At 66.1% G+C, this 56,765-nt stretch carries 50 protein-coding genes (2 of these 50 only partly in view); 29 read left to right on the top strand and 21 right to left on the bottom strand.

The features are described from left to right. Window positions 1–228, bottom strand: partial view of a hypothetical protein gene (locus tag FPZ54_RS18690; protein ID WP_145849311.1) — the beginning only. Its footprint begins 738 nt before the window's first position; 228 of the gene's 966 nt are visible here — the first part of the coding sequence; its start codon is at window positions 226–228; the stop codon falls past the left edge of the window. A gap of 250 nt (window positions 229–478) precedes the next feature. On the opposite strand from FPZ54_RS18690, the gene groES reads away from it, so the two are divergent. Both groES and groL read left to right on the top strand, forming a co-directional pair. Further along, window positions 479–766, top strand: coding sequence for a co-chaperone GroES (gene groES, locus FPZ54_RS18685; protein ID WP_066660780.1), 288 nt, complete (start codon window positions 479–481; stop codon window positions 764–766). 93 nt (window positions 767–859) lie between these two features. Then, on the top strand, window positions 860–2,503 hold the full coding sequence (gene groL, locus FPZ54_RS18680; RefSeq protein WP_145849310.1) for a chaperonin GroEL: 1,644 nt from the start codon (window positions 860–862) through the stop codon (window positions 2,501–2,503). Between the two features lie 209 nt (window positions 2,504–2,712). Here groL and FPZ54_RS18675 read toward each other — a convergent pair whose 3' ends face one another. Together FPZ54_RS18675 and FPZ54_RS18670 are read right to left on the bottom strand one after the other, a co-directional pair. Beyond that, window positions 2,713–3,078 (bottom strand): hypothetical protein, encoded by a 366-nt coding sequence (locus FPZ54_RS18675; protein WP_145849309.1) that lies wholly within the window; start codon window positions 3,076–3,078, stop codon window positions 2,713–2,715. A 14-nt stretch (window positions 3,079–3,092) separates the two neighbouring features. Then, on the bottom strand, window positions 3,093–3,719 hold the full coding sequence (locus FPZ54_RS18670; RefSeq protein WP_145849308.1) for a division/cell wall cluster transcriptional repressor MraZ: 627 nt from the start codon (window positions 3,717–3,719) through the stop codon (window positions 3,093–3,095). A 560-nt stretch (window positions 3,720–4,279) separates the two neighbouring features. Here FPZ54_RS18670 and FPZ54_RS18665 point away from each other — a divergent pair. From FPZ54_RS18665 to FPZ54_RS18650, 4 genes are read left to right on the top strand one after another with little or no spacing between them, the layout of a single operon-like run. Beyond that, window positions 4,280–5,485, top strand: coding sequence for a GNAT family N-acetyltransferase (locus FPZ54_RS18665; protein ID WP_145849307.1), 1,206 nt, complete (start codon window positions 4,280–4,282; stop codon window positions 5,483–5,485). Continuing rightward, window positions 5,482–6,339 (top strand): cupin-like domain-containing protein, encoded by an 858-nt coding sequence (locus FPZ54_RS18660; RefSeq protein ID WP_145849306.1) that lies wholly within the window; start codon window positions 5,482–5,484, stop codon window positions 6,337–6,339. The genes FPZ54_RS18665 and FPZ54_RS18660 overlap by 4 nt, the downstream gene beginning before the upstream one ends. Next, window positions 6,336–7,397 (top strand): GNAT family N-acetyltransferase, encoded by a 1,062-nt coding sequence (locus FPZ54_RS18655; RefSeq protein ID WP_145849305.1) that lies wholly within the window; start codon window positions 6,336–6,338, stop codon window positions 7,395–7,397. Before FPZ54_RS18660 ends, FPZ54_RS18655 begins: the two co-directional genes overlap by 4 nt. Window positions 7,398–7,426: 29 nt before the next feature. Further along, window positions 7,427–9,085 carry a DUF6311 domain-containing protein gene (locus tag FPZ54_RS18650; RefSeq protein WP_145849304.1) on the top strand — a complete coding sequence of 553 codons (1,659 nt, stop codon included), beginning with the start codon at window positions 7,427–7,429 and terminating at the stop codon, window positions 9,083–9,085. On the opposite strand, the gene FPZ54_RS18645 is transcribed toward FPZ54_RS18650, so the two are convergent. Next, on the bottom strand, window positions 9,060–10,121 hold the full coding sequence (locus FPZ54_RS18645) for a mannose-1-phosphate guanylyltransferase/mannose-6-phosphate isomerase (RefSeq protein WP_145849303.1): 1,062 nt from the start codon (window positions 10,119–10,121) through the stop codon (window positions 9,060–9,062). The two genes, FPZ54_RS18650 and FPZ54_RS18645, sit on opposite strands and share 26 nt — an antisense overlap. A gap of 159 nt (window positions 10,122–10,280) precedes the next feature. Here FPZ54_RS18645 and FPZ54_RS18640 point away from each other — a divergent pair, with 159 nt between their 5' ends. The 6 genes from FPZ54_RS18640 to FPZ54_RS18615 all read left to right on the top strand — a co-directional run bounded on the left by FPZ54_RS18640 (window position 10,281) and on the right by FPZ54_RS18615 (window position 19,118). Next, window positions 10,281–11,669, top strand: a complete 1,389-nt coding sequence (locus FPZ54_RS18640; protein ID WP_145849302.1) for a TIGR03013 family XrtA/PEP-CTERM system glycosyltransferase — start codon at window positions 10,281–10,283, stop codon at window positions 11,667–11,669. A gap of 4 nt (window positions 11,670–11,673) precedes the next feature. Then, window positions 11,674–13,710, top strand: coding sequence for an XrtA/PEP-CTERM system histidine kinase PrsK (gene prsK, locus FPZ54_RS18635; protein WP_145849301.1), 2,037 nt, complete (start codon window positions 11,674–11,676; stop codon window positions 13,708–13,710). Beyond that, window positions 13,707–15,071 carry a PEP-CTERM-box response regulator transcription factor gene (prsR, locus tag FPZ54_RS18630; RefSeq protein WP_145849300.1) on the top strand — a complete coding sequence of 455 codons (1,365 nt, stop codon included), beginning with the start codon at window positions 13,707–13,709 and terminating at the stop codon, window positions 15,069–15,071. The genes prsK and prsR overlap by 4 nt, the downstream gene beginning before the upstream one ends. Continuing rightward, entirely contained in the window at window positions 15,055–17,172 is a 2,118-nt protein-coding gene (locus FPZ54_RS18625) for a tetratricopeptide repeat protein (protein WP_239019640.1), read from the top strand. The genes prsR and FPZ54_RS18625 overlap by 17 nt, the downstream gene beginning before the upstream one ends. 212 nt (window positions 17,173–17,384) lie before the next feature. Next, entirely contained in the window at window positions 17,385–18,194 is an 810-nt protein-coding gene (locus tag FPZ54_RS18620) for an ATP-binding protein (RefSeq protein WP_145849299.1), read from the top strand. Between the two features lie 36 nt (window positions 18,195–18,230). Further along, window positions 18,231–19,118, top strand: a complete 888-nt coding sequence (locus FPZ54_RS18615; protein ID WP_145850044.1) for a diacylglycerol/lipid kinase family protein — start codon at window positions 18,231–18,233, stop codon at window positions 19,116–19,118. Between the two features lie 117 nt (window positions 19,119–19,235). Here FPZ54_RS18615 and FPZ54_RS18610 read toward each other — a convergent pair whose 3' ends face one another. After that, window positions 19,236–21,014: an ABC-F family ATP-binding cassette domain-containing protein gene (locus tag FPZ54_RS18610; RefSeq protein ID WP_145849298.1), complete on the bottom strand. Its 1,779-nt coding sequence runs from the start codon at window positions 21,012–21,014 to the stop codon at window positions 19,236–19,238. 122 nt (window positions 21,015–21,136) lie between these two features. Here FPZ54_RS18610 and FPZ54_RS18605 point away from each other — a divergent pair, with 122 nt between their 5' ends. From FPZ54_RS18605 to FPZ54_RS18595, 3 genes are all read left to right on the top strand, one after another. Beyond that, window positions 21,137–21,451 (top strand): hypothetical protein, encoded by a 315-nt coding sequence (locus tag FPZ54_RS18605; protein WP_145849297.1) that lies wholly within the window; start codon window positions 21,137–21,139, stop codon window positions 21,449–21,451. A gap of 24 nt (window positions 21,452–21,475) precedes the next feature. Further along, window positions 21,476–22,150 carry a response regulator transcription factor gene (locus FPZ54_RS18600; protein ID WP_145849296.1) on the top strand — a complete coding sequence of 225 codons (675 nt, stop codon included), beginning with the start codon at window positions 21,476–21,478 and terminating at the stop codon, window positions 22,148–22,150. Window positions 22,151–22,292: 142 nt separating this feature from the next. Then, window positions 22,293–23,600: a sensor histidine kinase gene (locus FPZ54_RS18595; protein ID WP_145850042.1), complete on the top strand. Its 1,308-nt coding sequence runs from the start codon at window positions 22,293–22,295 to the stop codon at window positions 23,598–23,600. Window positions 23,601–23,603: 3 nt separating this feature from the next. On the opposite strand, the gene FPZ54_RS18590 is transcribed toward FPZ54_RS18595, so the two are convergent. Further along, a complete protein-coding gene (locus FPZ54_RS18590; RefSeq protein WP_145849295.1) occupies window positions 23,604–23,783 on the bottom strand; it encodes a hypothetical protein in 180 nt (59 codons plus the stop codon). A 270-nt stretch (window positions 23,784–24,053) separates the two neighbouring features. Further along, the gene (locus FPZ54_RS18585) at window positions 24,054–25,094 is read right to left on the bottom strand and encodes an LLM class flavin-dependent oxidoreductase (protein ID WP_145849294.1); all 1,041 of its coding nucleotides are present in this window, start codon (window positions 25,092–25,094) and stop codon (window positions 24,054–24,056) included. 157 nt (window positions 25,095–25,251) lie between these two features. Between FPZ54_RS18585 and FPZ54_RS18580 the strand changes: the two genes are divergently transcribed. Then, window positions 25,252–26,481 carry a cytochrome P450 gene (locus FPZ54_RS18580; protein WP_145849293.1) on the top strand — a complete coding sequence of 410 codons (1,230 nt, stop codon included), beginning with the start codon at window positions 25,252–25,254 and terminating at the stop codon, window positions 26,479–26,481. Here FPZ54_RS18580 and FPZ54_RS18575 read toward each other — a convergent pair. Further along, window positions 26,468–26,728: a hypothetical protein gene (locus FPZ54_RS18575; RefSeq protein ID WP_145849292.1), complete on the bottom strand. Its 261-nt coding sequence runs from the start codon at window positions 26,726–26,728 to the stop codon at window positions 26,468–26,470. The two genes, FPZ54_RS18580 and FPZ54_RS18575, sit on opposite strands and share 14 nt — an antisense overlap. Window positions 26,729–26,853: 125 nt before the next feature. Between FPZ54_RS18575 and msrB the strand changes: the two genes are divergently transcribed. Beyond that, the gene (gene msrB, locus FPZ54_RS18570) at window positions 26,854–27,348 is read left to right on the top strand and encodes a peptide-methionine (R)-S-oxide reductase MsrB (RefSeq protein WP_422396546.1); all 495 of its coding nucleotides are present in this window, start codon (window positions 26,854–26,856) and stop codon (window positions 27,346–27,348) included. Window positions 27,349–27,359: 11 nt separating this feature from the next. Here msrB and FPZ54_RS18565 read toward each other — a convergent pair whose 3' ends face one another. Then, window positions 27,360–27,902, bottom strand: coding sequence for a CHAP domain-containing protein (locus tag FPZ54_RS18565; RefSeq protein ID WP_145849290.1), 543 nt, complete (start codon window positions 27,900–27,902; stop codon window positions 27,360–27,362). A 452-nt stretch (window positions 27,903–28,354) separates the two neighbouring features. On the opposite strand from FPZ54_RS18565, the gene FPZ54_RS18555 reads away from it, so the two are divergent. After that, window positions 28,355–28,906 (top strand): hypothetical protein, encoded by a 552-nt coding sequence (locus FPZ54_RS18555; RefSeq protein WP_145849288.1) that lies wholly within the window; start codon window positions 28,355–28,357, stop codon window positions 28,904–28,906. A 153-nt stretch (window positions 28,907–29,059) separates the two neighbouring features. Here the strand turns inward: FPZ54_RS18555 and FPZ54_RS18550 are convergent, their stop codons facing one another. Both FPZ54_RS18550 and FPZ54_RS18545 read right to left on the bottom strand, forming a co-directional pair. Beyond that, on the bottom strand, window positions 29,060–29,791 hold the full coding sequence (locus tag FPZ54_RS18550) for an extensin-like domain-containing protein (RefSeq protein ID WP_145849287.1): 732 nt from the start codon (window positions 29,789–29,791) through the stop codon (window positions 29,060–29,062). Next, window positions 29,788–30,531: an NUDIX hydrolase gene (locus FPZ54_RS18545; RefSeq protein WP_145849286.1), complete on the bottom strand. Its 744-nt coding sequence runs from the start codon at window positions 30,529–30,531 to the stop codon at window positions 29,788–29,790. The genes FPZ54_RS18550 and FPZ54_RS18545 overlap by 4 nt, the downstream gene beginning before the upstream one ends. Window positions 30,532–30,650: 119 nt before the next feature. On the opposite strand from FPZ54_RS18545, the gene FPZ54_RS18540 reads away from it, so the two are divergent. Continuing rightward, a complete protein-coding gene (locus FPZ54_RS18540) occupies window positions 30,651–31,034 on the top strand; it encodes a hypothetical protein (RefSeq protein WP_145849285.1) in 384 nt (127 codons plus the stop codon). A 211-nt stretch (window positions 31,035–31,245) separates the two neighbouring features. Here FPZ54_RS18540 and FPZ54_RS18535 read toward each other — a convergent pair whose 3' ends face one another. The 7 genes from FPZ54_RS18535 to FPZ54_RS18505 all read right to left on the bottom strand — a co-directional run bounded on the left by FPZ54_RS18535 (window position 31,246) and on the right by FPZ54_RS18505 (window position 41,973). Further along, window positions 31,246–32,844, bottom strand: a complete 1,599-nt coding sequence (locus tag FPZ54_RS18535) for a DNA methyltransferase (RefSeq protein WP_145849284.1) — start codon at window positions 32,842–32,844, stop codon at window positions 31,246–31,248. A 182-nt stretch (window positions 32,845–33,026) separates the two neighbouring features. Further along, window positions 33,027–34,073, bottom strand: coding sequence for a LacI family DNA-binding transcriptional regulator (locus tag FPZ54_RS18530; RefSeq protein ID WP_145849283.1), 1,047 nt, complete (start codon window positions 34,071–34,073; stop codon window positions 33,027–33,029). Window positions 34,074–34,080: 7 nt separating this feature from the next. After that, window positions 34,081–35,568 (bottom strand): tryptophan halogenase family protein, encoded by a 1,488-nt coding sequence (locus FPZ54_RS18525; protein WP_145849282.1) that lies wholly within the window; start codon window positions 35,566–35,568, stop codon window positions 34,081–34,083. An 11-nt stretch (window positions 35,569–35,579) separates the two neighbouring features. Further along, entirely contained in the window at window positions 35,580–36,611 is a 1,032-nt protein-coding gene (locus FPZ54_RS18520) for a cupin-like domain-containing protein (RefSeq protein ID WP_145849281.1), read from the bottom strand. Beyond that, the gene (locus tag FPZ54_RS18515; protein WP_145849280.1) at window positions 36,604–37,326 is read right to left on the bottom strand and encodes a SapC family protein; all 723 of its coding nucleotides are present in this window, start codon (window positions 37,324–37,326) and stop codon (window positions 36,604–36,606) included. Before FPZ54_RS18515 ends, FPZ54_RS18520 begins: the two co-directional genes overlap by 8 nt. Continuing rightward, window positions 37,323–38,876 carry a tryptophan halogenase family protein gene (locus tag FPZ54_RS18510; protein WP_145849279.1) on the bottom strand — a complete coding sequence of 518 codons (1,554 nt, stop codon included), beginning with the start codon at window positions 38,874–38,876 and terminating at the stop codon, window positions 37,323–37,325. Before FPZ54_RS18510 ends, FPZ54_RS18515 begins: the two co-directional genes overlap by 4 nt. Window positions 38,877–38,988: 112 nt before the next feature. Next, a complete protein-coding gene (locus tag FPZ54_RS18505; RefSeq protein ID WP_145849278.1) occupies window positions 38,989–41,973 on the bottom strand; it encodes a TonB-dependent receptor in 2,985 nt (994 codons plus the stop codon). Window positions 41,974–42,191: 218 nt separating this feature from the next. Between FPZ54_RS18505 and FPZ54_RS18500 the strand changes: the two genes are divergently transcribed. Genes FPZ54_RS18500 through FPZ54_RS18490 form a run of 3 tightly spaced genes read left to right on the top strand, consistent with a single transcriptional unit; the run spans window position 42,192 to window position 46,769 of the window. Next, entirely contained in the window at window positions 42,192–44,471 is a 2,280-nt protein-coding gene (locus tag FPZ54_RS18500; RefSeq protein ID WP_145849277.1) for a beta-glucosidase family protein, read from the top strand. Window positions 44,472–44,520: 49 nt separating this feature from the next. Then, window positions 44,521–45,726 carry an MFS transporter gene (locus tag FPZ54_RS18495; protein ID WP_145849276.1) on the top strand — a complete coding sequence of 402 codons (1,206 nt, stop codon included), beginning with the start codon at window positions 44,521–44,523 and terminating at the stop codon, window positions 45,724–45,726. Between the two features lie 38 nt (window positions 45,727–45,764). Continuing rightward, window positions 45,765–46,769: a hypothetical protein gene (locus FPZ54_RS18490; RefSeq protein ID WP_145849275.1), complete on the top strand. Its 1,005-nt coding sequence runs from the start codon at window positions 45,765–45,767 to the stop codon at window positions 46,767–46,769. Between the two features lie 122 nt (window positions 46,770–46,891). Here the strand turns inward: FPZ54_RS18490 and FPZ54_RS18485 are convergent, their stop codons facing one another. Beyond that, on the bottom strand, window positions 46,892–48,922 hold the full coding sequence (locus FPZ54_RS18485) for a TonB-dependent receptor family protein (protein WP_145849274.1): 2,031 nt from the start codon (window positions 48,920–48,922) through the stop codon (window positions 46,892–46,894). 156 nt (window positions 48,923–49,078) lie between these two features. Next, window positions 49,079–49,471 (bottom strand): hypothetical protein, encoded by a 393-nt coding sequence (locus tag FPZ54_RS18480; protein ID WP_145849273.1) that lies wholly within the window; start codon window positions 49,469–49,471, stop codon window positions 49,079–49,081. A gap of 74 nt (window positions 49,472–49,545) precedes the next feature. Here FPZ54_RS18480 and FPZ54_RS18475 point away from each other — a divergent pair, with 74 nt between their 5' ends. The 5 genes from FPZ54_RS18475 to dapD all read left to right on the top strand — a co-directional run bounded on the left by FPZ54_RS18475 (window position 49,546) and on the right by dapD (window position 54,461). Next, the gene (locus tag FPZ54_RS18475; protein ID WP_145849272.1) at window positions 49,546–51,066 is read left to right on the top strand and encodes a fumarate hydratase; all 1,521 of its coding nucleotides are present in this window, start codon (window positions 49,546–49,548) and stop codon (window positions 51,064–51,066) included. A 138-nt stretch (window positions 51,067–51,204) separates the two neighbouring features. Then, complete coding sequence (locus FPZ54_RS18470; RefSeq protein ID WP_145849271.1) at window positions 51,205–51,705, top strand: hypothetical protein; 501 nt, start codon at window positions 51,205–51,207, stop codon at window positions 51,703–51,705. 40 nt (window positions 51,706–51,745) lie between these two features. Further along, a complete protein-coding gene (locus tag FPZ54_RS18465) occupies window positions 51,746–52,921 on the top strand; it encodes an MBL fold metallo-hydrolase (RefSeq protein WP_186456838.1) in 1,176 nt (391 codons plus the stop codon). Window positions 52,922–52,995: 74 nt separating this feature from the next. Next, entirely contained in the window at window positions 52,996–53,655 is a 660-nt protein-coding gene (locus FPZ54_RS18460; protein WP_145849270.1) for a pyrimidine 5'-nucleotidase, read from the top strand. A gap of 2 nt (window positions 53,656–53,657) precedes the next feature. Beyond that, window positions 53,658–54,461, top strand: coding sequence for a 2,3,4,5-tetrahydropyridine-2,6-dicarboxylate N-succinyltransferase (gene dapD, locus FPZ54_RS18455; RefSeq protein WP_145849269.1), 804 nt, complete (start codon window positions 53,658–53,660; stop codon window positions 54,459–54,461). Between the two features lie 3 nt (window positions 54,462–54,464). On the opposite strand, the gene FPZ54_RS18450 is transcribed toward dapD, so the two are convergent. Next, window positions 54,465–55,277, bottom strand: a complete 813-nt coding sequence (locus FPZ54_RS18450) for a hypothetical protein (RefSeq protein ID WP_145849268.1) — start codon at window positions 55,275–55,277, stop codon at window positions 54,465–54,467. A 209-nt stretch (window positions 55,278–55,486) separates the two neighbouring features. Here FPZ54_RS18450 and FPZ54_RS18445 point away from each other — a divergent pair, with 209 nt between their 5' ends. Both FPZ54_RS18445 and FPZ54_RS18440 read left to right on the top strand, forming a co-directional pair. Continuing rightward, complete coding sequence (locus FPZ54_RS18445) at window positions 55,487–56,251, top strand: tryptophan 2,3-dioxygenase (protein ID WP_145849267.1); 765 nt, start codon at window positions 55,487–55,489, stop codon at window positions 56,249–56,251. A 124-nt stretch (window positions 56,252–56,375) separates the two neighbouring features. Continuing rightward, window positions 56,376–56,765, top strand: partial view of an aminotransferase class V-fold PLP-dependent enzyme gene (locus tag FPZ54_RS18440; protein WP_145849266.1) — the beginning only. It continues 768 nt past the right edge of the window; 390 of the gene's 1,158 nt are visible here — the first part of the coding sequence; it begins with the start codon at window positions 56,376–56,378; the stop codon falls past the right edge of the window.

Below are 56,765 nucleotides of genomic sequence, written 5' to 3'. Positions count from 1 at the left end.
GGTCAGGGCGCGACACGTCGTCGCCGCGCAATAAAGGTGCCGAACGAACCCCCGCCCCGTCTCTTCCTCCAAATAGGCATTGTAACCGACGAGCAGAATCGAAAATCCGATGCCGGAAACAAGGGCGAGTCGTCCGCGACCGCGGACGAGCTGAATGCCGATAAAGGCAATGCCGACAATGCCGACCATTGCCACGAGCCCCACAAGCTTGACGAGAGCACCGCCCATGACTCCCCACCCCCAGTCGATGGCACCAGCCGACCAAAGTCCGACCTAAGGCTATCGCGCGAAATGCTCCGGGTCTCGCATTTTCGCGCGGCAGCGTAACGATTTTCTCGGACAATCCTCCTCGAAAAAGCGATGCTCTGAAACTGCTGGCCAGCTTGACTAGACCCTTACGCCTGCCCATATGCCCGCTGCTGGCACTCGCATCAGGTGAGTGCCAACATCCTAATCAACCCGTGTTCAGGAGTACTCCATGAACTTTCGTCCGTTGCACGATCGCGTGCTGGTCCGCCGCGTAGAGGCCGAGGCCAAGACCGCCGGCGGCATCATCATCCCCGACACCGCCCAGGAAAAGCCGCAGGAAGGCGAAGTCGTCGCCGCCGGTTCGGGCGCCAAGAACGAAAAGGGCGAGGTTACCCCGCTCGACGTCAAGGCCGGCGACCGCATCCTGTTCGGCAAATGGTCGGGCACCGAGGTCAAGGTGAATGGCGAAGACCTGCTGATCATGAAGGAAAGCGACATCCTCGGAATTGTTGGCTGATTTCAACGATTTACGTGGACCTCGGCGGATCGGCAGCCGATCGGCCGACAGTGTCAATCCAATGTAAACTTCCAGATTTGAAAGGGCAGTCACATGGCAGCCAAGGACGTAAAATTCTCGCGCGACGCGCGCGAGCGCATTCTGAAGGGCGTGGACATCCTCGCCGACGCGGTGAAGGTCACGCTGGGGCCGAAGGGCCGCAACGTCGTGATCGACAAGAGCTTCGGCGCGCCGCGCATCACCAAGGACGGCGTCACCGTCGCCAAGGAAATCGAGCTCAAGGACAAGTTCGAGAATATGGGCGCGCAGATGGTGCGTGAGGTCGCGTCCAAGACCAACGACATCGCCGGCGACGGCACCACCACCGCGACCGTTCTCGCCCAGGCGATCGTTCGCGAGGGCATGAAGTCGGTTGCGGCCGGCATGAACCCGATGGACCTCAAGCGCGGCATCGATCTCGCCGTCACCAAGGTCGTCGAGGACGTCAAGGCGCGTTCGAAGCCGGTTTCGGGTTCGAGCGAGATCGCCCAGGTCGGCATCATCTCGGCCAATGGCGACCGTGAAGTCGGCGAAAAGATCGCCGAAGCGATGGAAAAGGTCGGCAAGGAAGGCGTCATCACCGTCGAAGAGGCCAAGGGGCTCGAATTCGAGCTCGACGTCGTCGAAGGTATGCAGTTCGACCGCGGCTACCTCTCGCCCTATTTCATCACCAACCCGGAGAAGATGGCGGTCGAACTCAACGATCCGTACATCCTGATCCATGAGAAGAAGCTGTCGAACCTTCAGGCGATGCTCCCGATCCTGGAAGCCGTCGTCCAGTCGGGCCGCCCGCTGCTGATCATCGCCGAGGACATCGAGGGCGAGGCGCTCGCCACGCTCGTCGTCAACAAGCTGCGCGGCGGCCTCAAGGTCGCAGCGGTCAAGGCACCGGGCTTTGGCGATCGTCGCAAGGCGATGCTGGAAGACATCGCCGTCCTGACCAAGGGCGAAGTCATCTCGGAAGACCTAGGCATCAAGCTGGAAAGCGTCACGCTCGGAATGCTCGGCACCGCCAAGCGCGTCTCGATCGACAAGGACAACACCACCATCGTCGACGGTGCGGGTGAAGCCGATGCGATCAAGGGCCGCACCGATGCGATCCGTCAGCAGATCGAAGTCACCACGTCGGACTATGACCGCGAGAAGCTCCAGGAGCGTCTGGCGAAGCTCGCCGGTGGCGTTGCCGTCATCAAGGTCGGCGGCGCTTCGGAAGTCGAAGTCAAGGAGCGCAAGGACCGCGTCGACGATGCGCTGCACGCAACCCGCGCAGCCGTTGAAGAAGGCATCGTCCCCGGTGGTGGTACCGCCCTGCTGTACGCGACCAAGGCGCTCGAAGGCCTGACCGGCGTCAACGAGGATCAGACCCGCGGCATCGACATCGTCCGCAAGTCGCTGACTGCCCTTGTCCGCCAGATCGCGGCCAATGCCGGCCATGACGGCGCGGTCGTTTCGGGCAAGCTGCTCGACCAGTCGGACACGTCCTACGGCTTCAACGCCTCGACCGACGTGTACGAGAACCTCGTCGCAGCCGGCGTGATCGACCCGACCAAGGTCGTCCGCACCGCGCTTCAGAACGCAGCCTCGGTCGCGGGCCTGCTCATCACCACCGAAGCGGCGGTGAGCGAGCTGCCCGAAGACAAGCCGGCAATGCCCATGGGCGGCGGCGGCATGGGCGGCATGGGCGGCATGGATTTCTGATCGCGAACGGCCGGGATTAGCGGCGCTAATCCCGGACTCGTTCCGATCCGGACGGCGGGTCGGCTCCGCCGAACCCGTCCGACGCGTTCCCGGCTTTGCCGGGAACCGGATCCGAACCTCCCAGCCCCCAAGGCTGGACCAAATCGAAAGGGCCGGGGAGTCGCCTCCCCGGCCCTTTCTTCATGCTCCGGCTACACGATACGCTACGCCTACAACCTCCGGAGCAGACGGAAGGCGGCAATCGCCTGTTCCATCCCTTCGCCATCCCCGCCGCGTTCGTCGGGCGGCGGAGACGGAACCAGCACGCACCCGACACTGTGCCTGGGCAGTTTCGCCCGCTGGTCGCGCAGCATGGTCGCCGCAACCGGCAGCCGCCGCCCGAAATCGCTGGGCAGCGCGTGCCGATGATAGCCGCTGCGCCACGCGACGCGGTATTTGCGCGGCACCGACCGCCACGGCCCGTCGGCGCGCATCATGTCCCGCCCGCAGCGGATACAGCTGGTGAAAAAATAACCCTCGTTCCAAACCGGATCGTCGCCCGGTTGATGACCGATCAGATGGCAGAACTGCGCCACGTCCCCGCTCCCGCTTACTGAAGCTTGGTTGCGGAATGGGCCAGCGCGACCAGATTGGGATCGTTCGATTTGAGCGCATCCTCCAGCGACCAGATCTCGAACGTCTCGCCCATCCCGACGAACAGCGCGGCGTTGGCAATCCCTGCGACGGCCCGCGCCCAGCTCGGCAGCTTCACGAATTCGTTGGGGCGCCAGAATTCCTCGCAAAATCCAAACAGGCGGCGCGAAGCCGGCGGCGGCGGCGGGATTTCGCGCGGCGCCTGCGCACCGTCGAAGCGATGCTCGTCGCACGTCACAGTCAGCTGCTGCCACCATTGCACGCTCGACCCGACGAGACAGCGCTGCGAGGCATGGAGCCCCAGAAAGATGCTTGGCCCCTCATTGTTTACATTGCGGCGCACGAAGGAGGGGAGTCGCACCAGACCATTTGCCTTCACCGGCACGATGCAATGCCCGACATAGGGGACCATCCCACCCAGCGGTTTCGACCGCGCGGGTCGCGCCGGGGGCGCCGGGGCGAAACGCCCGTCGGAGGGCGCAAACAAGCTGCGGTCGCTCGTGCCCGCCGGGCTGGGCCACGGCGTCATTCGGCCAAGCTGGCTGGCAACTGCATTGGAACGCTCTGACGCAACATTACGCATCGACACTCTCCGTACCCGACTCACCGTATCAACAAGCACCTTTTGTCCCGATTCATGGTTAATCGGCGATATCGGGATTCTACGATCCGAGAATCTACAGTTTGAAAACCGAAAAACGCGATAGAATATCCAAACAAATCACGGTCGGTTACATATTAAGCTTTGTCTTATATTGAGAGTCTGTCGCGACATTTTACTATGACAAACTTTAGCATATCGTTCACAGAGCAAAGTCTTCGGCGATAGCGTATCAAATTCAATTGTTGATAACGCTACCATCATGCGGAGGCGGTCACGGGGGTAACCGCTTTCCCTGCCGCGCCAACCAAAGCTGAGTCCGCGAGTCGCGGCGAGTCAGATGGCGAACGCGTCGGCTCGGACGCGATCCTGCCCGCAAGCCAAGTTCCAGATTTGGAAAGTATTTCTGCCACCACTCGACCTGGCGACCGAAATTGCGTTCGCAAATGCGAAAAATCCATGTCGGGTGGCGCCGGGCAGCTACCGGAAATTTAACGCTTCGCCCTTATTCCGGCGCCCGTGACACGGCCTCTGGAGTGGCGATGACCGCAGCGACCGCCATCGATCTGTCGAACGCGTGCGCGCTGCCCGCGCGCCACGCGCCTGCGCTGCCGGGCGCCGAGGCCGAGTGGCTGCCGCTGTCGCCGCTGGCGGACCGGCTTTGCGAGGAATGGGACGCGCTGGCAGCCGAAGCTGCGGAGCCAGACGTCTTTGCGCAGCGCTGGTTCGCCGATGCGAGCGCCGCACTCGCGCCACCCGACGCCCGGCTGCTCGCGATCCGCAGCGCCGGGCGGCTGATCGGCCTGATGCCGGTAGGGCGCGACTCGCGCTACGGGCGGTTACCGCTGCGCCACAGTGTGAACTGGGTCCATTATCACCGCTTCCTCGGCGCTCCGCTGCTGCGCCGGGGTCAGGAGGTCGCGGCTTGGTCCGCGATCATCGCCGCGCTCGACGCGGATCGCGACGCGGGCAGCCTGCTCCACCTGACCGGCCTGGTCGAGAACGGCCCGGTGCATCGCGGGCTGATCGAGGCAGCGCGGCTCGCCGGGCGCCCCTGCGACACCGTCCACCGGATCGAACGCGCGATGCTCGCCAGCGATATGGCCCCCGACGCCTATTACGCGGCAACCGTGCGCAAGAAGAAGCGCAAGGAGATCGCCCGCCTGCGCGCCCGCCTCGCAGAACAGGGCAGCCTCGAAACCCGGCGGCTGGCAGCGGACGCCTCGCCTCACGCCTGGACCGACGCCTTTCTCGCGCTCGAACACGCCGGGTGGAAGGGGGCGGCGGGGTCCGCGCTCGCCTGCACGCCCGAAACCAGCGCATTTTTCCGAGAGGTCGTGGCGCAGGCGCACCGTGCCGGGCGACTCGACTTCCTCCGCCTCGACCTCGACGGCGCGCCGATCGCGATGCTCGTCAACCTGATCGCCGCCCCCGGCGCGTTCGCGTTCAAGACGGCCTATGACGAGGGGTTCGCGCGCTTCTCCCCCGGCGTGCTGCTCCAGATCGAAAACCTTCAGATCCTTGCGCGCGACGACATCGACTGGGTCGACAGCTGCGCGGTCGAGAATCACCCGATGATCGACAGCCTGTGGGGTCAGCGCCGCGCGATCGTCCGCGTCACCCTCCCACTCGCCGGACGTCGTCGCCGGATCGCCTTCACGGCGGCCCGCACGCTCGAACGCTCCGCAGCCGCATTCAAATCCCTGCGCAACCGCCGCCCGCAAGCGCCCCAGGAGGACTCCGAATGAAGCCCGTGTTCGACGATGACGCGCGCGCCGCCTTTGCAGCGCTCTATCCCGAGCGGCCCGGCACGATCGCCCATGGCCTGTGCGGCCATCCGCTGTTCGAGCTCGACGAACTGGTCGCGCTGTCGCAGCGCATCCGCCCGGTCGATGTCGAGCAGAATCTCGCCAACCTGCCGATCGGCATCGATCCCGCGGACATCCGGCACAATGGCCTCTCGGTCGAGGACTCGATCCGCTCGATCGAGCAGAACGGGTCGTGGATGGTGCTGAAGTTCGTCGATCAGGATCCGGTGTATCGCGCGCTGCTGGACGAGGTTCTCGACGAGATCGAGCCGCTGGTAGCCACCCGCACCGGCGCCATGCTCAAGCGCGAGGCGTTCATCTTCGTCTCCTCGCCCGGCGCGGTCACCCCGTTCCACATAGACCCCGAGCACAATATCCTAATCCAGCTGCGCGGCAAAAAGGTGATGACCGTGTTCCCCGCCGCCGATCCCGAACTGGTCCCCAGCCACCTTCAGGAAACCTTCCATGAGGGCGGCCATCGCAACCTGCCGTTCCAGGACAGCTTCGCGGCAAAGGGGACGCCGATCCGGTTGACCCCGGGCGACGCGATCTATGTCCCGGTCAAGGCGCCGCACTGGGTGCAGAATGGCGACGCGATGTCGATCTCGCTGTCGGTCACGTGGCGATCGGAGTGGAGCTATCGCGAGGCCGATGCGCACGCCTTCAACCGGTTGCTGCGGAAGGCGGGGATGACCCCCGCTGCCCCCGCCCGCTACCCCCGCCAGAATCTGATCAAGTCGCTGGCCTGGCGCAGCATCGCGAAAGCGAAACGGATGACCGGCCACACCGAATGACCGCCCATTTCCCCTTGATCGAGGCAGAGGTCGCGCCGGTCGAAACGGCCCTGATCGGATCGCTGGACATGCTCGCCCATGATGGCGCGGGCGTGCTGGGACGCGGTGCACAACCCGGACCCTATGATCGGATCGACTGGTTGCGCGCGACGCGCGACCATATCTGGCCTGACACGCCTTTTGTCGCGGCAACCGCGCGGCAGGGTGCCGATGCGCTGTGGCTGCCGCTGCGCGATTGCGGCCATCGGCGCGCGCGCGGCTTTGCCAGCTGGTACACGCTCGCATTCGCGCCTCTCGCCACGCCCGGCTGCCCGGCATCGGTCCGCGCGGTCTTGCTGGCGGCGATCGCCAGGCGGTTGCGGCGCCGGTTCGGCGCGATCACGCTCTGGCCGCTCGAACCCGAAATATCGACGGAGCTGCAAGCGGCATTCCGCGGCGCAGGCTGGCTGGCGATCGAGCGGGTCGAGGCCGCGCATTGGGTCGCGCATACACAGGGTCAGGACTTCGACGCCTATTGGGCGCGTCGCGCGTCGAAGCTGCGCAATACCGTGCGGCGTCGCGCGAAGAACAGTGCCGTCGATGTCCAGATTCTCGACGCCTTCGACCCTGCGGCCTGGGCGGACTATGAGGCGGTCTATGCCGCCAGCTGGAAACCCGCCGAGGGTTCGCCGGGCTTCCTGCGCGCCTATGCGGAGCAGGAGGGCGCGGCGGGAACGCTGCGCCTCGGCATCGCCCGGCGCGGTGGTCGGCCGGTTGCGGCGCAATTCTGGACGGTCGAGAACGGGGTCGCGACGATCCACAAGCTCGCCCATCTGGAGAGCGAGCGCGAGCATTCGCCCGGCACCCTGCTCTCCTATGCGATGTTCCGTCACGTCCTCGACCATGACCGGCCCGACTTGATCGACTATGGCAATGGCGATGAACCGTACAAAGCCGAATGGATGGATGAGCGCCGGGAGCGCCACCGGCTGCGCCTGTTCGATCTGCGGAGCGTGTCCGGAGTTGCTGCGGGACTCGCCGCCGCGACGAGGGCCACACGGCGCCGACTGGCGCGCTGACCTCGTCCCGAAGCGACAGGGTTAACGGCTTGTTGACCCTGATCGCGGCACAGCGGGTGCCGATGCGCGCCGCACCGACCTATTTGCCGTTGATCCTGCTGCCGCTCGCGCTGTTCGGCATCTTCTTCCATTGGCAGATTCTCGACGTCACCAATATCGGCTGGCTGCTGCGCGGCAGTGACAATGGCGAGAATGCGCTGGGTCTTCACGCCTGGCTTCACGACCCGTCACCGGGGTTCCTGCGCACCGCGCTGCTTGGCGCCCCCGAAGGGACGGGGCTGTTGTTCACCGACAGCAATCCCCTGCTCGCCGTGCTTGCCTTTCCGCTGCGCGGCATTCTTCCAGCAGATACTCAGTTGATCGGCTGGTGGATCCTCGCCTGCCTGTTCCTGCAGGTGCTATTCGCGTGGCTGCTGCTGCGGCGCCATGCGCCCAACGGGCTGGCTTTGTGGTGCGGCGTGCTGCTGCTCGCCGCCCTCCCCACTTTGTTCAACCGGTTCGTCCATGTGAACCTGATGGCGCACTGGCTGATCCTTTGGGCGCTCTGGCGGTTCGACGATCCTGAGCGCTCGGCGTCCAATCGCGGCTGGGCGGCGCTGATCGCGATCACCGCGTTGATCCACAGCTATCTGCTCGTCATGGTGGGTGCGATCTGGGCCAGCGCCATGCTGGAGCGGCTGTGGAAGGATCGCGCCGCCGCCCCGCGCCTGATCGTGCAAGGGCTGGCAATGATCGCGATGGTCGCTGCGATCGCCTGGTCGCTCGGCGTGTTCGAACCGCACCGCCCGTCGGGAAATTACGGCGCCTTCGCCATGCCGCTCGACGCGCTGTGGAATCCGGGCGTCGATACGTATTCGACGTTTTTGCCCGCCATTGAGCAACGCCCCGGCCGGGGTTTCGAGGGCTTTCAGTATTTGGGCCTAGGCCTGCTGATCCTTCTCCCCGGCGCCGCGATAGCGGTTCGCCGCCTGCCGCGCCCCGCACCGGACGCGTCCGGGAGTCTCGCACGCTATAGCTGGCTCCTGCCCGCGCTCATTGTCCTCACGCTGCTGGCGATCAGCACCTATCCCGACTTTGCCGGGCGGATGCTCCCCCGCTGGCAGTTGCCTCAGGATGTCGCGGATGCGCTCGACGCGGTCCGTGCGTCCGGGCGCCTGTTCTGGCCCGTGGCCTATGTGGCGGTGCTGGCCGCGCTGCGGATCGCCTTCCGACTTCCCGAGCGCATGGCGGGATTGGCACTGCTTGCGGTCACGATGGTCCAGATCGCCGACCTCGCCCCGATGGCGCGTGCAATCCGCAGCCAGACGATCGAGGCAGGTATCGCCCCACGCTATCTCAGGACGCCCGCCCCCGAATGGGATCGGCTGATCGAGCGCGCGCATGGCATCGCCTTCATCCCGGCCGAAGTCACCAAGGACCTCGGCCTGTTTCAAGAGATCGCGTGGCGCGCCGCCAAGGCGCAGGTCGCAGTCCGCAGCGTCTATGTCGCCCGCGCCTCACCCCAGAGTGCGGCGCGACAGGAGCAGGAAACCGCGCGTTTCCGCGCTGGCGAGATCGTTCCGGGTCGCCTCTATATCCTGATCGATGGCGAGCCGATCCCGCCGCCGTTGATCGACAAGGTCCGACCGCTGGACGGCATCACCATCGCCTTCGAGCCCGTGGTCAATCCGTCTTCATCGCCTCGATGATGCGTTTGACCTCCTGACTGCGCCCGCGCGGCAATATCAGTATCTCATCCCCGTCCGCGACCACGATCAGGTCGGAGACGCCGACCAGCGCGACCCGCTTGCCCGCACTGACACGGACCAGGCAATTGGCCGTATCGATCGCAACCACGTCGCCGCGACAGGCGTTGCCCTGCGCGTCGCAATCGCTGATGCCATGCAGCGCGTCCCAGCTACCGACATCGGACCAGCCCATCGCGACGGGGACCACCGCCACCCGTTCCGCCTTTTCCATCACCGCATAATCGATCGAGTCCGATGGCGACCGGGCAAATTCGGCAGCGTCGGGCAGAACGCGGCTCCCTTCGCGGATAGCGCGGTCCATCGACGCCTGTGCCGCCGCCAATATCTCGGGTGCGTGGTCCGCGAGCGCATCCAGAAAGACATCCGCGCGGAACAGGAAGATGCCGCCATTCCAGACATGATCGCCGCTCGCGACCATCGCCTCGGCGGTGTCGCGCGGCGGCTTCTCGACGAACCGGGCGACCTTGTGGATCCCCTCGCCGATCGGCTCGCCGACGCGGATATAGCCATAGCCGGTCTCGGGATGGTCGGGCGTGATGCCGAACGTCACCATCCAGCCCTCTGATACCCTCGGCATCGCCGTCGCGATTGCCGCATGGAAAGCCGGGATATCGGCGATGACATGATCGGACGGCATCACCAGCAAGGGCGTCGATCCCCCGCCGACCGCCAGCGCGGCAAGCGCGATGGCGGGCGCGGTGTTGCGCCCCATCGGTTCGAGAATCACCGCCTGCGGCTCCGCCCCCGACTGCGCCAGCTGCTCGAGGATCAGGTCGGCGTGCAGCGCATTGGCTACGACCACCGGCGCCGCAAACCCGGCATCGACCGGCGCGCGCCGCGCGGTGAGCTGGAGCATCGTCTCCTCGGCGGTCAGGGCAAGCAACTGTTTGGGGCGTTCGGGCCGCGACATCGGCCAGAGCCGGGTCCCGGCACCGCCGGAGAGGATCACGGGGACGATCGCATCGGCTCGGCTCATCAATACCTCTTTTCGGACCCGGCGTAGCGGCGCGCGGCACACCCGCCAAACACTTATCACGGCTCGGGTTTCCGCCCGTTCAGCATTTCTTCGTCAATTTATCCGAGACGGTCGGCACGGTGTCGGTTTTGTTTACACTCGCTGGCTAGGATTGCAGTCATGATCCGCCTGTTCAAACATTATATTCCCAACGCCGTGCTGCTGCTCGCGCTGTTCGACATCGCGCTGCTCCTTGCGGCTGCGGAGTTCGGGTGGATTTATCGCGCGCACCAGATCGGCATGGCGGTCGATCCCTTCCACACCCGCATTCCGCAGATCATCAGCTTTGCCGCGTGCCTGGAACTCGCGATGATCGCGGTCGGCGTCTATGGCGCCGACGCGCTCCAGTCGATCCGCGTGGCGACCGCGCGGCTGCTGGTCGCGGTATCGCTGGGGACGATCTTTCTTTCGGTGCTGTTCTTCCTCGTCCCCGCGCTCACCTTCTGGCGATCGAACCTGCTCTACGCGATGCTCGCTTCGGTGGTCGCGCTGTTCGCGCTGCGGCTGTTGCTCGGCAAGACATTGGGGAGCCAGGTGTTCAAGCGGCGCGTCGTCGTGCTGGGTGCGGGTGCACGGGCGGAACGACTCAAAATCCTGTCGAAAAAGCCGGGATCGGGGTTCGTCGTCGTCGGCTATGTCGCGATGAGCGAGCCGAACCGCGTGATCCCGGAGGCCATCGCGCGCGACGCGATCTACAATCTCGCCGATCATGTCGTCCTGCTCAACGCAAGCGAAGTGGTGCTGGCGCTTGAGGAGCGGCGCAACGCGCTCCCGCTCAAGGATCTGTTGCGCATCAAGACCACCGGCGTCCATGTCAACGAGATCTCGACCTTCCTCGAACGCGAAACGGGCCGCGTCGATCTCCAGTCGGTCAACCCGAGCTGGCTGATCTTCTCTGACGGCTTCTCATCGGGGCGGATGCTGTCGAGCATGTTCAAGCGGCTGTTCGACATCGCTGCCAGCCTGGTGTTGCTCGCACTTGCCCTCCCGCTCATCCTCCTTGGTGCGCTCGCCGTAAAGCTGGAGAGCAAGGGCCCCGCCTTCTACCGCCAGCGTCGCGTCGGCCTGTACGGCCAGGGCTTCGACATCATCAAGCTGCGTTCGATGCGGCAGGACGCCGAGGTCGCGGGGAAGGCGGTCTGGGCGGAAAAGGACGATCCGCGCATCACCCGCGTGGGCCGTTTCATCCGCAAGGTGCGGATCGACGAGCTCCCCCAATGCTGGTCTGTCCTCAAGGGCGAGATGAGCTTTGTCGGGCCGCGCCCCGAACGCCCCCAATTCGTCGAGGATCTGGAGCAGCAGCTGCCCTATTATGCCGAGCGACACATGGTAAAGCCCGGCATCACCGGCTGGGCGCAGATCAACTATCCCTATGGTGCGTCGATCGAAGACAGCCGTCAAAAGCTGGAATATGACCTTTATTACGCCAAAAATTATTCGCCGTTCCTCGACCTTCTGATCCTGCTCCAGACGCTGCGCGTGGTGCTGTTCCCGGAGGGCGCACGCTAGGGCGATGGCGGGAACGCTGATCCTTTGGGGCCATGCGCTCGCGGCGCTGCTGTTCGGGGCGCTGGCGCTCTGGGCGTGGCGCGACGCGGCGCCGGGTGTTCCCCGGGTTCCGCTCGTAGCGGCACTGACGCTCACCGCACTCTGGGCGCTCGCGGTTGCGGGGATCGGCGATGGCGATCTGGTGACGCAGATTGCGGGCGGCGCGCGCAATCTGGCCTGGCTTGGCTTCATGGTCTCGCTCTATCGCCGGGGTGCGATCGAGCGTCCGCCCGCCGCGATCGGGACGGTCTATGGCGTCGTGTCCATCGTCATCGTGATCGGCCTCATCCTCGACACGATCGGCGCAACCAGCGGGCTGCCGCGCCCCGTCCTCGATGTCGCGCTTCAGCTAAAGATGCTGGCCGCCATCGCGGCGCTGCTTCTGGTCCAGAGCCTCGATGCGTCGCTCGCGCCGCGCGGCGGCAATGGCGCGCGGCCGATCGTGCTGGCGCTCGGCGCGATGTGGCTGGTCGACATCAATCTGCTGTGCGTCGCCTGGCTGACCGAGGGCTGGCCGCTCCAGCTGACTGCGGTGCGCGGCTTTGCCATGGCGCTGATCGCCGCCGCGATCGCTGCGGGTCTGCAACGCCGCGGCGAAGGGCCGATGCAGATTTCGCGCACCGTCATCTATCAGGCGCTGACGCTGATCGCGGTCGCGCTCTACATCGCACTGCTCGCCGCTGCGAACAGCGCCCTCGCCGCGATCGGTGGCCCCAATGCCCGACTGCTCCAGACCGCCTTCGTCTTCGGGTCGACCGCGGCAATCCTCACGCTGATCTCCAGCTCCTGGCTGCGCGCCTGGATCAAGGTGAAGCTCGCCAAGCACTTCTTCCGCCATCGCTACGACTATCGCGCCGAATGGATGCGCTTCACCGAGACGCTGGGCGAGCCGGAAGGCAGCGCGCCGCTCGACGAACGCATCGTCAAGGCGCTCGCCGACCTCACCGATTCGCCCGCAGGCGTGCTGCTGGTACCACAGGGCGCAACGCTGACGCTCGGCGCGGGGTGGAATGTCGCGCGCGCCGATCTGCCGCTGGCCTATGGCGAGAGCTGGCAGGTCGATCGCATCGATCCGGCGATGGTGATCGAACTCGATACCGGCGAGGGCGCCGACGCGGTCCCGCCGTCGGTGCGTGGCTGGGATCAGGCCTGGGTCGTCGTCCCCCTGCCCCATCACAACAAGCTGGCAGGCGCGATCGTGCTCGCCCGCCCGCCCGTGCCGCGTGCGCTCGACTGGGAGGATTTCGATCTGCTCAAGGCCGCCGGACGCCAACTCGCCAGCTATATCGCCGAGGAACGCGCACAGGAGGCGCTGGCCCAGGCCGAGCGGTTCGACGAATTCAACCGCCGTTTCGCCTTCATCATGCACGACATCAAGAATCTGGTGAGCCAGCTTACCCTCGTTGCACGCAACGCCGAGCGGCACGCCGACAATCCCGATTTCCGCACCGACATGGTCGCAACGCTCCAGGATTCGGCGGGACGGATGAACGATCTGCTCGCGCGCCTGTCCCAGCATCATCGCGCGCATACCGACCCGCCCGTTGCCCTGCCCATCCTGCCGCTGGTCCGCCGCATCGCGCGGGCGCGCGAGCCGATCCATCCGGTCGAAGTGAGCGGCAAGGGCGATCCGATCGCGGTCGCTGATCCGGTGCGGCTGGAAACGCTGCTCGGCCATCTTGTCCAGAATGCGATCGAGGCCAGCCCACCCGATGCGCGGGTCACGCTGGCGATCACCGCGCTGGGTGATGAAGTGGCGATCGACGTGATCGACCGGGGCTGCGGCATGTCGCCCGCCTTTATCCGCGAAAAACTTTTTCGCCCCTTCGTCTCCTCCAAGGCGGGCGGCTTCGGCATCGGCGCGTTCGAGGCGCGCAAGCTGGCGGAGGAGATGGGCGGGCGGATCGAGGTCTCGAGCACCGAGGGGCGCGGCACGCGCTTCCGCGTCACCCTCCTGGCCGCAACGCCCGCAGCACAGACTGAATTTGGACACGCCGCATGACCGACAGCAAGGCCGCTCCGCTTCCAAAATTGCTCGTGATCGAGGACGATGCCGGGCTGCAGCGCCAGCTGCGCTGGGCCTATGAAGGCTATCAGATCCTGACCGCAGGCGACCGCGAAAGCGCCATCACCCTGCTTCGCGCGGAAGAGCCCGCCGTCGTCACGCTCGACCTGGGCCTGCCGCCAGATCCCGACGGAACGAGCGAGGGCTTTGCGGTGCTGGAAACGATTTTGGCGCTGAAACCCGACACCAAGGTGATCGTCGCCTCCGGCCACGGCGCGCGCGAATCGATGCTCCGCGCGATCGCGATGGGGGCGTGGGATTTCTACCAGAAACCGATCGATATCGACGCGCTGGGCCTGATCGTCGCGCGGGCATTCCACGTTCATGCGCTGGAAGCGGAGAATCGCCGCCTCGCCGCGCGCGCGGGCAACGGACCCACGCTGGGCGGGATCATCACCGGCGCCGACGAAATGCTGAAGGTGACCCGCACGATCGAGCGGGTCGCTCCGGCCGACGTGTCGGTGATGCTGCTCGGCGCCAGCGGGACCGGCAAGGAACTGCTCGCGCGCGGGCTGCACGAGGCGAGCCGCCGCAAGGGCGCATTCGTCGCGATCAATTGCGCGGCGATCCCCGAAACGCTGCTCGAATCCGAATTGTTCGGCCATGAAAAGGGCGCGTTCACGGGCGCGGTCAAGACGACCGAGGGCAAGATCGAACAGGCGCAGGGCGGCACGTTGTTCCTCGACGAGATTGGCGACGTGCCGCTTCCGCTTCAGGTCAAGCTGCTGCGCTTCCTGCAGGAACGGGTGATCGAGCGGATCGGCGGGCGCAAGCCGATCGCGGTCGACACGCGGGTGGTGTGTGCAACGCATCAGGATATCGACGCGATGGTCGCCGCCGCGACCTTCCGCGAGGATCTCTATTATCGCCTGGCGGAAATCGTCGTGCGTATCCCGTCGCTCGCCGAACGGCCGGGCGATGCTGGGCTGCTCGCGCGCCACCTGCTGCACAAGCACGCCACGGCGATGAAGCTGGGCGGAAAGAGCTTTGCCCCCGACGCACTCGACGCGATCGACGCATGGCAGTGGCCGGGCAATGTCCGCGAGCTGGAAAACCGGGTGAAGCGCGCGGTCATCATGGCCGAGGGCAAGCAGGTCACCGCCGCGGATCTCGACCTCGCCCCCGGCGACGCGCCCGAACCGATCAATTTGAAGGCCGTGCGCGAGGCCGCCGATCGGCGTGCCATCGCTCATGCGCTTGCCCGCGCCGAAGGCAATATCTCCGGCACCGCAAGGCTGCTCGGGATCAGCCGTCCCACTTTGTATGATCTGATGAGGGCCTATGACCTCCAGCCCTGAACCCCGCCGCCGCCGATCCGGCCGCTCGGCGCCGCGTCGCGGCCCGATGCTGCGCCGCGTGCTGGTCTTCGGCCTGTGCCTCGGCGCCTTTGCGGTCGCGATCCTGGCGTTCCGTTCGGTCATCGCCGATCGCCCCGATCCCGCCGCCGCGCGTGAGGCGCTGGCGCGCAGCGAGGCTTATCTCAAAGCCAACAACGCGTCCGCCGCACGCAGCCAGGCGTTCGGCGCGGTGCGCGCCGACCCGGCCTGGGGCGAAGCGCATCTCGCGCTCGCCCGCGCCAATTTGATGCTCGACGAGGGGATCGCCGCCGAGGCCGCGATCCGCCGCGCGATCGACAGCGGCGTGGCCCCTGCACGTACCCATGCGCTGATGGCCCATGCCATATTGCTCCAGGGAGACCCGCGCCGCGCGCTGATCGAAAGCCGCAAGGCGCCGCAGGCCGACCGGCTCTACGCGCTGCGCGTCCAGACCCGCGCCTATACCGCGGGCGGCAACCTCGCTGCCGCGCAGGAGGCCGCGATGGCCGCCGTGCGCCTCGCGCCCGCCAGCGCCGATGCATGGACCGAACTCGGTCGATTCCGTCTCAATGCGGGCGATATCGTCGGAGCGATCGAGGCGAGCGCCAAGGCGGTCGATCTCGACAAAGGCAACACAGATGCCTTGGTGCTACGCGCGGAACTGGTTCGCACCCAATACGGCCTTGTCGCCGCGCTGCCCTGGTTCGAGCGCGCGCTCCAGCGCGATCCCTATCGTCACGCGACCCTGATCCAATATGCCGCGACGCTCGGCGATGCGGGGCGCACCCGCGAAATGCTGGCGCTCACCCGCCGCGCGATGGAGGTGCGTCCGCGCAGCCCCCAGGCGCTGTATATTCAGGCTGTCCTCGCCGCACGCGCGCAGAAATTCGGCCTTGCCCGTCAGTTGCTTCAGCGCGCGGGCGGCGGCGTCGGCCAGCTTCCCGGCGGACTGTTGCTCGGCGGCGCGCTCGATCTGGAGGAAGGCGCCTATGCCCGCGCGATCGAGAAACTGCGCGGGCTGGTCAGCCTGCAACCGATGAATATCGGCGCGCGCAAGCTGCTCGCCACCGCATTGCTCCGCTCGGACGCGTCGAAGAACGGCATCGATGTGCTGCGCCCCGTCGTGGAGCGCGGCGATGCTGACAGCTATGCGCTCAGCCTCGTCGCGCGCGGCTATGAGCGGATTGGCGAGCGGGCCGAAGCGGCGCGCTATTTCGATCGCGCGGCGCTGCCCGTGCGCGACAATGCCGGCTGGTTCAGCTCGGACGATTCGCTCCCGGTTCTCGCTGCCGCAGCGGCGCGCGGCCCCAGGGACGACCCTCGCGCAACCCTTCCGCTGCTACGCGGGCTGGTTGAGGATGGGCGAGGCCAGGAAGCGCTTTCGCGGGCGCAGGACATCGCCCGGCGCAATCCCGGCGCGCCCGCATCGGCCAGCCTGGTCGGCGACATATTGATGCTGCTCAAGCGGCCCGGCGAGGCGGTCGCCTGGTACAAGACATCCGCGGGCATCCGGTTCAACGAACCCGCTATGCTGCGGCTGGTCGAGGCGCTCGACCGCTCCGGCCAGCGACAAGAGGCATCGCGCACGCTCGCGCTGTTCCTCTCGCAAAACCCGCTCAACCTCGCCGCGCTGCGCCTGTCGGCGCACTGGCAGGCGGCGGCGGGCGAATTCGATGCCGCGATCGATTCGCTCGAAGCGATCCGGCTGCGCACCGGCAATCGCGACGTCGCGCTGCTTGCCGAGCTCGCCTTTGCCTATGCGGGCGCGGGCGAGCCGGAGCGCGCCGCGCGCTATGCCGAGGCGGCCTATATCATTGCTCCGACCAACCCGGCGGTCGCGGGCGCGATGGGCTGGGCGCTGACGCAAGGCGGCGACCATGTCGGCGGGATCGAGCTGCTACGCAAGGCCGTGACGCTGGCACCGCGCCACCCGATGCTGCGCTGGCAACTGGCCCAAGCCTATGCCGATGCCGGGCGCAGCGCCGAGGCGGTCGCGGAGACGCGGGCCGCGCTGGAGACTCCCGGCTTCACCGACAAAGGCGCGGCGGAGGCGCTGCTGGCGAAATTGGCGAAGCTGGCGTAAACCAATTCCTCCCCCAGCTCGCTGGGGGAGGTGGCATCGCGCAGCGATGACGGAGGGGCCGCCCCGGAGAGGGCGGAGTTTTGCCGAGCTGTACCCGGCTGTCTACGCAGCCGCCCCTCCACCACCCGCTGCGCGGGCGGTCCCCCTCCCCTGCTAAGCAGGGGAGGAATGAGCATTGCCTTCCCCACCGCCACCCCCTAGCCCTCGGGCCGATGACCGACCCGCTGGACCGCATCGCCGCCGCGCTGGAGCGGCTCGCGCCGCCGCCGCCGACCGCCCCGGACCTTGGCGCGCATCCCGCCTATGTCTGGCACCGGGGTTTCCTGGCCCCGGCCCGCGCCTTCGCACCGCTCCCGCTCGACGAACTGGTCGGGATCGACGCGCAGAAAGCGACGCTGGTCGAAAATGTGCGCAGGCTCGCCGCCGGGCTGCCCGCGCATGACGTGCTGCTCTGGGGCGCGCGCGGTACCGGCAAGTCGGCGCTGTCCAAATCCGCGGTCGCCGCAGTGCAGGGCGAAGGGGGGGCGATCGCGCTGATCGAGGCGCAGGCCGACGCGCTGGATACGCTTCCGACATTGTTCGCGCTGCTCGCCGACGCGCCCCGTGCGTTCGTCATCTTCCTTGACGATCTTGGCTTCGATGCCGCTTCGGACGGGCGGGCGCTGCGCTCGCTGCTTGAGGGCGGGGCCGAGGCGCGCCCCGCCAACACGCGATTGTTCGTTACCTCGAACCGGCGTCATCTGATCCCGCGCGACATTGCAGAACAGTCGAGCGCAATCAATCCGCGCGACAGCATCGACGACAATCTGGCACTCGCAGACCGGTTCGGCCTCAGCCTGGGCTTCCATGCGATCGACCAGGACACCTATGTCGCGATCGTCCGCACCTATGCCGCAGATCACGGCCTGCCCTTCGACGCGGCGGAGGCGATCAACTGGGCGACACGGCGCGGGAGCCGGTCGGGCCGGGTCGCGTGGCAATATGTCGTCGACCTCGCGGGACGGAACGGAATCAAGCTCTGAACCTCTGTCGCCCTCGCCCGTTGTGACGCCGTGACGATGCCCCTCCCCGTGCCCCGCGAAGCGATTCTGGTCGTCAACGCGAAGTCGCGGCGTGGCGCGGCTCTGTTCGAGCAGGCACGCGAAAAGCTGGAATCCGCCGGTATCCGCCTGATCGCCGCGCATCCGGTACGCGACCCTGATCTGCTCGACGATACCGTCCGCGCGGCGGTCCGCTCTGGCGCACCGATGGTGATCGTCGGGGGGGGCGACGGATCGCTGTCCGGCGTGGTCGATGATGTGGTCGGCAAGGATATCGTATTCGCCGTCCTGCCCTTTGGCACCGCCAACAGCTTCGCGCGCACGCTGGGCCTGCCGCTCGATCTCGACGGCGCGGTGAAGGCGATCGCCACCGGCAAGCGTCGCCGCGTCGATCTGGGCATGATCGACGGGGATTATTTCGCGAACGCCGCCGCGATGGGTCTATCGCCGATGATCGGGACCAGCGTTCCGCACAATCTCAAAAAATATTTCGGTCGCGCCGGCTATCTCCTCTGGGCGGTGTGGTGCTTCGCCCGCTTCCGCCCCTTCCGCGTGACGATCACCGACGATGCGGGCGCGCATCGCATGTGGGCGAGCGAGGTCCGCATTCTGAACGGCAAGTTCCATGGCGGCGTGGTGATGAGCGACGAGGCCTGTGTCGAGAGCGGAGAGATGCTGATTCAGGTCGTTACCGGTCGCAACCGCTGGCGGCTGGCCTGGGACTGGTATGCGCGTTTCTTCCGCCTGCGCAGCCGCGAGAAGCTGGTCGAGGAATTTCGCGGGCGGGAGATGCGCCTCGACGCCCGCCCGCGCCGCCGCATCTCGATCGACGGCGAAGTGCTTGCGCGCGTGCCGGTGACGGTGCGCGTGGCGGAACGCGCAATCGACGTGGTGGTGCCGAACTAATAGCCCCTCCCCTTCAGGGGAGGGGTTGGGGTGGGGCCTATCCACACGGGCCGCGGTCTCGATGAGACTTAGACGCCCCACCCCCCAACCCCTCCCCTGAAGGGGAGGGGCTTTAGCTCACCCCAGCCCCTCAACCATCTCCGCCAGTTCCAGCCAGCGCAGTTCCGCCGCATCCTTTTCCCCACGAGCCTTCGCGATACCCCCCATCAGCTTGTCGAACTTCGCCGGGTCCTTCACGAACAAATCCGGGTCGGCCAGCGCCGCCTCGTCGCGCGCGATCGCGGCGTCCAGCTCCTCGATCCGCTTCGGCAGCAGGTCGTAATCGCGCTGATCTTTATAAGTCAGCTTGGTCCGCGCTTTCGGCGTCTCCGCGACCGGCGCGGCCTTCACCGCCGCCTTCTTCGTCTCGGTCCGCACCTTGCGCTTGGCTTCCCAATCGGCATAGCCGCCGACCACCATGTCGACCGTCCCCGACCCGTCGAGCCCGATCGTCATCGTCACCGTGCGGTCAAGAAAATCGCGGTCGTGGCTGACGATCAGCACCGTGCCGTCATAATCCGCAATCACCTCCTGCAACAGGTCTAGCGTCTCGAGATCGAGGTCGTTGGTCGGCTCGTCGAGCACCATCAGGTTCGAGGGCCGCGCGAATTCGCGCGCCAGCAACAACCGGGACCGCTCGCCACCCGACAACGTCCCGACCTTCGCCTCGACCATCTCGGGCGCGAACAGAAACTCCTTGAGATAGCCATGGATATGCTTGCGCACGCCCAGCACCTCGATCCACTCGCCGCCGTCCGCGACGACCTCGCGCACGGTCTTGTCGGGCTGCATCCGGCTGCGCTGCTGGTCGATGATGACCGGATCGAGCGTCTTGGCGAGCTTGATGCTGCCCGTATCGGGCGCGATTTCGCCGGTCAGCAGCTTGAGCAGCGTGGATTTACCCGCACCGTTCTTGCCGACGATGCCGATCCGGTCGCCGCGCGTGATCCGCAGCGTCAGATCGCGGATGATTGTGCGATCGCCATAGCTTTTTGACGCGCCCTTGGCGTCGATCACCACCTTGGTCTTCGAATCGTCCGATGCGGTGGCAAGGTTCGCCGCCCCCGCCGGCCCCGTCATCGCCGCGCGCTCGGCACGCATCTCGATCAGTTTGCTCAGCCGCCCCTGGTTGCGCTTGCGCCGCCCGGTCACGCCGCGCTGGAGCCAATGCTCCTCCAGCTTCAGCCGCGCGTCGAGCTTCTCCGCCGCGCGCTGTTCCTCCGCATAGACCTGTTCGGTCCATGCGTCGAAGCCGCCGAACCCCACTTCGGCGCGCCGCATCGATCCGCGGTCGAGCCACAGGGTCTGCTTGGTCAGCCGCGTCAGGAACGTGCGGTCATGGCTGATGACCACAAAGGCGCCACGATAGCGCCCAAGCCATTCCTCCAGCCATTCGATCGCATGGATGTCGAGATGGTTGGTCGGCTCGTCCAGCAGCAGCACATCCGGATCCATCGCCAGCGCGCGCGCAATGCCCGCCCGCCGCCGCTCGCCGCCCGACGCGGTCGCCGCCTCACGGCTGAGGTCGATCCCTAGCTGATCCGCAATCGCCTCCGCCTCGTGCCGCTGGGGCGCATCGTCGCCGGACAGGGCATAGTCCAGCAGCGTGACGCAGCCTGCCATGCGCGGCTCCTGCTCCAGCATCACCACGCGCGTGCCGGGCCGGATCGTGCGGCGCCCCTCATCCGCATCGATCTCCCCCGTGATCAGCCTGAGCAATGTCGTCTTGCCCGCGCCGTTGCGCCCGATCAGCGCCAGCCGGTCGCGCGCGCCGATATGGATATCGAGTTCGCGAAACAGCCAGCCCGATCCCTGGACGAGGCCGAGCTTTTCATAGGATAGAACGGGTGCAGCCATGGCGGGGGCAGGTAGGGCCGCGGGCGGCTGCGGGCAAGCCGTCCCGCGCGCCACATGCTGTCGGGCGCCTTTCGGCCGCATTCACGGGCTGTTCAACGCCCGCGCCCTATGCCATCCCCGTAATGAAGATGGTTGGCGTTCTTTGTCTCGGCGCGTTACTCGCCGCCGCTGCGGCCCCGCTGCACGCTTCGCCCCAGGAGCGGCGCAGCGACCAGGAGGCTGCGCGCGAGGGGCGGATGCAGGGGCGGCTATTGCCGCTGCGCGTCATCGAAGCGCGCGTCGTCCCCTATATGACGAAGAAGGGGGCCCAATATCTGGGGTTCGATTTCGATTCGGGAACCGGCATTTACACGCTGAAGTTCCTGCGTAATGGAAATGTCATCTGGGTCGATGTCGATGGCCGCACGGGCCAGGTGATGAGCCGGTCGGGCGGCTGACACGACGAAAAGAGGGAAAGACCGATGCGCGTTCTGATCGTCGAGGATGAACCCAATCTCCGCAACCAGCTTCAGGCAACGCTGGAGGGTGCGGGCTATGCCGTCGATACGGCGGGCGATGGCGAGGAAGGCCATTATCTCGGCTCGACCGAGGCCTATGACGCGATCGTTCTCGACCTCGGCCTGCCCGAAATCGACGGGCTGACCGTCCTCGATCGTTGGCGCAAGGAAGGCAAGTCCACCCCCGTCCTCGTCCTCACCGCGCGCGACAGCTGGTCGGACAAGGTCGCCGGACTCGATGCGGGCGCCGACGATTATGTCGCCAAGCCCTTCCAGTCCGAGGAACTGATCGCCCGCCTTCGCGCGCTGATCCGCCGCGCATCGGGCAATGCCAGCGCCGAGCTGGTCGCGGGCGACATCCGCCTCGACACCCGATCGGGCAAGGTCACCAAGGCTGGCGACCCGGTCAAGCTCACCGCCCAGGAATACAAGCTCCTCTCCTACCTGCTCCATCACAAGGGCAAGGTGGTGAGCCGTACCGAACTGATCGAACATATCTATGACCAGGATTTCGACCGGGATTCGAACACGATCGAGGTGTTCGTGACGCGCATCCGCAAGAAACTGGGCGCCGACGTGATCACCACGATCCGCGGTCTTGGCTATAGCCTTGAGGAACCGGCGGAGGCCGGTGCCTGATCTTCCCCTTGGCCTGACACTGAGCCGCTCCTTCCCGTTCGTGCGCCGCAGCGGGGGCAGTGCGGCGCAGCCTTTGCAACTGCGTCCGGGCGACCCTGCCCCGCGCGGCTATACCCGCATCACCGGATCGCTCGGCCGCCGCATGATCCTGATCGCCGCGGCGTGGATCACCCTGCTGCTCGCGGGCGGCGGCTTCGCGCTCGATCGTGTGCTGACCGGCGCGATCACCCGCAATTTCGATACCCAGCTCGAATATCTGCTGACCTCGATGATCGTGTCGGCGGAGATCGATCCCAATGGCGAGGTCGCGTTCAACCGCGCACTCGGCGACCAGCGCTTCCTCGAACCCTATTCGGGTCTCTACTGGCAGGTCAGCGGCAAGGGAGTCGAGATGTTCGCCTCGCGGTCCCTGTGGGACCGCCGGCTCGAAACCTCGCGCACGCATGAGGACCAGGAACTTCACACCTATGATTCGCGGCAGTTCGAGCAGCAGTTGCGCGTGGTCGAGCGCGACGTTCGGCTGCCCGGATCGCCGATCCGCTGGCGCTTTCAGGTTGCCGAGACGCGCGACGTGCTCGACGCGCAGATCGACGCGCTCCGCAAGACGCTGGTGCGCAGCTTCCTGTTGCTCGCGGCAGGCCTCATCGTCATGGCCGCTCTCCAGACGTGGTACGGGCTGCTGCCGCTGCGCAAGCTGCGCCTCGCCATCCAGCGGCTGCGCACCGGCGAAACGCCACGGATCGAAGGCGCGATGCCCGCCGAAATCGCGCCGATGGTCGAGGAACTGAACGCGCTGGTCGCCCATAACGACAAGCAGGCGGAGGAAGCGCGCCGCCATGCCGGCAATCTGGCCCATGCGCTCAAGACCCCGCTCACCGTCATCATGAATGCCGCGACCGCGCAGGCCGACGATCTGCCGACGACGGTTGTGCGCGAGGCACGGACCATGCGCCGCCAGGTCGATCACCATCTGGCCCGCGCCCGTGCGGTCGGACGTCGCGGATCAGCGCACAGCCGCGCCGCGGTCTGGCCGAGCGTCGAATCGGTCGAGCGCGCGGTGGCGCGCCTTTATCCCCATGTTCGCATCGATACCGACGGACCGCGCGATCTGGTCGCGCATATCGAGCGTCAGGACCTCGACGAGATCATGGGCAATCTCGTCGAGAATGCCGCCAAATATGGCGGGGGCAGCGTGTTCATCACGGTCGGAATCGAGGCCGGGTTCGTCGAGATCATGATCGAGGACGACGGCGCCGGCATTCCCGAGGCCGACCGAATCCGCATCTTCGACCGCGGGGTCCGGCTCGACACCGGCAAGCCCGGCACCGGCCTGGGCCTCGCCATCGTCCGCGACGTCGCCGAAATCTATGACGGTACGGTCACGCTGGAGGAGAGCGAGGATCTGGGCGGATTGCTCGTGCGACTGCGGCTTCCTGCCGCGACGAGCTGACGCTCAGCCCATCACGCCCGAATAGCGCCATCTCCCGGTCACCGGGCTCAGCACCAGATCGCAACCGCAATCGCGGCACTGGGTCTCATCCTCGCCGCGTCCGGGGCGGTCGCGGCGGCGGGGGCGGTGAATGCCGAGATGGCATCGAACACCCGGGCGCGCGGAGGCGGTTGACGGTGGCATCGTCATTCTCCTTTCCGGCCCCTGTTGCGGCTACCGTGTTGCCAGTCGATTTCGGCAGGTTTCAGGCGCGGAAAAGGCGCGGATGGATCGCGCCTGCACAATGAGCATCCCGACCGCCCGAATATGTCTGCGACCGAAACATGCCGAAATCTTTGGGCGACACGCCGTACCGAAAGGGTGGGTTCCGGCCGAAGTGGTGATCCCTCTGCCACCTCCGGCTGGCAGGATGCGTCGGAGCGATCCGGCGCATCCTCCCGCCTCCGACGCGGTCTATCCGTTCGCGGTCACGGCGGCGGCGTCGCTCTCCGGGGGGTGGGCGGCGCCGATGGCCCGCATCGCCTGTGCCGCGATGCCGAGGCTGCGCTTGCGTGCGTCATGATCGAAAATCGAACTGACCAGCATCACCTCGTCCACTCCGGTCCGCTCGACGAAGCGGGCAAGGCCATCGTGTACCCTGTCCGGCCCGCCCACCGCGGTACATTCGAGGACATGATCGAGCATCGCGCGGGCCTGGGGCGGCAGGCTGTCGCGATAGCCCGGCACTGGCGGCGGCAGCGGGACCCCGGTCCCGGTGGTACGCAACGCGACGAACGCCTGCTGCATCGATGTCGCGAGCAACTCGGCCTCATCGTCCGTATCTGCGGCGAAGACGTTGAACCCGGCCATCGCATGGGGCTTGGCGAGCACCGCAGACGGCTTGAAATTGCGGCGATAGACGCTCAGCGCCTGGTCCAGCGCGCCGGGCGCGAAATGCGAGGCAAAGGCGTAGGGCAGACCCAGCGCCGCCGCGAGCTGCGCCCCGTACAGGCTGGAGCCGAGAATCCACAATTCGGGCTTGGCCCCCCCACCCGGCACCGCGCGGATGCCGGTCTGGCCGTCATCGGCGAAATAGCTTTGCAACTCGATCACATCCTGGGGAAAGGCGTCTGAACTGCTGTCGAGCGTCCGGCGCAGCGCACGGGCGACCTTCTGGTCGCTTCCGGGCGCGCGTCCCAGGCCCAGATCGATCCGCCCGGGGAATAGCGCGTCGAGCGTGCCGAACTGCTCGGCGATCACCAGCGGTGCATGGTTGGGCAGCATGATCCCGCCCGCACCCACGCGGATCGTGGACGTCGTCGCGCCGACATGCGCGATCACCACCGCCGTGGCCGCGCTGGCGATCCCGGCCATGCCGTGATGTTCGGCGACCCAATATCGGGCGAAGCCCTCCGTCTCGGCATGGCGCGCCAGATCGGCGGCATTGGCAAAGGCCTGGCTGGCGGTTCCGCCCTCCAGGATCGGGACGAGGTCGAGCAGGGAATAGGCTGTCATGATGCAGGAGATGGGAAGGCGCGTCGCATTTCGCCACTCAAGCAAGCCTAGCGACCTGCCAACAAATCCTCCCTGAGCGAGGGGGATCGCAACGCTATTGACATATCTGTAAGTTAATTCACTCTACCCGCCAAACAGAGTCCGGGAGAGTATCGTCATGGCCACCCTCGCACCCGAAGCCGCGCCTGCGGTCGATCCGCTCGACGTTACCCGGCCCGAACTCTACCGCGATGACATCTGGCACGAACCCTTTCGCCAGTTGCGCGCGCAGGCGCCCGTCTATCGCTGCGAGAACAGCGCATTCGGGCCCTATTGGTCGATCTCGACCTACAAACCGATTGTCGAGGTCGAATCGCTCCCCGACCTCTATTCGAGCCAGGCGGGCGGCATCACCGTCGCCGACCTGATGCCCGAAGACATCAAGATGCCGATGTTCATCGCCATGGACCGGCCCAAACATACTGGCCAGCGCCGCACTGTCGCTCCCGCCTTTACGCCCAGCGAAATGGTCCGGATGACCGGCGACATCCGCAGGCGCACCGCCGAGATCCTCGACGGGCTGCCGGTCGGCGAGACATTCGACTGGGTCGACCGCGTGTCGATCGAGCTGACCACGCAGATGCTGGCGCTGCTGTTCGACTTCCCCTGGGAGGAGCGGCGCAAGCTGACCTATTGGTCCGACTGGGCCGGCGATATCGAGATCGCCAAGGATCCGGTGCGCAAGGAGCAGCGCCGCGAGATCCTGTTCCAATGCGCATCCGAATTCGGCGCGCTGTGGAACAGCAAGGTCGGCAAGGAACCGACCCCCGACCTGATCTCGATGATGATCCATTCGGACGCGATGGCGGAGATGGACCAGATGGAGTTCCTCGGGAACCTCATCCTGCTGATCGTCGGCGGCAACGACACCACGCGCAATTCGATGAGCGCCTATGCCTGGGCGCTCGAGCAATTCCCGGACGAGCGCGCCAAGCTGGAGGCCAATCCGGAGCTGATCGCCAATGCGACTCAGGAAATCATCCGCTGGCAGACCCCGCTCGCCCATATGCGGCGCACCGCGACGCAGGATGCCGAGCTGATGGGGCAGCAGATCCGCGAGGGCGACAAGCTGGTCCTCTGGTATCTCTCCGCCAATCGCGACGAGACGATGTTCGAGCGGCCGGACGACATCATCGTCGATCGTGCCAATGCCCGGCGCCACCTTGCCTTCGGCCATGGCATCCACCGCTGCGTCGGCGCGCGGCTGGCCGAGTTGCAGATCGGCGTGCTGATGGAGGAAATGGCCAAGCGCCGCCTGCGCCCCAATGTGATCGCCGAGCCGGAGCGGGTTTCCGCCTGTTTCGTCCATGGCTACAAGAAGATGCCAGTGGAACTCAGCCGCTACTGACCGGCGCGATTCCTACACAGGCATCGTTGACCGGGCTAGGCAGCGGCGGCTTCGCGCGGCCCATCGTCCAGTTCCCCTGCATCCGCACCAGCGGATTGGGCGCGCACCAGATTTCGCCATTTTCGTCCAGCGCGGTCACCCAGATCAGATTATGCTCGGGGCCATAGTCGATCACGGCAAAGGCGTAGCCCTTGCCCTTGTCGATCACCTGGACCGGAATGGGAGGATCAAGCTGCTGGAACGCCATGTCTTTTCTCGCCGCTACCCCCGCATGGCCTGAAATCGCACGCAAACAGTTGGTTCCCGACTCGTTTCGTCGCAGGACGTGAAACTATCGGCTTCCAGCCTTCGTATCTGCTGGTGATGGAAGGAATGATCATGCACGTTCGCCGCCGCCACTTCATGGGAATCCTTGGCACCGGCGTTGTCCTGGGGACGATCGGCTGCAGCTCGGGAGAAAGCGAAGCGGCAGGCCAGCGCTTCGAATTCTCGCTGACCGATGCCGAATGGCGCAAGCGCCTCACCCCCGCGCAATATCGAATCCTGCGACAGGAAGGGACCGAACGTCCTTGGTCCAGCCCGCTCAATAAGGAAAAGCGCACCGGCGTCTTCGCCTGCGCCGGGTGTGGCTTGCCGCTCTACGCTTCGAAAACCAAGTTCGAGAGCGGAACGGGCTGGCCGAGCTTCTGGGCGCCGCTAGACAATGCGGTGCGGACCAAGCGCGATGTCTCGCTCGGGATGATTCGGACCGAGGTGATCTGTCGCCGCTGCGGGAGCCATCTTGGCCATGTCTTTGACGATGGCCCGCCCCCTACGGGCAAGCGGCACTGCATCAACGGGCTTGCGCTGACCTTCCGCCCCGCCTGACTTACCCTGACTTATTTTTGGAGCGAGGTCTCGACGCCGAACTGCGAGAGATCGACCGACGCGATCGTGATCCGCGGGAAGCGATCGTCCTCGGTCGGCGCGCCGTCGGCATAGATGAAGCCATTGACCGGATAGGTGGAGCTGCCAAGCCCGTTGTTCGACGCGAACCACACCTTGACCCGGCTCCAGTCGCCCGCTTCCGACACATCGACGGCGATGACATTCTTCTCGACCCCGCCGCGGCGCGACCAATTGGCATGAGTGAGCAGAACCTCGCGCTCGCTCAGCACCTTCGACACCATCGCCACATGGCCAAGACGCATCCGCTGGGTCGCCTGGAACGACATGACCGCGCCCTCGACCGGTTCGCGCCCGCGCTCATATTTGCCCTCGGCCTGCGCCCACCAAGTATGCGCATTGCCGTAAATCTCGATGCCGGAGATCATGCGGGCATAGGGAACGCACTGCCAGAACTGCGCCTGGGCGGGTGCGATCGTCGCCAGGCAAAGCGCGGCCATCAGCGCGAAACGCGCTGCAAGCGTTCGGAACATCATGGAAAACCCCTTCCCCGATCTCTTAGGATGGTGAGTGGCAGATCGGCTGCCGACCGCCTACCCCCATGGACCCGATATCCGATGAATCGTTTCGCCGAGGCGATGACCTGCGGAACACACCTTCTGCACCGCAACACAGCGTCAGCGCCGCGCGCCGGCCCCGCCGAAAATCGACCCGAACGCGACCGGATCGCCACCTGGCCGTCTAAGGTGAACGAACGGGTTGTCGACGATAGACGCCGGGTCGTTGTTACGGTGGCGCAGCATTTTGTTGCGTAAATGCCGCGCCTCCGCCTCGAACTCGATTGCCGCAATCGGTTCGCCGCAACCTATGTTGCAACGCAACGGAAGCTGTGGTCGGATGCTTAACGCGGGACGACGCGGGGTTAAGGCTCCCGTTAACCATGTTGGGGCATGATCCGCATCGGGGTTCCTGGGGTGGGAGTTTGGAGATGAGTGCAAGGAGCAAGCCGGCCGAAGGCGCGATGACGCTGGCCGAGATGAAGGAATTTGCGGGCTTCCCGGCGTCGACCCAGCGCTATGTGCGCCGGGCGCTCGATATCGGACTGGACCGCGACGATGCCATGGAGCGCTGGTCGCGCGACGTGGTCGAGGCGGCGAGCATCCGTGCGCAGGCGCATATGTACAACCGCCTTCCGGAAATCCGCGCGCTCATCCCCGACGATAGCGGTCTCGACGCGATGGAGCCGTTCATGGCGCCGCTCATCACCATTTCCGCCTTCGACCTGTCGCAGGGGCGGCTGACCAGCTTCTCGGCCTATCGCTTCCTGTATGAGCGGCTGGTCGGTGCCGAGGTGCGGCCGTGGCTGCCCGCCGCCTTCTGTGCCGCTGCGGCCTTGCCGCATCTGCATCCGGACCTGCGCCGCAAGCTGCTCCAGTCGATCAGCGAAGCCGCCGCGACCGCATCGGGCTGGTCGAACCGCCAGCCTGCCTTCTACCCGCAATGGGTGGAGAAGGTCGAAGCGGGGGCGCTTCCGAATTGAGTGAATTGCACTGAACCAACCCCGTTTGTGCTGAGCTTGTCGAAGCACCATTCCTGCACTCGGTGAGGGTGGGAACGGCCCTTCGACAAGCTCAGGACTGGCCCTTCGACAGGCTCAGGGCAAACGGTGGTTAGTAGCGCAGCCTATTACGCCTCACCGACACGCGCGCCACCCCATCGCACCGCGTTCGGCCTGGTCGAAGTGGAAATGGTCGCGGTGCGCCTCGTTATAATCGGGGGACAGCACGGTCGCGAACAGGTCGCACCCGCCGTCGCGCACCGCGCGCAGGAATTGCGCCTTCTTCCCCTCCCCTGCCCAGTCGCCGATCAGCGTGATGCGCGTGCCGTCGGCGAGGCGGAAGGCGGCGATGTCGACCGCGTCGGCGGTGGCGTGCTCGCTCCAGCTCGCGCCTTCGCGGTTATACATGCGGCGGCAGTTGTAGCTGCCGAAATGCTCGATCTCCGCGACGCGCTGGCCGAAGATGCGCTGGGCGGCGGGCTGGACGACTTCCCATTCCCAGACCGCGAGCCCCGCCGCGACCGGGCAGGAGACGCCGAGGTCGGCGGGCGCAAAGCCGATGCGCCGCGCGCCGCCTTTCGTGAAGCGGACGGCGTCGGTGTAACCGCACCCCTCCCCTTCGGTGCGTGGGGGCAAGGCGGTATAGCGGATGCCGGCCTTGTCGAGCGCGGCACGGCAGGCGGGGAAATCGTCGGTCAGCCCGGTCAGCTTGCGCCCGGTGAACATGCCGACCGGCTGCGACAGGTCGAGTTTCGTCCAGGGCAGATCCTGGGGCCGGTTGCGCAGCATCGCATAGACGAGCAGCGCCAGTGTGAGCAGCAACGCGGCGATGATAATCGCGGCGATCGAGGTGCGCAGCGCCTTCATGCCCGCAGCGCGGCACCCAGCGGTTGCGCGGTGACCGGATAGCCCAGCCCTTCGGGAATGCAGAGATGGTCCACGCCGTCGCGCACCTCGATCCAGGGGGTGATCGTGTCGATCGGATGCGCCCGCGCGTCGGCGACCGCATCCTCGAAGCTGTTGAACAACGCCAGCCGCTCAAGGTTGCGCCGCGTCGGAAAGATCATCCGCACCTTGCCCGCATCGGCAGCGGCAAGCGTGGCGCGCGCGCTCGACCAGAAGAGCTGGCTATTCTCATTGCCGTCCACCGCCGGATCGGGCGCGCCATCGCGCCAGCGGGCGAGGTAGAAGCGCGTGTCGAAGATGCGGTGCGCAACGCCCTGATGCGGCAGCCAGCGGGCGAAGGGGACCAGCGCGGCGGGATCGAACGCGGCACCCGCGATCACCTCCCCAAACGGGGTGTCGTCATACAGCGCGCGCCGCGCGGCGGGGAGGTCGGGCAGGTCGACGCCGATCGCCACCCCCGCCTCCTCGATGGTTTCGCGCACCGCCGCCACCCGCGCGGCGAGGTCGTCTGGGTCGCCGGGGTGGGTCGCGGCAAAGGCGCGGTCGCCCGCATCGACCCTGCCGCCGGGAAACACCACCGCGCCCCCGGCAAACCGCATCGCCGCCGAGCGTTCGAGCATCAGCAGCTCGGGCGGGCCGTCGCCGCGCTCGCGGAACACGACGAGGGTGGCAGCTGGGATGGGGGTGAGGTCTTCGGGCATTGGCGACGGGTGTATGGGGAGATGCGGATATCGGCAACGACTGCTGGCTCAGCGAATGCGTTAAATGAATGGCAAACCACCGCACTTGCCAAGGTCGGTGGATATGTCATTCATCCACCATGCCCTATTCCAGCAGGCGATCGCGAATTCTCGGTTGCGCGGCGCTGTTCGCATGTGCGGCTGCCGCGTTGCTGCTCTTCTTTGGATGGTTTGCCGGGGGACCCTATACATCCAGCCTGCCCCGCCCCTTCAACGCGGCGGCGTGGAAGACCGGCGAGGGCGAAGCGCGATGCGGCATGATTGCCGACTTGCAGCATCGCATAGGTGTCGTCGGAAAGACGCGGACTGAGCTTTATGAGATGCTGGGTCGGCCTGATGATGAAGATAGCAGGGATCCTACTCTGGACCACTGGCATTTGTGTCCGAGTTTCATGGACATCTATATTCTCGAAGTGCGCTGGAAGAACGACCGCGTTGAAACGGCGTGGGTGCGCGACACCTAGGATCAAGCAAGTTGTCTGAGTCGGGACCGAGGCTTTTGATCCGCGCTAGATAGTGGCTCGAAACTTTATGCGTCATATCATCGTCACCCCCGCGAAAGCGGGGGCCCATCTCCTGCGGGATTGGCGCGAATTGCCGGTGCGGTACGCGGACAGTCCGGGAGATGGGCCCCCGCTTTCGCGGGGGTGACGGATTGGGGCAGGCTGCCTCCCCCTAGAACAACACCGCCTGCTCCCCTCCCACCCGCTCCCTCGGCGCAGTCCGAAACGCCGCCGCATGGTCCACCAGCGGAATGTCCGGCCGTCGCCCCCTGAACAGTTCCTCTACCGTCAGAATCTGCATCCGCGCATAGCTGCGCCCGGTCGCCTCGCTATGGAACCGACCCACCGCCGCCGCTTCGCGCAGCATCGGGGCGGAGGGGGTGGAGCGGGTGAGGACGACGCCGATCGGGGCGCGTTCGCGCTCCATTGCCGAGTGGAGGTCGCGGACCACGCCGACGCCGACGCGCTCACCGCCCTTGACCGACACCAGCGCCCGCGCGGTCTGGCGGCGTTCGGGCCGGAAATAGATGATGCCGTCGATCCCGCCATCCGCGCCCTTGCGCCGCCTGCCGAACGGCACCGCGTCGACCATCGCCACCGCCCACCACTGAAACTGGTACGGGTCGCGCCGGGCGAGGTCGGCGGCGGCGGCGCAGTCGCGCGGCGTCCCCTCCACCCGCAGTGCCACGCCGGGAAAGGCGGCGCGCATCCGCTTTTCGATCAGGCCGATGGCGAGGTGGGTGACGTCGATCCCGGCCCAGCGCCGCCCGAGCTTTTCCGCGGCATGGACCGCCGTGCCACAACCGCAAAAGGGGTCGAGCACCAGATCGCCGGGGTCGGACGAGGCGGCGATGATCCGCTCCAGCAGCGCGATCGGCTTTTGCGTGGGATAGCCGAGCCGCTCCTGCGCCTGTGAATTGAGCGCGGGGATGTCGGTCCACAGCGCCTGGACCGGCGACCCGCGCGCCTCGTCCAGATAGCGTTTGAGACGGATGCCGCCGGTGCGGGTGAAGTGCAGCCGCCCCTCCCGGTCCAGTCGCTCCATCGTCTCGACCGGCATCCGCCAATAGGAGGTCACGCCCTTGTACGCATAGCTGTAGCCGCCGCCCGACAGCCCCTTTGCGGTCAGATTGTCGTCCATCCACAGCCGCCCGTCGGGATCGCGGTTGCGGAAACGCGCGGCATAATCGGCGTCATAGGGGGTGAAGAGCGGGTTCCAGCGCGGCTTCGCGCCCTTTGCGTAGAACAGGATCGTGTCGGTGTTGCGTCCGTAGCGGCCGCCATCGCTGTGCGCGGCAGTGCGTTTCCAGGTAATCTCATTGCGGAACCGCTCGGCCCCGAACACCGCGTCGAGCAGCAGTTTGAGGTAGTGGCTGGCGGTCGGGTCGCAGTGGAGATAGAGGCTGCCCTGCGCCTTGAGCACGCGGTGAAGCTCGATCAGGCGGATCGCCATCATCGCGAGGTACGCCATCATGTCGTTGGTGCCGAGCGCGCTGCGAAAGGCAGCGAGCAGGTCGAACGCGCGGGCGTGCCCGCTCTGCATCACCTGATCGAAGGCATCCTCCGCCGCGTCGTTCCAGTGCCAGCTGTCCTCGAACGCCTGAACCTGCGCATCGGCATCGCTGCCGGTCGGGGATCGGAACAGGATATTGTAATTGGCGTTCGAGTTGAACGGCGGGTCTAGATAGACAAGATCGACGCACCCGTCCGGGAAATGCGTCCGCATCACATCCAGATTGTCCCCGTAGAACAGGGAGTTGGCGATCGTCATCCGCTCTTCCCACCGCGCCGCGCGATCGGGGAACGTTACCAGAACATGGGTATGTCGGGGCGATGATCCCATCCGTTGCGGACCCATTTGCTGTGGGCGCAGCTTAGGGCGGGGTGCCTTTGGCGACGAACGGAGATGGATCGGGAATGGGACGTAATCGCGCCTGTTTTGGATCGGGTTCGTTACGATCGTGGCGGCGCGGTCGATTCGCGGACCGTCAGCGACGGCGTGACGACAACAGGCGTATCCAGAGCGGCGCGACAGGAGCGCGCTCCGATGATCAGCTCAACCGCGCGCGCCGTCACCGCCGCAATCGGCTGCTCGATCGCAGTCAGCGGCGGGTGGGCGAAGCGGACCACAGGCGTATCGTCGAAGCTGACGATCGACAGGTCGCCGGGCACCGACAGGCGGCGCGCCCGCGCGACCTCCAGCGTCGCCATCGCCATCTGGTCATTGCTGGCGATGATCGCGGTGGCGCCGGCGTCGATCAGCTGCGGGGCGCATATGCGGCCAGATTCGATGCTGAAATCGCCTTGCCCCAGCATTCCTTCGGTCGAAAGGCCCGCCTCGTTCATCGCCGCGCGCCAGCCATCGACGCGCCAGCCGCTGAGTTCATATTCCAGCGACCCGGCGATGAAGCCGATCCGCGTGTGACCGAGCTCGATCAGGTGCCGCGTCGCCATCGCCGCGGCAAGGTCGTCGCCCATGGTCAGCCGGAAGCCCGGCCCCGGGGTCAGCGACCCGATCCGCGCCATCTCGATCCCCGCAGCATCGAGCAGCGCGATAATCTCCGGATTGGCCGAGTGCGGCGGGGTCAGCAGCACGCCATCGGGCTGGAGCGCGGCGATCGCGGCGGACAGCTCCCGCTCGATATGGTCGCTATGCGTGTCGACCAGCTCGACGATCAGACGATAGCCATGTTCGGCGCAGGTCAGCATCCCGCCGAGCAGCATCTGATCGACCCAGTCGGTGCCCTCGCGCGATTTCCACCCCTCGATCGTCCGCTCGCGGTCGTTGAGCGCCATGATGAGATAGGAGCGCGACCCGCTCATCCGCTGCGCCGCGATCGACGGGACATAACCGAGCTTCGCGATCGATTCCTGCACCCGCGCCATCATCTCGGGCCGGACATTCGGTTCCTTGTTGATGACGCGACTCACCGTCTGCAGCGACACCCCGGCGTCCGCTGCGACATGCTTGATCGTGACCGCCTGTTTGCGTCGTGCCATGCCTGGGTCAGGCCGCCGCTGGTTCGGCAGCGCCGCAATAGCGGGCGACATAATCGGCATGGGCGGGCAGGCCATTGACCGTACGGCGCACATCCTCGCGGATATGGGTCAGCGTCTTGTCGAGCTCGGCATCGGTCAGCTTCTCGGCGATCGGGTGCCAGCTCTGCGGCTCGATCCCCTGCCCCATCATCACCTGGACCCAGCTATTCTCGGCGAACAGTTCTTCATTGCGCCGGAAGACGCGACCCGTCTCGCGGAACAGCTCGATCTTCTGGGTCAGGCTGTCGGGCACCTCCATCGCCGCGCATTGCCGCCAGAAGGAGGAATCGCGCCGGTCGGTGACCTTGTAATGGAGGATCAGGAAGTCGCGAATCTGCTCCATGTCCTGGAACTGCTGCTCGTTGAACTCGGCGATATCGCGTTCGCTGACCCGGCCCTGCGCGGGCATCATCCGGATCACGCGCAGCACCGCGCGCTGAATCAAATGGATCGATGTCGATTCGAGCGGCTCCATGAACCCGCCCGACAGCCCGATCGCCACGCAGTTGCGATGCCATTGCTTGCGCCGAGCGCCGGTCTGAAAGCGGATCTTGTTGGGCGGCGTCAGCGGCTCGCCCTCCAGATTGCCGAGCAACCGCTCGAGCGCCGCGTCATGGTCGAGGTAACGGCTGCAATAGACGATGCCGTTGCCGGTGCGGTGCTGAAGCGGAATGCGCCATTGCCAGCCCGCATCATGCGCCATCGCGCGGGTGTACGGCACCGGCGGGCGGACGTTCGGGGTCTGGAGCGCAATGGCGCTGTCGCACGGCAGCCAATGGGTCCAGTCGTCATAGCCTGCGTGCAGCGCCCCCTCGATCAGCAGCGCGCGAAAACCGGTGCAGTCGAGGAACAGGTCGCCCTCGATCCGGCGGCCACCGTCCAGCCCAAGCGCGGCAATGTCACCGCTTTCGCCATCCAGTTCGACGCGCGCGATCTTCCCCTCGATCCGCGTGACGCCATCCTTCTCGCCCATGCCCCGCAGAAACCGCGCATAGAGGCCCGAATCGAGCTGATAGGCATAGTTGACGCGATTGTCCGGAAGCTGCGCGAATTTACCCTCAAGCGCCGCAACCAGTTCCAGGCAATAATCGTCATAGGGCTGTTGATGCCCCTTGCTGCGCCCGGCCAGCCAGAAATGCTGGAACCCCGCCGACCAGTGATCCTTCCCCGTAAAGCCGAAGCTGTGGAAATAGCGGTCGCCATCGACCTTCCAATTGTCGAACAGGATGCCCAGCTTGAACGTCGCCTGGGTCGCGCGCATGAACTCGGCCTCGTTGATGCCGAGCAACCGGTTATAGGTGACCAGCGGCGGAATGGTGGATTCGCCCACCCCGATCGTCCCGATCGCATCGGATTCGACCAATGTCACCGCGACGGTACGCCCCATGGTACGCGCGATCGCCGCCGCCGCCATCCAGCCTGCGGTGCCGCCGCCTGCGACGACGATGCGTTTCATACCATGTCCCTTCACCGGGCCAGTTGCCGCAGCAGATAAGAGCGGATTCGCGACGCCGCCTCGGGAGTCATCGGATCGAGAATGCCGCGCCCGCCTTCCGGAATATGCGCGGTGACGCTCGTATCATTGTCGAAGACATAATGGTCGAACAGCGCGCGCCAATGCGCCTTCGCCTCGGGCGGCAGGTCGCGGATCGACAGCATCGCATGGTTGAGCGCGTCCTGCGGCTGTCCCAGCCACATCGGCACCTCGCGCCACCAATAGTTCACCAGCACGTTGAACGGCTCCAGCCCCTCGACGTGGTGATACCACATTGATGGGATGTGCAGCGCATCGCCCGGCTCCATCTCTGCCACTTGCGCATGATCGAGTGCCACGCGAAACTTCGGATGCGCGGCGAAATCGGGCGCCCGGAAATCCACCATGCTGATCGCACGCCCGGCAGGCGTATTGTCGACCGGGCCCAGATAGAGATTGCGGAACTGCTCGGGCGGAAACAGCGTAAAACGCCGCCGCCCCGCCGCGACACAGGCAAGGTTCGCCGGAAAATCATTATGCGCCGCGATCCGCGTGCGCGTGCCGATCCAGATGCTGGCAAGGCACCGGCGCTCGCCCAGATCGACATGATTGGCTTCGTGCAGCCCCTGAAAAAAATCATGCACATCGATCGATGCGAGATAGATGGGCGGCGCGGCGGGATCGCCCTCGTCCGCATCGATCTTCGCGAAAATCTCCGGCAGCTTGGCGCGCAACGTGCGGAAATTCATCCCCATCGCCGCATCGTAGAACAGCCGCCCGTCGCTGCCCGGCGCGCCGACCGCGACGGTGAACTGCGCGTCGCGGCGATGGCGCAACAGATAGTCGCGCGCTGCACGTCCGGACTCCAGTCCGGCCTGAACCAGCGGCCAGTCGCGCACCAGCCCGCGCACGATGAACGGCGCAGTCGCCTCGCGCAGCAGCGCATCCAACGCCGCCGCATCGGCCGCCTCGACCTCGCGGACCTGCGCCAGCCCCTGAAGAATCCCGGGATCGGCCTCAGCCATGCGCCATCCGCCGATTCCGGCGCGCGATCAGCGCGGAGAGGTTGCCGAGCGACGCCATCGCCATGAACAGCGGCATCAAATGCCCGTCGCGGTGCAGTTCGCCCAGCGCGTCGCCATCCAGCCCGCGCAGCCGCTCCTCATCGATGACATGGAACCCCACCAGCCGGTTGGTCGATCCATCGTCCAGCGTGATCTCCAGCGTCAGCGGTTCGAGCAATTCGTGGCGGCGCAGCGCGGCGAAAAAGTCCGCTGATCCCTGCCACCCGGCGTCCAGCGCGCCCAGTTGCTCGGCGATCGTCTCCAGATAGGGGGTCGGTCGGCCATGGTCGTCGAACACCCGCACCCCCTCGCCGTCGGGCGCGGCAATGCGCGGGCTGGCCATATCGACATGCACCTGTTTGGCGGTGCCGCCCGCCGCCGGTGCGCCGATCAGGAACGGCTGGATATCGATCGCCAGCGGCACATAGTCCGCGTCCCAGCGCCCGTCCTCCAGAAACAGATTCTCGCCATCCTCGAACCCGAACAGTGCCAGCGCCACGAATTCGTCGCGTTCGACATTGCGGCGGAACAGGATCGGGTAGTGGCTCTGGACGCGGCGGAACTCATCGGGCGTCGTCACGCACGACATCACCGCATCGCCGAGCGCGGCGTCGCGGTCGGTGCGGACGCGCAGGTCACGATGGTTTTCGGCGGTCAGGACATGATGGTCGGTCATAGGGTCTCCAGCGCCGAGCGTGGCGCGGCGGCGCGCAGCGCGTCAAGATAGGCGCGGTTGGTGGGCAGGCTGGCGGTCAACGTCCGACCACGCTGTACGGTCTGAGCCATCGCCCGCGCGGCCGCTTGCGTATCGGTCGCGATCGGGCCGGACGGCGGCGGCGGATAGCCCATGCCGTACAGCACATATTGATGGCTCGCCGCCGGAAAAATCTCGTCCATCGCCGGAAAGTCGCTCGCCGACGGTGGCTGGTGGCGCCACAGCGCGAGCAGTTCGGCCAGCCGCTCGGGAATCGTCGTCGGGTCGCGATGCGCACGCCAATAAGGTTCAGTGCGCGCGCTCAGCACATAATGGAGCTTCAAAAACTCGACGATCCGGTCCCAGCGATAGCGGAACAGCGCATTGAAGCGACGCGCATGGATATCCATCGTGTCGCGCGTGACGGGGAAATCCCCGATCAGCGCGTCGAGCGAGAGTTCGATCAGCACGATTGCCGACGCCTCGAGCGGCTCCAGAAACCCTGCCGACAGGCCGATGGCGAGGCAGTTGCGCTCCCAGAAGCGTTCGCGATGCCCCGAGCGAAAGGCCAGCTTGCGCGCGCCAAGGTCGGCGGGGTCGCGGCCCAGATAGGCGCCCAGCGCAGCCGCCGCCCCATCGTCATCGATATGCGCCGAGGAATAGACGCACCCCACGCCACGCCGCGTCGGCAGGCCGATGTCCCAGATCCACCCCGCCTCATGCGCAGTCGCATCGGTCTGTGACGCGATCGGGCTGTCCGGCTCGACCGGCACCTGCACCGCCAGCGCGCGATCGTTGAACAGCACATCGCTGCGATCGACGAACGGTACGCCGAAATGCCCGCCGATCAGCATCGACCCATGTCCGGTGCAGTCGATGAACAGATCGCCCTCCACCGCCCCGCCCTCGCGCACGCGCACCGCGGCGATATCGCCGTCCTCGCGCGCATCCACGCCGGTCACATGGCCGCGGACACGCCGCACGCCCAGCCGCTCGACGCCGTGGCGCGCGAGCAGGGCAGCGAGCTTCGCCGCGTCGAGATGATAGGCATAGTTGAGCGCCCCGCCATAGTCGGGCATCGCCCGCTGCCGCGGCGCGAGATGCAGGGCGCACACGCCCGGCTGCGGCGAGACGGCGGCGGCAAAGGGCTGGTTCCCCGCCGCATCGCGCCACGCGCCGACAATCTCGCGCGCGCTGCCGTCGACCGGCGCGCCGAACGGGTGGTAATAGGCATCGCCCGGCGAACCGTTCGCCCAGCCGATGAAGCGCGACCCCTGTTTGAACGCGGCGTCGCAACTGGTCAGAAATTCACTCTCGGCGATGCCGATCCGGCGTAGTGTCCGCCGCATCGTAGGCCATGTTCCCTCGCCCACGCCGATCGTGGGAATGTCCGGGGATTCGATCAGCGTGACCGACAAGGGCCGTTCGGCGCTCCGGTTCGCCTGCGCAGCAATCAGACACGCGGAAAGCCATCCGGCGGTTCCCCCGCCGACAATGACGATCCGTTGCACCGTTTCACCCACGCCTGTCATTCCGGTTGCCGCGCCAAGTCTTTCGCGCAGCGCAAATTCGACTTCATCCAGTCTGGCCTCTCCCCGAAAAAAAGGCCACCCTCGCAAGAGGGTGGCCACGGGGAGGTGCCTCTTAGAAGCTGAACCGCACGCCGGCTGCGTAGCGGGCATAGCCAGGCGAAGCGAAATAGACGTTGCGGTCCGAACGACGATGCCCGCGCCGACTTTCGCCGGTGAGATTGATGACTTCGCCAAAGACCGTCAGGCCTTTTGTGAATTCATAGCTCGCGCTGGCATCGATCTGGCCATAATCCTCGACATAGAAGGGATTGGCCCCAGTTCCGGCGAGGAACTTTTCGCGCCAGTTATATGCGACGCGTGCCTGGAACCCACCCTTGTCGTAGAACAGCACCGCGTTGGCACTGTCGCTCAGCCCGGTCAGCGCGAACTGCGGGTCAAGCCCAAGCTGCCCCGTATTGGCTGGCAGCGTGTTGTCATATGTCGCGTCGCCGCGGACGATCGTATAATTCAGGATTACGCCAAAGCCGGTATCCCAGAAGCTGTGCTGCACAGCGAATTCAAAGCCATAGAGCTTGCCGGTCTGGTCGCTGTTGACCGGCGTGTTGATCTGGAAGTTCAACAGCGGATCTTCGGGCAGCGCCAGGATCTGCCCGGTCGTGTAACCGGCAGGATCGGTCCCGGTCGGCACGGTGGAGGCCGGGAAATTGTCGAAGATATACTGGCGGATATCCTGCGCGCCCGCATTGGGGCCGAGTGCTGCCAGGGCGGCCTGGTAACGCGGCCCGCCGGCGACGGTCCGCAACTCGAAAGCGCTCTCGTCGATGCGATCCTGCGCGATGAAGTTCTCGACGCTCTTGTGGAAGAAACCGGCCGAAATGTAGCTGTTGCGACCGTAATACCACTCGGCCGACAGATCGATATTCTTGGACTTGTAGGGCAGCAGCCCGGGATTGCCGCGGCTGCCGGTCCCGAACGCGATCCGGAACTGCGAGTCGAGCGTCAGGCCACCCTGAAGGCTGCCATAATCCGCGCGCGCGATGGTGTGGCTGTAAGAGGCGCGCAGCTTGACATTTTCGAGGGGCGAGACGTCGAAGTCGATCGACGGCAACCAGTTTTCATAGCTCCCCTTGAAGCGCGAAAAGTCCTGCTGACCCGAATAGCTGATGTAGAACTCGTTTGCGGCGTCCCATGACGTGCCGTTGGGAATTGGAACCAGCGCCGACGAATCGATACCCGTATGCTCGTAGCGCAGGCCAGCGATCAGGCGGCCCTCATTGCCGAACGCCGTGAAGCGACCGTTGAACTGGACATAGGGTGCCAGCGTCTTTTCCGTGATCCGCCGATCGACCGTATAGTCGGCAAGGCAGGTCCCGGGTGCGGCCACGCCCTGTTGCGGGCTGCTGCAGGTGCCGTACAGCCCCTCGATCAGACCCACCATCCGCTCGAAATCGAACGTGTAGAAGCTTGGGATGATGCTCCCCGCGCCATCCATGCCGCCGAATTTGTCGGGCAAGCTGACCAGCGTGAAGATGTCGTCGGGGATGTCCGATGCCGGGCCCGCGCCGCTCCAGGTTTCGTTCTGGATGAAGCCATAGGCTGATCGCACCTTGTTCTCGGTGTACGACATGCCGAAATCGATGCCATCCAGGAAGCCACCCTCATGGTCATAGCTGCCGCTGAGACGGAACTGGTTGATCTCGTCGCGGAAATAGGCGTTGCGGAACGCATTTCCGGTCGGCGTGACCAGCGAGGCGTCCAGCGGATCAATGCCGGGGTGCATCGTATAGGAGATGACTGGCAGGCGCGTGTCGTAATTGATTGTCTGGTTGGCCACGCCGAACACAGCGTTGCCGACCGAAACACTGCTGCCATAGTCGTTCGTCGGCTTCGACTCTGCGGTCGAATGATGGGCGTCCAGTTCGACGGTCACGCCACCCGGCGCTTCCCATTTCAGGTTGCCGCCGAATGAGTGATTTTCGCTCTGATTGGCAACGAGCGACCCGCTGTAGGAAATATCCTTGCGCTCACTCGCGCCGAACGCTTCCGAATAGAAGATCGGCCCAGCGACCGGGCCGTCGGTCCAGGCGCTCGACACGTTGTTGAAGTTGAACCAGATGCCGACGCTGTTGTTGCGGACTTCGACAGTGTTGCGCGAATAGGTGTAATCGAGCGTCGCGGTCAGTGACTCGACCGGGCGGAATTGCAACACCGCCTGGCCGTTGATGCGCTCACGGTCGATATTGTTGAGATTGTACGAACCGTTCTGCGGCACTTCATAAACATCATTGCCCTCGGGGCGATTTTCCTGCGCAGCGTTGCGCGGCAGCGAACCCCAATTGTTCTCGGAGCCGAGATAGCCGTCCCGCCAGTCGGTGTTGTAGCTGTTGTTGCTCGCCTTGCGCCGCTGATACGAGCCGGCGATCAGGATGCCGATCTTGTCGTCCATCGCCGTCGCGCTGAAGATGCCCGACACTTCCGGCGTGATCTCGTCACCCTCGTTATACGAACTGTCGAACACGCCCTTCACGGCGATGCTGCCGCGCATCCCCGGCCGGTCTAGCGGGCGCGGCGTCTTGATGTTGATCGACGAGCCGATGCCGCCCGACGGGATCGACGCGCGACCGGTCTTGTACACCTCGACCGCAGCGATGCCTTCGGACGCGAGATTGGCGAAATCGAACGAACGCGACGCGGGCGGGCTGGCGCCGTCGCCGAGCGTCGAGGTCGGCATCTGGCGCCCGTTCAGGGTCACCAGGTTGAATTCAGGACCGAAGCCGCGAACGGTGACGGTCGAACCCTCGCCGTTCGAGCGGTCGATCGACACGCCGGTGATGCGCTGAAGCGATTCCGCCAGGTTGGTGTCGGGGAATTTGCCGATATCCTCGGCCGAGATGGCATCGACGACACCCTGCGCCTCGCGCTTGAGGTTCATCGACGCTTCGAGGCTCGCCCGGATACCGGTGACGACGATTTCCTCGCCCTCATCCGCCGGTGCGGCCGTTTCCGATTCCTGTGCAAATGCCGGCGCCGTCGCGATTGCCAGCGTCGAAACGCCGATCACCAGTCGCGAAAGCGCGCGCGCCTTAAGGTCACGCATTCCCCAATCCTCCCCATAGAGCGGCGCGCCATTCGCGCTCGCTTTGAGAACGTTCACTTGAACCTGTTGTACAACGTTGTCAAGCAGGCTCGGAACGCCGTATAGCATCCCGCGACCGCGGAAATCTGCTATTGTGAACGTTCCCAATTTATGCTGTCTGGTGGCGATATATGGCTGCGCACAATCGACGCGCGCCGACCTTCTGGAGAGGAATATTGATGTCGAGGTTCATCGCCGCACTCTTGTCGGCTGGCGCGGTCGGCGCCATCGCTTCCACCGCAGTGGTGGCGCAAGAGGCCCCGAAAGTCTCGGCCCAGAAACCCTCAGCAAGGCCCGTCGCTACCCCAAAACAGGCCCGTGCGCGCGCCGACTCGATCGTCGCGAAGCTCACGCTCGATGAAAAGATCGCGCTGGTCCACGGCCTGTTTCCACCCATGGCCGACGGCAAGACGCAGAACGAACTGATCCCCTCGGCCGGTCACATCGATGGCGTGCCGCGCGTCGGCATTCCCATCGTCCGCGAAAGCGACGCCTCGCTCGGCGTCGCGAATCAGGTCGAGCAGCGCAAGGGCGATGTCGCCACCGCTCTGCCCTCCAGCCTCGCCACAGCCGCGAGCTTCGATCCCGAGATCGCTCGCGCGGGCGGTGCGATGATCGGCGCAGAGGCACGCGCCAAGCGCTTCAACGTCCTGCTCGCGGGCGGCGTCAACCTGACTCGCGACCCATGGGGCGGGCGCAACTTCGAATATCTGGGCGAAGATCCGCTGCTCGCGGGCGAATTGGCCGGGGCGCATATCGCGGGCGTCCAGTCGAACCGAATCGTCTCGACGATCAAGCATTTCGCGCTCAACGCGCAGGAAACGGGCCGCATGGTCCTCGATGCGCAGATCGACGAGGCCGCGCTGCGCGAGAGCGACCTGCTCGCCTTCCAGATCGCAATCGAAAAGGGCAAGCCCGGATCGGTCATGGCCGCGTACAACAAGGTCAACGGCCATTGGGCGTCGGAAAACGACTTCCTGCTCAACCAGGTGCTGAAGCGCGACTGGAATTACCCCGGCTGGGTGATGAGCGACTGGGGCGGCGTTCATTCTACGGTGAAGGCGGCGAATGCGGGTCTCGACCAGCAATCGGGGCAAGAGCTGGACAAGGCGATGTTCTTCGCCGCGCCGCTCAAAGCCGCTGTCGAAAAGGGCGAGGTGCCGATGAAGCGGTTGGACGATATGGTCGCCCGCTACCTGACCGGCCTGATCCTCACCGGCGCGTTCGACACGCCCATGCCCGCCACCGCCCAGCCGATCGATTATGCCGCCAATGCACAGGTCGCGCAGCGCGCCGCCGAAGCAGGCATCGTCCTGCTCAAGAACGAAGGCGACATCCTCCCGCTCGCAGCATCCGCGAAGAAGATCCTCGTCATCGGCGGCGGCGCGGATGTCGGCGTGATCTCGGGCGGCGGGTCGAGCCAGGTGCGTTCGGTCGGCGGCGCGCCGATCGAGATCCCGCTCGCCTATGGCGGATCGGCCTCGTTCGCGCGCATCACCTATCACGCCTCCTCCCCGCTCGCCGCGCTGCGCAAGGCGGCGCCGGGCGCGACGATCGAATTCACCGACGGCCGCAACCTGAACGCGACGCTGGAAGCCGCAACCAAGGCCGACATCGCCATCGTCTTCGCGACGCAATGGACGACCGAGGCGGACGACGTCCCCAATCTGCGCCTGCCCGATCATCAGGACGCACTGATCGCGGCGGTTGCCAAGGCCCAGCCAAAGACCGTCGCCGTCCTCACCACGGGCGGCCCGGTGACGATGCCCTGGCTCGACGCCGTCCCCGCAGTGCTCCAGGCTTGGTATCCCGGCCAGCGCGGCGGCGAGGCGATCGCCAACATCCTGACCGGCAAGGTCAACCCCTCGGGCCGCCTGCCGATCACCTTCCCCGCGCGCGAGAGCCAGGCACCGCGCCCGACGCCGGTGGGGCTCGACCTGCTGACCGGACTTGCCCGCGACGCCGCCGCCAACCCGGCTGCAGCGGGCGATTTCAGCCTTAAAACCTTCCCGGTCAAATATCCTGAAGGCAGCGATGTCGGCTATCGCTGGTACGAGCGTCAGGGCAACACGCCGCTCTTCGCCTTCGGCCACGGCCTCAGCTATACCAGCTTCGCCTATGCCCAGCCGCAGGTCAGCGGCGGCAAGACGCTGACGGTCAGCTTCACCGTCACCAACACCGGCAAGCGCGCAGGCGCCGACGTGCCGCAACTCTATGTGACACGCGAGGGATCGAACAAGCCGATGCGCCTCGCCGGGTTCCAGCGCGTGACGCTCAACCCCGGCGAATCGCGCCGTGTGACGCTGACCGCCGAGCCGCGCATCCTCGCCGACTATGACACCAGCCTGCCCGGCTGGCGCATCGCGGGCGGCACCTATCGCGTCGCCATCGCGAGGGATGCGACCGACCGGTCGATGACGCTCACCACGACGCTCGACGCCACGACGATGAAGCCCTAGCGTCGACTGAACCTGCGGGCCTCCGCCCGCCGAGCATCGGATGGAGAGGATGACGGCGAGCACCGGCACCACGCATGGCGGGCGGCGCTCGATCGGGTTCATCCTGCTGGTCGCGCTCGCCAATGCCGGCGGCGTCATCGCCTTCCTCCCGCTGCTCAGCCTGTTGCTGCCGGTCAAGGTCGCGGCCATCGCGGGGGAAGACGGGCGGATCGGCCTGTTCACCGCCACCGTCATCGCGGGGGCACTCACGGCCAGCGTTTCCAACATCGCGTTCGGCTGGGCGAGCGACCGCGCGCGCGCCACCGGGAAGGGTCGCCGCCCCTGGGCGCTGCTCGGCCTCATGCTGCTCGCTTTGTCTTTCGCAGCGGTGGCGCTCGCCAGCACCGCCACCGGCATCATCCTCGCGATCATCCTGTTCCAGATCGCGGTCAACGCACTGCTCTCGCCGCTGTTCGCGATCATGGCGGATGAGGTTCCGGGCGACCAGATGGGCGTCGCAGGCGGCCTGATCGCGCTCGGCTCGCCGCTCGCCTCCGCCGTCGCCGCGCTGATGATCGCGCTCGGCATCGCGGGCGAAGGGCCGCGGCTCGCCTTCGTCTTCGCCGCAGTTCTGCTCTGCGTCCTTCCGCTGCTCCGCGTTCGGTCGCGCATCACGGCGTCCACCCTTCCCGCGCCCGCCCGCCTGCTCGGCCGCGATCTCGCCATCGCCTGGACCGCGCGGCTGCTCGTTCAGGTCGCGGGCACCGTGCTCGGCCTCTACCTTCTCTACTATTTCGCCAGCATCGAACCCGACGCACCGACCTCCAAACATATCGGCCCGATCGGCCAGCTGATGACGGTTGCCTATCTTCTCCCCCTCCCCGTCGCGGTGCTGCTCGGCCGCTGGTCCGACCGGATCGGGCGGCGCAAGCCCTTCCTGGTCGCCGCCGCGACGATCGCCGCGCTCGGGCTGATCGGCATGGGCCTTGCGCGTGACTGGAACGCGGCGGCAATCGCCTTTGCGCTCTATGCGCTCGGATCGGCGGTCTTCCTGTCGATTCATTCGGGCTTCGCGATGCAGTTGCTGCCGAGCCCGCAGCATCGGGGCCGCGACCTGGGGCTCATCAATCTCACCAATACGCTTCCCGCGCTCGCCGGCCCCTTGCTCACCTGGCTGCTCGCCACGCCGCGCGATTTCGGCGCGGTGATGCTGGTGCTCGCGGTCCTCACCCTGCTCGGCGGGCTGCTGGTGCTGGGCATCCGCCAGCAAGGCTAGGGGTTGCCCCGCCCCCCGGCAGGCTGCACCCTTGGCGCATGAGATGGATCGCCGCCGCCCTTGCCCTGTTCGCCACCCTCCCCGCCGCCGCGCAGGACCGCCCGCCTTGCCGCGAGGTCGGCGATGTGCCGCACATCATCATCGCCCCCGCCGCCGCCGAGCAGCTCGCCGAGATCGGCCTCGACCGCGCCGCAATCTTCGCGCGGATGCGCGAGACCTCGATCCCCGAGACGATGGGCTGCTGGGCGATGCCGGTCGGCAATTTCGACAGCCAGCTGGTCTCGGTCGGCATGGCACAGCGCAATTACGGCACCGGCAGCCTCCAGCCCCAGCTGATCGCCTGGCGCGACAGCTTCAACAGCCGCCGCCGCTTCAAGCGCGCGCTCAAGGAACTCGCTCCCGCCTATGGCAAGCTGTTCTTTTCGAAAGACTGCCTCGCCATCCCGGTCGGCGACAAATGCCGCACCGGCATTCTCGCCGCGCATGACGCGGATGGGAAGCTGAACCCCGTCGCGCTCGCCGAACTCACCCGCTTGTTCGAACATGACGCGATGCTGCAGGTCCAGACGAATACCTATGTCGCCCTGCTCCTCGAAGTCCGTGCCGAACTGTTCCGCCTCTGGCCCGACGGCCCGATCACCCCGCGCAAGGTGAAATGGGCGATCGACACCCGCGTCCAGCAAAAGACGTTGCCCGGCGACGAGGACGTCGCCCGCCTCCGCCGCAAGCTCGGCAACGTCCCCGGCAGCGAACGCGCCGCCAAGCTCAAGGCGATGCTCATCTGGTATCAGGGGCTGAGCGAGGCGGTCGATCAGGACGGCGTTGGTCGCGATTATGCGTGGAACATCCAGCAATGGACCTGCCTGATCGACGCCGGGCGAGTCGACGACGAACAGTTCGAGCTGCTTCACTTGACCTATCTGCGCAGCCGCACCGCCACCGGCAATTCGGGCCGCTGGCAGGCGCTGACCTTCTCGCGCCGCGCCAAGATCATCCTCGGCACCGGCAGCGTCAGCGGGGTCCGGGACGGGGGTTGCACATAAAAAGCCCCTCCCCTTCAGGGGAGGGGTTGGGGTGGGGCCTGTCCTCGCAGGCCATCGGTCTCGGTGAGACTGAGACGCCCCACCCCCAACCCCTCCCCTGAAGGGGAGGGGCTTAAGACACCTCAGAACCGCGCCCTCACGCCCCCCAACACCGTCCGCCCCTCACCGGGGTGGAAGATCGCGCTCGCCGCAGTTGCGGTAATCGCCGCCGACTGATCCGACACATAGTGCTTGTCGGTCAGGTTCCGCGCATCGACGAACAGCGTCACCCCGCCCAGCTCGAACCCGGCCCCGACGCCCAGCAGCGCATAGCCCGGCACGCGCATCGTGTTGCGATAGTCCGCCCAGGTCGATTGCGGCCGCCAGTCGAGGTTCGGCTCAACGAACACTCCGCTCCTGCCCTCGTAGCGCAACGACGCGCGATAGCTGTGCACCGGCGCGATCGGCAGGCGGTTGTCGCGATAGTCCGGATCATCATCGAACCGGAAATCCGACCAGCCATAGGTCTGGCGCAGCCGCAGCTTCCCCTCCGGCCCGTCCAGGATCCACCAGTCCAGACTCGCCTCGATCCCCTGATGCACCGTCTTGTCGGCGTTGAAAATGGTCGAAGGGATGGTCGCCGAGGTCTGGAAGCTCAGCAGTTCACCCTTCACCCATGCCCGATAGGCCGTGACGTCCCACGCGACCGAACCACTGCGCCCGCGCGTGCCGATCTCAGCGGTCCACGCCCGCTGCGGGTCGAGCGGCACGAATACCGATCCGAGCAGGTTGGTCTGCGCCAGCGCCCCGAAATGCGGTGGTTCGACAGAGCGCGTGACATTGGCATAGACCTGCGCGTCACCGGTTTCGTAGAGCAGCCCGACGCGCGGCGCGAGCCACTCGAAATCCTGACTCTCGCTGCGCCCGTTCAACCGGTTGAGATAATCGCGGCCCGCATGGCCCCAACTCGCCCCGCCGACCAGCGCCAGTCCCTCGGTCACGAACACGCGCCCCTCGGCGAACAGGTCGAGCGCGTTGGCGATCTGCCGCGCGTCTCCGATCCGCGGCCCCTGCGCGCTCGCCGCGTTGACGAACAAATCCTGCTCGGTGCCGCCCTCGCGATAGAAGGCGCCGAAGAACAGGTCGGCCTTCATGCCCGCGAGCTCGCCCCTCCAGTCGAACCGCCCGAACGCGCCCTGCGTACCGGTGTCCTGCAGGATGAAGATGCCGACCGGGTGATAGAGGTCGGTCTGAGTCGCATAGACCCCGCCCTCGAAGGTCAGGCTATCGGTCAGCCGCAACCGTGTCTGGAGCGTTCCGCGAAAGGTCCCGAGGTTGCGGCGCTGGTTCTGCGACACCGCAGTGGCGCCGGGTGCGCGCGGATCGGTAAGCGCCTGATCCAGCGTCACCGTCCCCGGCACGCCCTGATAGATATCGGCGGCATAGAGGATCGCGCGCACCTCATTATCCTCGCCGAACGACCAGCCAAGATTCAGCGTCCCGCGAACCTGATCCTGATAGCCCTGCACGCGATAGCCGTCGGTGTGAAACGCGTTGACCCCGGCGTAGAAATCGAACGCGCCCGATTTGCCCGCGACCTGCGCGACGCCGCGGATCGTCTCATCGGTCCCGCCATCGACGCGGACCAGAAACGGCGACTGCGCGGTCTTGCCGTTCGGGGTCACGAAGTTGATCGCCCCGCCCAGCTGCGCCCCGCCGAAGCGCAGCGCATTGCCGCCCTTGTAGACTTCGACGAAGCGCGCGCCGAGCGGGTCGATCTTCTGGAAGTCCGAAAACCCGTCGGCATCGGCGAACGGCACCCCGTCCTGCGCCAGCAGCACCCCGCGCTGGTGGAAGCTCTGGTCGAGGCCGGAACCGCGGATCGACAGCCGCCCTTCCTCGCCATAGCGTTTCTGCGCCAGCACGCCGGGCACGTCGCGCAAAATGTCGGGCGTTCCGACCGCAAAGCGATCCTCATAGGCTTCGGCGGCTACCACCGACACCGACCCCGGCGTCCGCGCCAGCCGCTCGCGCGCTTGCGCGACGACGGGCGGGTCTTCGGGATTGGCCTTGGCGGTGACGATGATGACGGGATCCTGCTCGCCATCAGCGGCAAACACAGGGGTAGCAAGGCAAGTGGCCGCAAGCAGCGCGGCGGAATAGTGGATGTTCATGAAAGGCAATTCCTGATCGGCGCGGCCCAGCCGCGCACGTGACCGTAGATCCCCGTTCTCCTGCGAAAGCAGGAGTCCAGGGCCACAAGCGAGACCGTCGCCACGCTGGGCTCCTGCTGTCGCAGGAGAACCAGGATCGAAGACGGCTTTGAACTGTCAGGAACTCAGCGGCGGCCCGCGCAGTGGTGGCCAATATTGCCCCGCCCGATCGACGCGCACCGCCGCAACGCCGACAAAACCCAGCGCCAGGATAAATGCCAGCGCTCCGGCCAGCAGCACCGGGTCCACCTCCGGCATCATATCCAGCCCCAGCCCGGCAAAAGCGCAAGGCTGCCCCGCAGCCCGCGTCGCGCCATCCTCCTTGGCCGGCATCCCCGGCACGTCGATTTCGACCTGCTGCTGGCCCATGCCGGTACAGACCATCACGACGATCTTCCCCGCCTGTGCGACCGGCATGAACCCCGCCGGCACGGCAAGCTTCACCGCCAGCGCCAGCGCGATCAGCGCCGCCGCCCACCAGCGATGCGAAAGGATCAGCCCCCGGAACACGAGGGCGCGGTTAGCGACTGGAAACCGCCCTGTCATCCGCTAAAGAAGCGGACAAAAGCGGACAGGGACAGGCAATGGTACCGATCAAGACCGACGACCTCATCGACAGCGTCGCCGACGCGCTTCAGTTCATCAGCTACTACCACCCGATGGACTATATCCGCGCGTTGGGCGTCGCCTATGAGGCCGAACAGTCCCCCGCCGCCAAGGACGCGATCGCCCAGATCCTCACCAACAGCCGCATGTGCGCCGAGGGCCACCGCCCGATCTGCCAGGACACCGGCATCGTCAATGTCTTCGTCAAATGGGGCATGAACTGCCAGCTCGACGACACCTCGCGCTCGCTCCAGGACGTGGTCGATGAAGGCGTGCGCCGCGCCTATCTCCACCCCGAAAACAAGCTGCGCGCCTCGGTCCTCGCCGACCCCGCCTTCACCCGCCGCAACACCCGCGACAACACCCCCTGCGTCCTCCATGTCGAGCTGGTTCCGGGCGACAAGGTCCATGTCGACGTCGCGGCCAAGGGCGGCGGGTCGGAAAACAAGTCAAAGTTCAAGATGATGAACCCCAGCGACTCTATCGTCGACTGGGTCCTCGAAATGCTGCCCCAGATGGGCGCCGGCTGGTGCCCGCCCGGCATGCTCGGCATCGGCATCGGCGGCACGGCGGAACACTGCGTCCTGCTCGCCAAAAAGGCGCTGATGGAACAGATCGACATGGCCAGCCTCAAGCAGCGCGGCCCCCAGAACGATCTCGAAGCGCTGCGCATCGAGATTTTCGACAAGGTCAACGCACTCGGCATCGGCGCGCAGGGCCTTGGCGGCCTGTCGACCATCCTCGACGTCAAGATCCTCGACGCCCCCTGTCACGCCGCGGGCAAGCCGGTGGCGATGATCCCCAATTGCGCCGCTACCCGCCACGCCCACTTCACGCTGGACGGCAGCGGTCCGGCCTATCTCGAAGCGCCCAAGCTCGACGAATGGCCGAACGTCAACTGGACCCCGGACAAGGCCGCGATCCGCGTCGACCTCGACGCGCTCACCCCCGAAGTCGTGCAGAGCTGGAAACAGGGCGACCGCCTGCTGCTCAACGGCAAGATGCTCACCGGCCGCGACGCCGCGCACAAGCGCATCGCCGACATGCTCGCCGCGGGCGAACCGCTCCCGGTCGAGTTCAAGGGCCGCGTCATCTACTATGTCGGCCCGGTCGATCCGGTCGGCGAGGAAGTCGTGGGCCCCGCCGGCCCCACCACCGCCACGCGCATGGACAAATTCACCCGCATGATGCTCGACCAGGGCCTGCTCGCGATGGTCGGCAAGGCCGAACGCGGCCCCGCCGCCACCGACGCAATCCGCGACGCCAGGAGCGCCTATCTCATGGCCGTCGGCGGCGCCGCCTATCTCGTCGCCCGCGCGATCAAGGGCAGCAAGGTCGTCGGCTTCGAAGACCTCGGCATGGAAGCGATCTACGAGTTCGAGGTGCAGGATTTCCCGGTCACGGTCGCGGTCGATGCGGAGGGCAACAATGTCCACCAGCTCGCGCCGCTCGTGTGGCGTGAGAAGATCGCGAAAGAAGGAGTGATGCAGGGGGCGTGAACCAAACATGGCGGCAAAAGCGGACCGCTCGACAACCCTGCCCGCCCCGCTTCCGTCGTCCGGGCGCCCCCAGCGGCACTGCGTCGCACAACGCATCAACCGTTGACGAGGCCGCCTCCGCCCGGCCACCCTGCCCCCGTGAAGATCGATCTCATCTCGCCGCATTCGCCAATCAACGCGGCGAACCGAATGAAGATGGCGTTCGACGGTGTCTCTGCCCTGGCCGTACCCCGGCAGGTCATCGGCAACGGTACCGAACATGAAATGATCCTATGGGTGCACCGCCCAGGTGTTCGCAACGATTTCAAGACCATGCTCCGCGCAAGGATGGACCCGCATGAAGGCGGCACCCGTATCCGGGGCCGGATCGGCGCTCCGGTTTCAGCCGGGTTGTTTATGGGGTGCTGGTTCACCTTCGTTTCGCTGTTCATGATGTTCGGACTGGTCATGACCCTGTCCGCGTCGGCGGGCGAGTGGACGCTGCGCGTACCATTTGTCGGCGTTCCGATGCTCATGCTGGCGATGGGCGGGTTCATCGTATGGATCGGGCGGCGAAACGGCCGGGCCGATCGCGATGAAATCCTGGCCTTCCTAGCCGCCACTCTCGCCACGAGACCGTATCGCCGGAACGAACTTTGACGCTTGAGCCGCGTTGGTAAAGCGCACAGTGAGAGCGTCGATGCCCCGATTCAAACCGATTCTACGCGTGGCAGGCACGATCCTCCTCTGGCTGGTGGTCGCGCTTTGCCTCGTGGCGACGGCCCTGCCCCACTATCTCGACCGCATCTATTATCTCGGCGCCACTAGCCGTCATTTCGATGGCGAGCGCTTCTTCAACCCGACCGGCCCCGACACTTCGGCTCCCCCTACCGGAGGCAGCCGTGCAGGCTTTTTCGCGCGCATGGTCGCCCCCGACGACCGCCCCGTCTGGCCCGACCGAGTCGCGGTGGCGAAGGACACGCCCCCCGCCCGCGTCTCCGGCGATGCGATGCGCGTCACCTGGGTCGGCCACGCCACCGTGCTGGTCCAGACCGCTGGCCTCAACATCCTCACCGATCCGATGTGGAGCGATGTCGCCGGTCCCTTCAACCTTGCCGGCCCGCGCCGTACCGCGCCGCCGGGAATCGCCTTCGACGCGCTGCCCAGGATCGACCTCGTCCTCGTCAGCCACAATCATTACGACCATCTCGACCTCCCGACGCTCAAGCGGCTGTGGGACCGCGATCAGCCGGTGATCGTCGCCAGCCTCGGCAATGATGCCGTCATCGGCAATGCGGGCGTCCCCGTCCGCGCGCTCGACTGGGGCCAGCGGCTGAAGCTGCGCGAGGGCGTCGAGGTGATCGTCAACCGCAACCACCACTGGAGCAGCCGCTGGTTCGCCGACCGCAACCGCGCGCTCTGGTCCAGCTTCGTGGTGACGCTTCCCGGCGGCAACCTGTTCTTTGCGGGCGATACCGGCGCGGGCGATTACACATGGGCGGACAAGGCCGCATCCTATGGCCCCATCCGCCTCGCCATCCTGCCGATCGGGGCGTTCCGGTTTCAGGAGGGACAGATGCGCACCGCCAGCCATATCGGCCCGGTCGAGGCGATCAAGCTGTGGAACCGCCTCGGCCACCCGCACACGCTGCCGATGCACTGGGGCACGTTCCGCCTGACCTGGGAGGGGTATTGGACCCCGCCGCTCATGCTCCGCGCGCTTCAATCCTGCGCGGGCGAGACTTCGGGCCGGTTCGCCCCGCAATCGATCGGTCGCCCCTGGACCATCCCGGTCCTCTCTGCCCCACCCGCCCCCGCCGACGAAACGCGCCTCGATGCCTGCGAGAAGAGCCCCGCCGTCACTGCGCTGCGCTGAAGCGGTTCGTGCCTTTGCACGCGCCAACTTTCTCCTTCTTCCCCTGTGCGGCCATCCCCCCTAAACGCCCCGCAATGCCCCGCGATTTCGCCCATATCGACGCCTGGTTGTTCGATCTCGACAACACGCTCTATCCGGGCAGCACCGACCTGTTCGCCCAGATGAATGCGCGCATCGGTGCCTATGTCGCCCGCCTGCTCGACCTCGATCCCGAAACCGCGCACCGCGTGCAGAAGGATTATTTCATCTCGCACGGCACAACGCTCGCGGGGCTGATGGCCGACCATGGCGTCGACCCCTATGAATATCTCGCCGAAGTCCATGACATCGAGATCGACGTGCTCGAGCAAAACGCCCCACTCGCCGCCGCAATCGCGAAGCTGCCTGGGCGCAAGATCGTCTTCACCAACGCCGACGCGCCCTACGCGCAGAGAGTGCTCGACCGGCTCGGCATCCGTGAGCATTTCGAGGCGATCCACGACGTCCACGCCAGCGCCTATCACCCCAAGCCGCACCCGCACGCCTATGCCAGCGTGTGCGAGGCGTATCGCATCGATCCCAGCCGCGCGCTGTTCGTCGAAGACATGGCGCGCAACCTCGCCCCGGCCAAGGCGATCGGCATGACCACCGTCTGGGTCGACAACGGTTCCGAACAGGCACCCGATGCCGACCGCAGCTTCATCGACCATATCACCCACGACATTTGCCACTGGCTCGAATCCATCCAGGAGTGACCATGACCGACCTCGCCGCCACCATCGACGCCGCCTGGGAAGACCGCGCCAACGTCTCGACCGCTACGACGGGGGCGGTACGCGATGCGGTGGCCGAGGCGCTGAACCTGCTCGACAGCGGTGCCGCGCGGGTGGCGGAACCGGCGGACGGCGGCTGGCAGGTCAATCAGTGGCTGAAAAAGGCGGTGCTCCTCTCCTTCCGCCTCAACGACAATCAGGTCGCGCATGGCGGCTTCGACAAGGTGCCGCTCAAGACCGCAGGCTGGGACGATGCGCGCTTCCGCGCTGCCGGCTTCCGTCAGGTGCCGGGCAGCGTCGTGCGTCACGGCGCGCATATCGGCCGCAACGTCGTGCTGATGCCCAGCTTCGTGAACATCGGCGCGTTCGTCGGCGAAGGCACGATGGTCGACACCTGGGCCACGGTCGGCAGCTGCGCGCAGATCGGCAGGAACGTCCATCTGTCGGGCGGCGTCGGCATCGGCGGCGTGCTCGAACCGCTTCAGGCCGATCCGGTCATCATCGGCGACGGCGCCTTCATCGGCGCGCGCGCCGAAGTGGCCGAGGGCGTCCGCGTCGGCGAGGGCGCGGTGCTCTCGATGGGCGTCTATCTCGGCGCCTCGACCAAGATCGTCGATCGCGCGACGGGTCAGGTCCATCGCGGCGAAGTGCCCCCCTATGCCGTCGTCGTCCCCGGCACGCTCCCCGGCAAGGACGGCGGCCCCGGCCTCTATTGCGCGGTGATCGTCAAGACGGTCGACGCGCAGACGCGCAGCAAGACCGGCATCAACGAGCTGCTGCGCGACTGACCCCTACTCGCCCTTGCCGCGCCGGAACGAGGTCGGATGGTGGAACCCGGCCTTGGCGATCTTCACCTTGTCGTCGGTGATCTCGACCATCTTCGGCCCCGGCGCGGGCAGGACTCCGCCGACCCACATCGCGATCTCCTGATAGGCGGTGAAGGGATCGAGCGCCCTGGCGAAGTCCATCGCGGCCAGCGTCGGCTGGTCGACCGCCCAGGGCCGCTGGTCGTCGTCGATAAAGGGCGGCCGCACCGACGGATCTTTGCTGGCGATGGTGATCCCCGCCAGCACCACCGCGTCGCGCAGCAGCCCCTCCAGCACCAACGGCTCGAACCAGCGGCTCAGCGGCACCCGCTCGGTCCGCGCTGGCATCCGCTGGCGGCTCAGCGGATGGACGAATTCCATCGATCCGGTGCGGCTGTCGCCGTCGTGCAGCGAGAAGCCGTGTCCGCGCGCAAACGCATCCATCGCGTCGTGCGTCCAGAACCACTGCCCGTGACTTGCATCGGCGCGGACCAGTTCCAGCCCGCGATACAGCGTCCCGCATAGCAGCACCTGCCCGGTCCGCTGGCGATGCAGCACCCCGTCGATCTCGATATCGCGCAGGCTCCAATAGCCTTGCGCGGCCCGCTTGCGCGCGGCGTTCGTCTCGCCGACTGGTGGCACCAGACCGCCCGAACAGTGATAGACCGGGAGACCGATCTCGGCGTGCATCTGGATATCCGACAGCGCCCGCTTGCCGTTGCGCAGGAACACGACAGACTCGTCCTGTCCCCAGGCCGCCCCCGCGTCGTAATAGTCCTTGCCGCCGATGATCCGCATCGCCCGATCTTCGCGCCAGGTTGCGACAGGTCAACCCACATCCCCTGACGCTTTCCGACGCCCTGTTGTCGAAAGCCGTTTCCTACAGCCCCCTGACTGGGTTACTCGTTTCCCATGCAACCAACCCTTCAGAACGCCGCCGGTCAGGCTGCTTACACACACGCGATTGTTGTCAGTTTTGTCGTCAGTTTCCGGGGAGCGCCCCCGGCATGACCGAGCCGATGACCTATGGGCGCTACCTCGCGCTCGACCAGTTGCTGACCGCCCAGCATCCGATTTCTGACGAGCATGACGAACTCCTGTTCATCGTCATCCACCAGACCAAGGAATTGTGGCTGAAACAGATGATCGCCGAACTGGAGGTCGCCTTGGACCTGGTTCGCAACGATCGGCTGGTCGAAGCTTATAAGGGGCTGGCACGGGTCAGCCGGATTCAGGCGGTGATGACGCTGTCGTGGGAAATCCTGACCACGATGACACCGAGCGACTATACCCGCTTCCGCGACGTGCTCGGCACCAGCAGCGGGTTCCAGTCGGACCAGTTCCGCGCGGTCGAGACGATGCTGGGGCTGCGCGGCGGCGGCGTCCCCGGCCCGCTGACCGAACTTCACGGTGCGCAGAAGAGCCTGTGGGACGAAGCCAATGCCGCGCTCGCCCGCGCCGGGTTCGACCTGCCGGCGACCGCCCTCGATCGCGACTGGGCGCAGCCTTACGAAGCCGATCCGGCGGTCGAGGCCGCATGGGCCGCGGTCTATCGCGAGCCCGAGACGCATTGGGAATTGTATCAGCTCGCCGAAAAGCTGGTCGATATCGACGACGCACTCGCCACCTGGCGGCACAAGCATGTCCTGACGGTTACCCGTGTCATCGGCATGAAGCCGGGGACCGGCGGCACGCCGGGCGCGGCCTATCTCCAGTCCACCCTGACCAAGCGCGCTTTCCCCGAACTGTGGTCCTTGAGAACGTCGCTGTGAGCGGCCAAGCCCCTCCAGTTCTCCTGCGAAAGCAGGAGCCTAGGGCCAGGAGCGGGGCGCGTGTGGCTCTGGGCTCCTGCTTTCGCAGGAGAACTGTGTTGCTTCGCGATCGGAACATTGCCCGATGACGGTTAGCTACAAACATCTCTTTCAGCGCTCGATCGCCGCAGCGCCCGACCGGCTGCATTTCGCGGCACACAGCCATCATTTGTGGCCCGACGCCTCCTGGGTCGGTCATCAGGCCGCATGGCAGGACGCCGCCCGGCTCGCCGACCGCAAATGGGACCGGGTGATGGACGAAATCTGGCCCGCGGCTCAGGCCCATGTCGCCACCGAACTGGCGCTGCCCGATCCGGCATCGGTGATCTTCGCGGGCAACACCCACGACCTGATCCTGCGCATCGTTTCTTCCCGCGCCGAACGCCCGCTGCGCATCCTGACCAGCGATGGCGAGTTCCACAGCTTCCGCCGCCAGGCACAGCGCTGGATCGAAAGCGGACGGATCACGCTCGAA

Source organism: Sphingomonas suaedae, assembly GCF_007833215.1.
GTDB lineage: Bacteria > Pseudomonadota > Alphaproteobacteria > Sphingomonadales > Sphingomonadaceae > Sphingomonas > Sphingomonas suaedae.
This window is presented reverse-complemented; position numbering and strand designations above follow the sequence as displayed.

Excerpts from the sequence above, each read along its gene's own strand:
- FPZ54_RS18490 (WP_145849275.1), top strand. The coding sequence starts at position 45,765 with ATGAGATGGATCGCCGCCGCCCTTGCCCTGTTCGCCACCCTCCCCGCC.
- FPZ54_RS18465 (WP_186456838.1), top strand. The coding sequence starts at position 51,746 with ATGCCCCGATTCAAACCGATTCTACGCGTGGCAGGCACGATCCTCCTC.
- FPZ54_RS18500 (WP_145849277.1), top strand. The coding sequence starts at position 42,192 with ATGTCGAGGTTCATCGCCGCACTCTTGTCGGCTGGCGCGGTCGGCGCC.
- FPZ54_RS18595 (WP_145850042.1), top strand. The coding sequence starts at position 22,293 with ATGATCCTGATCGCCGCGGCGTGGATCACCCTGCTGCTCGCGGGCGGC.
- FPZ54_RS18515 (WP_145849280.1), bottom strand. The coding sequence starts at position 37,326 with ATGACCGACCATCATGTCCTGACCGCCGAAAACCATCGTGACCTGCGC.
- FPZ54_RS18540 (WP_145849285.1), top strand. The coding sequence starts at position 30,651 with ATGCCCTATTCCAGCAGGCGATCGCGAATTCTCGGTTGCGCGGCGCTG.
- FPZ54_RS18575 (WP_145849292.1), bottom strand. The coding sequence starts at position 26,728 with ATGGCGTTCCAGCAGCTTGATCCTCCCATTCCGGTCCAGGTGATCGAC.
- FPZ54_RS18495 (WP_145849276.1), top strand. The coding sequence starts at position 44,521 with ATGACGGCGAGCACCGGCACCACGCATGGCGGGCGGCGCTCGATCGGG.
- FPZ54_RS18550 (WP_145849287.1), bottom strand. The coding sequence starts at position 29,791 with ATGAAGGCGCTGCGCACCTCGATCGCCGCGATTATCATCGCCGCGTTG.
- FPZ54_RS18660 (WP_145849306.1), top strand. The coding sequence starts at position 5,482 with ATGAAGCCCGTGTTCGACGATGACGCGCGCGCCGCCTTTGCAGCGCTC.
- msrB (WP_422396546.1), top strand. The coding sequence starts at position 26,854 with ATGATCATGCACGTTCGCCGCCGCCACTTCATGGGAATCCTTGGCACC.
- prsR (WP_145849300.1), top strand. The coding sequence starts at position 13,707 with ATGACCGACAGCAAGGCCGCTCCGCTTCCAAAATTGCTCGTGATCGAG.
- FPZ54_RS18510 (WP_145849279.1), bottom strand. The coding sequence starts at position 38,876 with ATGACAGGCGTGGGTGAAACGGTGCAACGGATCGTCATTGTCGGCGGG.
- FPZ54_RS18620 (WP_145849299.1), top strand. The coding sequence starts at position 17,385 with ATGACCGACCCGCTGGACCGCATCGCCGCCGCGCTGGAGCGGCTCGCG.
- FPZ54_RS18610 (WP_145849298.1), bottom strand. The coding sequence starts at position 21,014 with ATGGCTGCACCCGTTCTATCCTATGAAAAGCTCGGCCTCGTCCAGGGA.
- FPZ54_RS18555 (WP_145849288.1), top strand. The coding sequence starts at position 28,355 with ATGAGTGCAAGGAGCAAGCCGGCCGAAGGCGCGATGACGCTGGCCGAG.
- FPZ54_RS18605 (WP_145849297.1), top strand. The coding sequence starts at position 21,137 with ATGAAGATGGTTGGCGTTCTTTGTCTCGGCGCGTTACTCGCCGCCGCT.
- FPZ54_RS18600 (WP_145849296.1), top strand. The coding sequence starts at position 21,476 with ATGCGCGTTCTGATCGTCGAGGATGAACCCAATCTCCGCAACCAGCTT.
- FPZ54_RS18625 (WP_239019640.1), top strand. The coding sequence starts at position 15,055 with ATGACCTCCAGCCCTGAACCCCGCCGCCGCCGATCCGGCCGCTCGGCG.
- FPZ54_RS18585 (WP_145849294.1), bottom strand. The coding sequence starts at position 25,094 with ATGACAGCCTATTCCCTGCTCGACCTCGTCCCGATCCTGGAGGGCGGA.
- FPZ54_RS18485 (WP_145849274.1), bottom strand. The coding sequence starts at position 48,922 with ATGAACATCCACTATTCCGCCGCGCTGCTTGCGGCCACTTGCCTTGCT.
- FPZ54_RS18655 (WP_145849305.1), top strand. The coding sequence starts at position 6,336 with ATGACCGCCCATTTCCCCTTGATCGAGGCAGAGGTCGCGCCGGTCGAA.
- FPZ54_RS18580 (WP_145849293.1), top strand. The coding sequence starts at position 25,252 with ATGGCCACCCTCGCACCCGAAGCCGCGCCTGCGGTCGATCCGCTCGAC.
- FPZ54_RS18530 (WP_145849283.1), bottom strand. The coding sequence starts at position 34,073 with ATGGCACGACGCAAACAGGCGGTCACGATCAAGCATGTCGCAGCGGAC.
- groL (WP_145849310.1), top strand. The coding sequence starts at position 860 with ATGGCAGCCAAGGACGTAAAATTCTCGCGCGACGCGCGCGAGCGCATT.
- FPZ54_RS18450 (WP_145849268.1), bottom strand. The coding sequence starts at position 55,277 with ATGCGGATCATCGGCGGCAAGGACTATTACGACGCGGGGGCGGCCTGG.
- FPZ54_RS18445 (WP_145849267.1), top strand. The coding sequence starts at position 55,487 with ATGACCGAGCCGATGACCTATGGGCGCTACCTCGCGCTCGACCAGTTG.
- FPZ54_RS18475 (WP_145849272.1), top strand. The coding sequence starts at position 49,546 with ATGGTACCGATCAAGACCGACGACCTCATCGACAGCGTCGCCGACGCG.
- dapD (WP_145849269.1), top strand. The coding sequence starts at position 53,658 with ATGACCGACCTCGCCGCCACCATCGACGCCGCCTGGGAAGACCGCGCC.
- FPZ54_RS18670 (WP_145849308.1), bottom strand. The coding sequence starts at position 3,719 with ATGCGTAATGTTGCGTCAGAGCGTTCCAATGCAGTTGCCAGCCAGCTT.
- FPZ54_RS18520 (WP_145849281.1), bottom strand. The coding sequence starts at position 36,611 with ATGGCTGAGGCCGATCCCGGGATTCTTCAGGGGCTGGCGCAGGTCCGC.
- FPZ54_RS18505 (WP_145849278.1), bottom strand. The coding sequence starts at position 41,973 with ATGCGTGACCTTAAGGCGCGCGCGCTTTCGCGACTGGTGATCGGCGTT.
- FPZ54_RS18565 (WP_145849290.1), bottom strand. The coding sequence starts at position 27,902 with ATGATGTTCCGAACGCTTGCAGCGCGTTTCGCGCTGATGGCCGCGCTT.
- FPZ54_RS18615 (WP_145850044.1), top strand. The coding sequence starts at position 18,231 with ATGCCCCTCCCCGTGCCCCGCGAAGCGATTCTGGTCGTCAACGCGAAG.
- FPZ54_RS18525 (WP_145849282.1), bottom strand. The coding sequence starts at position 35,568 with ATGAAACGCATCGTCGTCGCAGGCGGCGGCACCGCAGGCTGGATGGCG.
- FPZ54_RS18535 (WP_145849284.1), bottom strand. The coding sequence starts at position 32,844 with ATGACGATCGCCAACTCCCTGTTCTACGGGGACAATCTGGATGTGATG.
- FPZ54_RS18590 (WP_145849295.1), bottom strand. The coding sequence starts at position 23,783 with ATGCCACCGTCAACCGCCTCCGCGCGCCCGGGTGTTCGATGCCATCTC.
- FPZ54_RS18640 (WP_145849302.1), top strand. The coding sequence starts at position 10,281 with ATGATCCGCCTGTTCAAACATTATATTCCCAACGCCGTGCTGCTGCTC.
- FPZ54_RS18460 (WP_145849270.1), top strand. The coding sequence starts at position 52,996 with ATGCCCCGCGATTTCGCCCATATCGACGCCTGGTTGTTCGATCTCGAC.
- prsK (WP_145849301.1), top strand. The coding sequence starts at position 11,674 with ATGGCGGGAACGCTGATCCTTTGGGGCCATGCGCTCGCGGCGCTGCTG.
- FPZ54_RS18645 (WP_145849303.1), bottom strand. The coding sequence starts at position 10,121 with ATGAGCCGAGCCGATGCGATCGTCCCCGTGATCCTCTCCGGCGGTGCC.
- FPZ54_RS18545 (WP_145849286.1), bottom strand. The coding sequence starts at position 30,531 with ATGCCCGAAGACCTCACCCCCATCCCAGCTGCCACCCTCGTCGTGTTC.
- groES (WP_066660780.1), top strand. The coding sequence starts at position 479 with ATGAACTTTCGTCCGTTGCACGATCGCGTGCTGGTCCGCCGCGTAGAG.
- FPZ54_RS18665 (WP_145849307.1), top strand. The coding sequence starts at position 4,280 with ATGACCGCAGCGACCGCCATCGATCTGTCGAACGCGTGCGCGCTGCCC.